We start from the raw sequence: 57,671 nt of genomic DNA, 5'->3' as shown, positions 1-57,671 counted from the left end.
CGTCGAGGGTGCCCAGCACCGTGAGGCTGCCGTTGTCCACCGAGACGTTGATCTGGCTGGCCTTGAGTTCGTTGCCGATCACCAGGTTGCCCTGTTTGAGGGTAAAGCTGCGCGCACCAAATACCTGGCCGTCGTTCAGGCGCTGGTTCAAGGCCACAAAATCGCCCAGGTATTGGCCGCGGATATCCACCCCCCCGGCCTTGTACGGCACCAGGGTGCCACCGGCGTCGTAATAGCCGCTGCTGCCCGCGAGAATGCGGCCCTGCAGATCGATCACACCGGCGCCCGCCTCGACCGCCACGGCCTTGAGCAGGCCACCCTGGTTGTTGTGCGCCGACAGGTCGATCACCGCACCCGCCCCCTGGCGGATATTGCCGTGGCGGCTCTGCAGGGTGACGTCGCCGCCCCAGCTATATTGTTTCTCGTCCAGCAGGCCCACGGTACGCCCGGCCAGGTCCAGCCGTGCGGCGTCGCCCAGGTGGATGTCCTGTTCAGCGCTGAGGGTCAACTTGCCGCTGGGCAGAACCACGGCAGTGTCCAGCCCGATGCTGCGGGCCGCCAGCAGCAGTTCGCCGCCCAAGGCCTGCACCGCCACGCCATTGGCCGCGCCGTTGCCATTGACGCGCAGGTCGCCGCCCACGGTGATGCGGTTCACCGAACCCGCTTCGCCGGTCAACAGCGGTGTGCTGATGGTCAGGTTGCCGCCGCTGTGGGCGTAGCCCTTGCCCGCTTCATAGGCGCCACGGGCCTGGTACACCGCCAGGCTGCCCTTGTGGTTGGCGGTGATGCGCTCGCTGGCCGTGAGGTTGACGTTGGCAAAACCCAGGGTGCTGCGCCCGTAATCCCCCAGGCTGTCGGCCTGGGTGTCGGGGCCGTGGCCGAACTCGATGCGCCGCGCCTGGACCTGCAGGGTGCCGCTGCCGGTTCCGGCCCCCTGGGCGATCACCGGCGCAGCCGCGTTCGGTGCCCCGCTCCAGATCAGGTTGCCGGTCTGGATCAGCGCCACGTCGTCAGCATTGCCCGCGCCGTAGATCGCCGGGGTGCTGAGGACCAGTTTGTCCAGCAGCGACTTGCCGTTGCTGTCCAGGGTACTCAGGGTGCTGCTGCCAAAGAAGTTCAGCGATTGCCCGGCGGTCAGCCCCAGGCTTTCCAGAGCCGGCGCGCCGCGTGAGGTGTCGCCGCGCAGCAGGCGTTCCATCACCTGCTGGTCCAGGGTCAGGCCCAGGGGCAAGGTGTTGCGCTCGGCCGCAGCGGCCAGGGCCTGCGGGGTGCCGACGTTGATGGCGCCCACCGCCAGCGCCAAGTGGCGGGTGCCGTAGCGCACCGCATCGTCGAGGGTGAAGGTGTGGTTAGTGGCGAAGGCGATCGTGCCTTCGGAGTACAGCCGCGTTTCATTGCCGCAGGCCGCCAGCGCACACTGGCCGACGAGGATACTGCCCGGCGCGCGGTCGCTGGTGGCCAGCGGGGCCAACATCTGCAAGCGACCATTGGAGACAGCCACCACCGTGTTGACGCCCGGTTGGTAGATGAAACCGTCGCCGGAGTCGTAGGCAGCCTTGCCACGCCCCAGGGTATTGATCGACGCACCCTGCTCGATGTGGATGCCGCCGTTCTCCATCCCAACCGGCGCGTTGGCGATCAGGAACACCTCCGGTGCCACCAGGGTCGCGCCTTCACGCAGGGCCACCGACCACGCTCTTTGCGCCCGGTCAAAGTCGACGAAGTTGCCGCCCTGGCCATACGTCACCGTGGTCGCGCCGCCCAGAGTCAGGCGGGCCGCGCCCAGGGCATTGAGGGTGTCGGCGTACAACGAAACCGTTTGCGGGTTGCTGCTGACGGGCGCGCCGCTGGCGAGGATCTCTAACCCCTGACTGGCGGTGACGGCAACGGTGGCGCCAAAACCGCCCTCGGCAGGTTTGAAGCGCGCCTCGCCTGCGAAGTTCAGGGCGTTTTGCGCCTGCACGCCCCGCGACAGCTCCAGGCGCAGGTTCTTGGCATCGGCCTCAAGCGCGGCACGGGGCACGCCGACCCGCACCTGGTCGGCGCGCACGAAGTCGGCATAGGAGGTTTCGTTGTACTGGGAATAGCGGCGCAACACGGCCGCCGGGGTGACGATCACCTGGCTGGCCTGGCTGTCGCGGATGCCGGTATGGGCAATCGACAGTTGCCCAGCCGTGGCCCAGGAACCATTGCGCAGGGCCACCGCACCCGGTACCGCGCCGGCGCTCAAGGCCTGGGCCAAGCCATTGACCTCTACCCGGAAGGCCCCCGGCAGCAAGGCATAGGTGGACGGCAACAGGGTGTAGGTGCCCGCCGGCAGGCCCGGCACGCCGCTGCCGATGCTGATCTGCTGGCCCGCCAGCGGCTGGCTCGCGCCACGCTCGCCATCGCTGGGCGCCACGTTGGCCTGCACCCCGGGGACGATAGCGTACACCGGGTTGGTGGCCAGCCCCGGCAGGGTGAAATGGCCGTCGGCGCTGATCTGCACCAGGGGGTTGTAGCGCGCATCGGTAGAGCCACCCCGCCCGGAAACAAAAGCCGCACCGAGCAAAGCGCCGCCGCCGGACAGGTCCAGGACCGCCCCCTGCTGCACGTCCAGGGTTTGCCCCAGCAACCGGGTTCCTACCTTCAGGTTGCCGGCGATGTCGGTGCCGCCCACGCCGAGCAATTGCACCTGCTCGCCGTTGTAGCGCCAGGTCACACCGTCCAGCGTGCCGCCATAGGGCAGGGTCAGGCCGCCGGCGCTGACCGAGGTCAGGCTGCCGGGCAGTAGGTTGACCGAACGCGTCGCCCGCTGCACGCCTGAATCAAAGCCCAGGGTCAGGTTGCCCATGGGCGCGCGCAGCACCCCTCCCTGCTCGATATGGGCCGCCGCCAGCGACAGGCTGCCGAACACCGAATAGGGTTGCGCCGGGTCAAGGGGGCTGACACGGCCAATGCTCAGGGTGCGCTGCACATCGAAATCGACGTTGGGCCCCAGATAGCCTGCCCGCACCCGCGCAGATGCGCCGGTGGCCGGATAGATTTGCGCGGCGGCCAGGTGCAGGTCGCCCGGGGTGGTCAGTTCAGTGAGGGCCGTTTTGCTGGTGCCGGCCAAAAAGCGCAAATCGCCCTGGCTGACCCACTGCGCCTGAGCGAAGCCACGGCGGTCGAACACACCCGCCACGTGCTCATGCTGGCCGGCGTGGCCACCGAGGGTGACTCTATCGCGCACCTCCAGCAGCGTAGCAGCCGCCACCGACAGGTTGCCCGCCGCGGCCTGCTGGGAAACCGTGTCCTGAACCGTGGGGCGAATCTCGTTCGCCGGCCCCCCTCCAACATTGCCGACACCCGCCAGACGCACGTGTGGCGCCGCCAGGCTGACACGGGCCTGGCCCGCCGCGTTCTCACCCAGGGCCAGCACGTTGGCATACAAGCTCAGGCTCTGGCCCAGGCGCAGGGACATATCGCCGTCGAAGCTGATGGCGCCATTGCTCAGCAGGTTGAGGTTATCGAAACCACCCTGCTCGACCTGGGCCACCGTCAACCGCCCTTGGCCGTACACCAGGGTATCGGCCACCTGCGCCGCCGTCGCGCCGGCCAAGGCCGGGGCCTGGGTCGTGCTCAGCAGCAGTTCCCGGGCCTGGCGCACCCGTTGCGCGGCATCGGGCAGATAGAGGGGCGTTTCCAGGGCCATGCTCAAGGTGCCGCCCGCCGCACCACTGCCACCGGCACTGGCCTTCAAATCCCCTGCCAGGTACAGGCCATTGCTGGAGGCCAGGGAGATGCTACCGCCGTCGCTGGCCATCAGGGTTGGCCCGCCGCCCGCCAGGTCCACCCGCGCCTGGGTGCCGGACGCATCCAGCCGGGCGCCTTCGCGCACCACCACAAACAGCTTGGCCGCATCGGCCTTGCCGGTGGCCGGGTCGATGGTACCGCCCACCACTATGCTGCCGCCCTTGGCCACCGTGCCATAGTGCCGGCCCCGGGCATCCACCGCCGTGCTGGCGCGTGCGGCCACATCCAGCAACGCATGCTCGCCAATCCAGATGGAGCGGCCATGCCCCACCGCTTCTACCGGTTCGGTCACCGAGGCACTCGGTGCAATAGCGCCCAGGGTGATCTGCCCGCCCCAGGCGCTGAGGGTGCCGTCCACCGTCAACTGGCCAATGCTGCGCACCTTGATGGCCTGTCCTGGGTCGACACGGATCAGCGCACCCTGGCCGATCTCGGCCTGCACCCTGGCCATCTGCGCCGCATTGGAGATCAGAGTGCCCGCCTGCAAGCTCAGGCTGGCGCCCTGGCGCTGGGTGAGCCGGCCCTTGATCGGGTCCGCCAGGGCCAGGGGCGGGGTCCACAGCTCCAGCGCCGCCCCTGGCGCCGAACCTACGGCCAGGCCCTGGGCCGATTCCTTGAAGCGATACACCGGCGTCGTCACCTCGACCTGGGTGCCGTCGGCCACCCGCAGGCCCTCGTTGCCGGTGATGTCGTAGGCGGAGAAACCCTTGTTGAAAAAGCCACCGCCCAGGTGCAGGGCGGTAGACGCCGGGTCGCGGGCCTGGTCGCTGATAAGCACTTCGCCGGCCTGCACACTCATGCGCCCGCCCCCCTTCACGCCGTAGCCCTGCAACTGGCCATCGAGGGTCAGGACGCCGCTGGCGCCTGCGGTGTTGGCGTTGGCGGCCAGGCTCAGGTCGCCGCCCTTGCCACCGAGCAACTGGCCCTTGACCCCCAGGCCCGCGCCCGAGGACACATCCACCGAGGTGCCCGCCGCCAGCGTGACATCGCCACTGCTGCGCAGCGCCACGCTGCCACCGTTGAGGTAGGGCAAGCGGCTGATGTCGCCCGGGGCGAGCACTTGGTTGCTCCACAGACCGCTGGCATCTAGCCGCGCCGCGTTCTGCACCAGCAGGGTGCCGCGCCCGCCGAGGGTAAAGTCCTGCTTGCCTTGGTCACCGAGGGTGGTGACCTGGGGCTGTACGTTGCCCAGTTGCAGGCGCCCGCCATGGGCGGTCAGGTTGGCGTTGACCTCGATATCCGGGCCATACAGGGTGATTTCCCCGCCGCTCGCCACCTGCAGGGCAGCGTCTACCTGGATCGCGCCCGTGGCCGCGACCTTGAGCGTGCCCAGGCCTATGGCGTTGAGCCGGTCGCTGTCCAGGTGCAAGGTGCCACGGCGCTCTTCGGGCAATACGCTGGCCAGGTCGAGGCCGGCGGCGATGGCCTGGGGGCTGTGGCCCAGGACGACGTTCTTGAGCGTGCCGGCGTTGGCCCCGAGGACATATTCCAAGGCGCCGCGGTCCTTGATGTACCAGGGCACATAGCTGCCCACCACCAACTCGGCGCCGCGGGCCACGGCGGTCTGCGTCTGCCGGTAGCCTTCGAGCCCGGCCTGGGCGGCCTGCACTTGGCGGTCCCCCTGGAAGGTGTCGCCGATGACCTGGCCTTCGAGCACCGCGTTGGTGGTGCCGATGACCAGGCGCCCGGCATCGCGCCCGACGGTGTAGCCGGCCTCTGCCCGCTCACGCGGGGCAATCAGCGGGTTGTAGTAGTAATCGGTCACGCCCCAGCGCGGGCTGTGGTCTTCATAGCCTTTGTAGAGGCCGCTGTAGAGGATGTCGCCAGGGGCGCGGGACACCTCGAACAGGCGCCCGTTCGCCGCCCGCAGCCAGCTCTGTTTAAGTTTGCCGCTCTGCACATCGAGGGTGCCGCCAGACAGGTTGATCTGCGAGCCTTGCTGGGTTACCACGTCGGCGCCGCTGAAATTCACGCTGCCGCCCTGGGCCATCCACTCGCCCACGCTGTGGTTGCGGGTACCCAGGTAGCCGCCCACTTCCAGCAGGCCACCGGCGGTGTACCAGCGGTCGGTGGCGTAGCCGTTAGTACCTGCGGGCACGCGCACCAGCTCACGCACATCCACCCACACATCGGTGCTGTTGAGCTGCTTGCTGTCGCGGTTGACCGAAGCGTCGCGCTGCTCGTTGCCCTGGATATTGACCTTGACGCTGTTGGCCTCCATCGCCACTTTGACGCCCACGGCGCCGGAGACGTCGATCACCGCGCCGTCGCGCAGCAACGCGCGCTGGCCGGCCTTGACCGCCACCTGCCCGCCGGTGGCCAGGGTCACGGAACCTGCACGAAAGTCCACGGTGCCGGCGCTGTTGATCTCCACGAGGGACTGGTCGCGACGGTAGGTGTCGGCCGACACCACGTTGCCTTCCTGGTTCAAGACCGGGGTTATCAACCCCGCGCGCTGGCTGTCCAAGGCGTTGCTGCTGTCCAGCAGGATGGCGCTGGTGCTGCCCTCCCCCAGGCTCACACTGGCGTCGCTGCCTGTGGCGTTGAGGTGCAGGGTGCCACGGGCGTCCACCGAGGAGCTGGACAGCAGCACACCGTTTTGCCGCACCTGGCGCCCGGCCAGGGTGATATCGCCGGTGGCCGCCTGGATGCTGCCGCTGTTGCTCACCTGGCCGGCGCCGCTGACGCTGACTTCATTGCCGCGGGTGGTGGAGCTGGCGTTGCCGTCCGTGCCGTAGCCCTTTTTGATAATGAAACTGTCGCCCGCCGCCAGGGTGGTCTGGCCCCGCGCCGTGTTGATGGCACCGGCGTTTTCCACGTCCTTGCCCAGCAACAGCACGTAGCCACCGCCGGCCGTGGAGGTGGCCGGCGCGTGGGTCTGGATCTGCGCGCCCTGCTCCACCAACACCTTGCCAGCGGCCTGGGTGAAACTGGGGCTGGTCGTGTTGGTGCTGTACAGGCCACGCTGGGTGAACTGCTCGGCAGTGAAATCGGTGGCGGCGGCCACCAGGTTGCGCACGTTGACCTGGCTGCTGCCGCTGAACACGATGCCGTTGTTGTTGACGATCAACACCGTGCCATTGGCCTTGAGCGCGCCCTGCACCTGGCTGGGCGCGGTGCTGTTGTTGACCCGGTTCAACGCCGCCCAGTCGGCCTGCTGTTGCAGTTCCAGGGTGGTGTTGCGGCCAATGTTGAAGGTGTCCCAGTTGAGCACGGCCTTGTCTGCCGTCTGTTTGATGGTCACCAGGGTCTTGCCATTGGCATCGGTCTGCACCGGCCCCTCGGCATTGACGAACAGCGGCTTGCCGTCGGCGCCGATGACCACATTCAGGCCATTGCCACCCAAGCCGTTGTGAATGGTCTCCAGCCCCGCCTTGGCCCCCGCCCGCCCGGCCGCTTGCGCCGCCTGTTGCGCGGCAATCGCTGCCACCGTGTTGTTCAGCGTGCTCAAGGAACGCTGCAACTGGGTGTTGGCCCGTTGCTGCTGGGACAGCGGTGGCGGCGTGCCCGGCAAGCCGGCCCCCGGGCGCGCCACACCGGCCGCCTTGGCCGCGCCCTTGGCCGCGAACCAACCCGAACTGAACGCCTGGGGCTGCGCCCCATAGGCCGAGCCCGCGAGCATCAGCAAGGCAATGGCATGGGCCAGCGGCTTGAGCCGCAACACCGGCTGCGCGGCAGCTTCACGGCGGTGGGCAACGGGAGAGGCAGTCGGTTTGGGCTGGGAACGCATCACTTACAGGTCCTTTTCACGGGTCTGGCGAACGACGGGCGCACGGCGGGGCCGCGGGCACGCGCTGGGGTTACTACCTAGGCGGTTGGGCAGCGGCGCGACCGAACTCTTGTCATGCAATGTTCATGTGCCGGGCGTGCGCCTGAAACGAAAAAGCCGGCAATGGCTTGCGCCATTGCCGACCCTGGAACCCAACCTGCCCAACGGCAGGTTTTTACAACGGACGGCCCAAACCGGCGCACAGGCTGGTGTTGCCCAGGCGCAGCGGGCTGGCAGCCTTGTAGAACGTGTCGTGGACGGCTTGCTGCCAAGTGCTGGACAGCGGGATGAAGGAGTGATCGACCACAGCGGCGTCGTTCAAACCGGTGTAGTGCCGGTTGATGAAGTTGCGGATGCGCAGGTTATCGCTGCTGTCTTTGTAGCACTGGCTGAACACCAGGTTGGTGGTGCCGACGATGGGATAACCGGCAGATGGGTTGGCAAACGTCGGTACCCAGTCCAGTGGGTTGGCGACGTTTTTGGAGGTGTCCAGCGTAGGCGGCAGAACGGTGTCCAGGGTGGTCTGCACGTTGGCCTGGCTAGGCAGCAGGCCGTTGATGGAGGCAACAGCCTGGGCGTTGTCGTAGTCGGCGTAGTCCGGGCTGACGTAGCCGATGGAACCGTTGTTGGCCACGATCGCGGCGGCAACGCCGTCACTGCCGGTCACGCCGATGTAGGTCGAGCCCACTGGCGCGCCGGTGGCTGGGTTAAAGCCCACGGCGGTGCTGAAGTTGTTGCTGGCGCCAGGCACCGAAACCGGTTTTACCGCTTTGAGGTGAGTGGTGAAGATCTCGGTGGTACCGCTGTTTTCGGTGCGGTAGATCACTTTGATCGGCAGGTTTGGACCGGCGGTGCCGTTGAAGGTCACTTGGTTCCAGTTGGTGGTTTTACCGGCGAAGATGTCGGCCAGTTGAGTGCTGGTCAGGTTCAGCGAAGTCTTGCCGTCCAGGTGAAAAGGCACGGTGACCGAGGTAGCAGCGGCGGGCACTTGGATCAGCGCACCGAAGCTTGCCTTGCCCAAGGTGGCGTGAGCGTCATAGGCAGTCAGTTCGGCGGCGCTGACCAACGAGTCGCTACCGGCGTAATCGACGGTGATACCAGGGGCCAACTTGATTTTGGCGGAGTCGTTACCGAAGAAGGCTTTTTTGCCGTCGCCGCTGCCCACACCCTTGTACGCTTCAAAGCCAGGAGTCGAGGACGCCAGGATGCCGGTGCCGGCGGTGGTGCCGTAGAGTTTTTCCGGCAGGGTGGCACCGCCACCGACAACAGCGGCCATGGATTGGGCCGAGGCCAGTGCAGCAACAGCCAGGGAGGCCGCGATCAGAGTGCGCTTAAACATGAAGATTCTCCTTTCGTCGTGTTCATACGTTGAGTGAGTTGTTCTTGCATGACGCCATATGGCGCTCGGGCTCCGGGGCTGTGGTGCAGGTGTTCCGGTCGAGGCCATGGGTTAGAAGTTCGCAGCTCGCGGTGACAGATAAAGGAAAAAACCACGGGAGGAAGGCGCTGTTTTCGAGGTTTTTTTCACGGGTGTGCAGGGTGGTTTGCGAGGCTCTGGCGCGGGGTGTGAGGGTGTTTGTGCGACGTGCCGGGCTACAGGCCTGGGCCGCTGGTGAGGGCTTGGCGCGACATGAAGCAATGATGAACCCGAGGTTGAACGGGCTAATGCTCGGGAGTGCGGGCGCGCAAGGCATCGGCAATCGGCATGTAGCAAGCAGGCTTGCCTGCGCTGGGGTGCGTAGCGCCCCTCGACTGTGTGAACCCAACGGCCACTGCGGGCGCGGGCGAGCCCGCTTGCTACAGAGCCGGTGGGCGGGAGGGTGCATTCACTGCACCAACTGATTGATCTCGATGATCGGCAACAGCACCGCCATGACAATCACCAGCACCACCGCGCCCATGATGACGATCATCAGCGGTTCGAGCAGTGCGGTCATGCCCATGGCGCGGCGTTCGATGTCGCGGGACAGGGTTTGTGCGGCGCGTTCGAGCATGGGCGGCAGGCAGCCGGTTTTTTCGCCGCTGGCGATCAGGTGAATCAGTACCGGCGGGAAGACTTTTTCCACCCGCAGGGCCGAGGCCAGGTTGACCCCTTCGCGCACTTTGGCGGTGGCGTCGCTGACACTCTGGCTCAGGCAGTCGTTGGACAACGTCTGGCGCGCCGCTTCCAGGGCACGTAACAGCGGCACCCCGGCGCCGCCGAGGATCGCCAGGGTGGACGCGAAGCGCGCAGTGTTCAGGCCCAGCACGAAGCGCCCGATCAGCGGCAGGCCCAGCACGCGGCGGTGCCAGGCCAGGCGGGCGTGGGGGTTGCGCAGGTACAGGCGCCAGCTCCACACCGCCGCCGCCATCACACCAAAACACAACCAGCCCCAGGCGCGGATAAAGTCGCTGGCGTTGAGCATCACCAGGGTCAGCCCCGGCAGGTCCTGGCGGGCCTGGGAGAAGGCGCTGACCACCTGCGGCACCACGTAGCTGAGCAAAAAAATCACGATGGCCACCGACACCAGCCCCACCACACCGGGGTAGATGAACGCGGTGAGGATTTTGCCGCGCAGGTTGTTGCGCTCCTCGATGTAGTCGGCCAGGCGTTCCATGACCTGGGCCAGGTCGCCCGACTCCTCCCCCGCCGCGATCAGCGCCCGGTAGATGTCGGGGAAGTCCCGCGGCCGCGCCGCCAGGGCTTCGGCCAGGCGCATGCCGCCGCGCACATCGGCGCGCACGGCGCTGAGGGTCTGAGCGATGTGTTTGCGCTCGGCCTGCTCCACGGTGGCGCTCAACGCCGCTTCCAGGGGTAGGCTGGCGCCCAGCAGGCTCGCCAGTTGCCGGGTGGCCCAGGCCAGGTCGTTGTCCGAGAGCTTGGCGCCAAACAACCCGGCGCCGCTGCTGGGCTGGCTGTCCAGTTGCACCTGCAGGGCAATCAGGCCACGGCTGCGCAAGGCGGCCAGGGCCGCGCCCTGGCTGTCGGCTTCCAGGTGCCCGGTCTCAAGGTTGCCCTGGGCGTCGGCGGCTTCAAAACGGTAGCGATTCATCAGGTGTCCCGTGTCACGCGCAGGATTTCTTCAGGGGCGGTGGCGCCACTGCGCACCCAGCGTTCACCGTCCTCGCGCAGGCTGAACATTCCTGCCACCCGCGCGGCGGCGCGCAGGGCCTGTTCGCCGGCGCCTTGGTGGATCAGGGTGCGGATGTCGTCGTCGATGCAGAACAACTCGTGGATGCCCGTGCGCCCGCTGTAGCCCGTGTGGTTGCACGCCGCGCAGCCCACCGGGCGCCAGGTGCCGGGTGCGCTGGGGTCCTCTTGCTTGCATTGGTTGCACAGGCGCCGCACCAGGCGCTGGGCGAGCACGCCGAGCATGGACGAGGCCAACAGGAACGGCTCCACCCCCATGTCGATCAGGCGATTGACCGCCGACACCGCATCGTTGGTGTGCAGCGTCGCCAGCACCAGGTGCCCGGTGAGGGAGGCCTGCACGGCGATTTGCGCCGTCTCCAGGTCGCGAATCTCGCCGATCATGATGATGTCCGGGTCCTGGCGCAGGATGGCGCGCAGGGCCAGGGCGAAGGTCATGTCGATCTTGGCGTTGACCTGGATCTGGCTGATGCCCGGCAGGTCGTATTCCACCGGGTCTTCGACGGTGAGGATGTTGCTGGTGCTGGCATCCAGGCGCGCCAGGGCGGCGTAGAGGCTGGTGGTCTTGCCGCTGCCGGTGGGGCCGGTGACGAGCACAATGCCGTGGGGCTGGCGGATCAGGCCATCGAGTTTGCCCAGCACCTGGGCGTCCATGCCCAGGGTTTCCAGTTGCAGGCGCCCGGCCTGTTTGTCCAGCAGGCGCATCACCACCCGCTCGCCATGGCCGGTGGGCACGGTGGACACACGAATGTCGATGGGCCGCCCGGCCACGCGCAGGGCGATGCGGCCATCCTGGGGCAAGCGTTTTTCGGCGATGTCCAGTTGCGCCATGATCTTGATCCGCGACACCAGCGCGCCGTGCAATGCCTTGCGCGGCGAAACCACGTCGCGCAGGGTGCCGTCGACGCGGTAGCGCACCACCGAGTGGGTTTCGTAGGGCTCGATATGGATGTCGCTGGCCTCGTCCCGCGCGGCTTGGCTGAGCAAGGCGTTAATCATACGGATCACCGGGGCGCCGTCCTGGGTGTCGAGCAGGTCGGTGATTTCCGGGATGTCCTGCATCAGGCGGTCGAGGTCCACCTCGTTCTCGGCCGCGCCTACCACTGCCGCGGCGCTGCCAGTGTCGGCATAGGCGCTGGCGAGCAGGCCGTCGAGTTCGTCGTCGCGCACCCGCACCAGCCGCGCCGGGCCGAACTGGCGCCGCGCTTCGCCGATGCTCCAGCCCGGTGTGGACGGGCAAATGGTCAACACCGCGCCCTGCTCGTCTGCCCCCAGCAGGATGCGTTGGGCCTTGGCCCAGGCGTAGGGTAAGGCGCTCATCTCGCGGCCCTCGTCAGGGTTGGCGTAGCAAGCGGGGCGGTCATGGGGCGGGCACCGCGCGCAGGGTTGCCCGCACCGGGGTGGCGGGCGGTACGCCTTGGGCGGCGTTGGGCAGTTGCGGGGCTTGCATGTCGGGCATGGCCCAGCTGCGTTCCGGTTGCAGGCCGCCCTGGGCGCGGCGCATGAAGTCGTAGCGGTTGAGGGTGATACCGCGCCCCGCCGCGCTGTCGCGGATGATGTAGGGCCGCAGGAAGACCATCAGGTTGGTTTTGTTGATGGCGCGTTTTTCGTTGCGAAACAGTGCGCCGATGCCCGGCAGAGTGCCCAGCCATGGCACGGCGTCGTTGCTCTGGCTGTAGCCGTCCTGGAGCAGGCCGCCGAGGACCATGATCTGGCCGTCGTCCAACAGGATGCTGGTGTCGATCGCCCGTTTGTTGGTGACCGTGCCGCTGGAGGCGGCGGTGGCCCGTTCATCGACGCTGCTGACTTCCTGGTAGATGTCGAGCTTGACCGTACCGCCCTCGGAAATCTGCGGGCGCACGTTGAGCTTGAGCCCCACTTCTTCGCGCTGCACGGTTTGGAACGGGTTGTTGCTGGTGCCGCCACCCCCGGTCACGTAGCTGCCGGTGACGAAGGGGATGGTCTGGCCGACGAAGATGCTCGCCGCTTCGTTGTCCAGGGTCAGCAGGTTGGGCGTAGACAGCACGTTGCTGCCGCCCTTGGCCTTGAGGGCGTGGGCCAGCACCTTGAGGTCCAATACCTTGCCCACGCCGGGGATGTCCACGGTGCCGTTGACCAACCCCAGGCTCAGGCCGCCGGGTAGCACGTCGAGGCTGGTCTTGCCGCCGGTATTGATGCCGCTACCGCCCAGGTTGGCACCGCCGATCACGCCTTTGCCGCCCAGGTTGCCGGTTTGCCATTGCACGCCGAATTCGCTGGCGTCGTCTTCGTTGACTTCCACGATCAGGCTTTCGATCACCACTTGGGCGCGGCGCTGGTCGAGCAGGTCGATGACTTCGCGCAGGTTGCGGTACAGCGGGTCGGGGGCGGAGATCAGCAAGGTGTTGGTGGTGGCGTCGGCCTGGATGGTCACGCCGCCGGCGGTGAACGCCACGCTCTGCTCATTGGCCGTCGCCCCGCCACTGCTGCCCGGTGCGCTGGCGCCCTGGGCATAGCCGCTGCTGGCCGGGGTGCCCGCGGGCGGTGGGCTGCTGCCGTTCTGGCCGCCACTCTGGCTGGCGCCGGTGGTGGCGCCCATGGCGCCGAGCTTGGCCCGGGCATCGTCGCTCAGACCGCTGTCGCTTTCGCCGGTGAGCAAGCCGCGCAGGGCCTGGGCCAGTTTGCCGGCCTGGGCGTTGCGCAGGTACACCACGTGCAGGTTGCTGGGGTTGCTCTGGGCGTTGTCCAGTTTGTACACCAGGTTGCGCGCCAGCTCGGTGCGCTCCGGGCTGCCGGCGCGAATGATGATGGAGTTGGAACGCGGGTCGCCGAGCACGGTGATTTTTTGGGTCGGGTCGTTGCCCTGGCCTTCGAGCAACTCGGAGACCATGGCGGCGATATCGACTGCGATGCCGTTCTGCACCGCCACCACATCGGTGTCGATGGCGCTGGGAGTGTCGATGCCGTCGATGATGCGCGCCACCCGCTCGAGGTTTTCTGCGTAATCGGTGATGACCACCGTGTTATTGCCCGGGTAGGCGTTGATCGGGTTGTTGGGCGAGACGATGGGGCGCAGCACCGGGATCAGGTTCACCGCGTTTTCGTATTGCAGGCGGAAGGTGCGGGTCAGCATGCCGTTACCGGCCGGTTGGTCGGCGCTGTAGAGCGGCCCGCCCAGCAATTTGGCGTCGGCCTCGGGCACCACTTGGGCGACGCCGCCGACGTCCACCACGCTAAAGCCCTGCATGCGCAGCGCCGCCAGCAGCATGTCGTAGGCCTGGCGCGCCGGCACCTGGCCCTCGGACACCAGGGTCAGGTTGCCCTTGACCCGTGGGTCCACCAGAAACTGCTGGCCGGTGGAACGGGACAAGGCGCGCACCACGGCTTGGATATCGGCCTCGACGAAATTGAGCTGCACCGGTTGCTCGCCCAACGGGTTGCGCGCCGGAGCCGGGGCGTTGCTGGCCGCGCGGCTGCGCCCGGGTTGGCTGATGGGGTGCTGCACCCGGGGCTTGGGCGCCAGGTCCGACTGGTTGCGCAAACGGTCGGCCAGGGCGTCGCCGCTGCGCTGGGTATTGGCCAGGGGCCGGCCCAGTTCGCTGTCCACCAGCAAGGGCGGTTGCGGCGTGGGCGGGTTGCTGCTGCATGCGGCCAGCGCCAAGAGGAACACGGGCGCGACCTTGCGGTACTGACGGCGCAAAACTGACTGCTTCATGAAGCTTCCTTAGCGCCAGGCGCCTGATCCATGCGTACGGTTCCGGACAATGTGCTGCGCGTGTCATCGAGCGCCGCGCCGCGCTGCAAGCGGGCCTCGATGACGTTCAGGGACAGTTGCCGAGGGTTGCCCAGCAGCCAGCCGACCAGCGCATCGGCGGGGGCTTTGTCGAACGTCAGTTGCCAGGCCGGGTTCCCAGAGTCGGGCGGCTGGAGTTGGTAGTGCTCGCCCAGGCCGCTGGCGTGCAGGGACTGGCGCAGTTGTTGTTCCAGGCCCGGGCCGGCGCCCTGCCCCAGGTCGCCGAGCAAGGCGTCCAGGGCTTGGGCCTGGGCGCGCACCTTGGGGGTTTCGGCCTGCCAGTAGGCGAGTTTTGCCAGGGCCGGCCCGATCAGCACGCTCCAAACCAGCAGCGCCGCGAGGGCCAGGGCAGCACCGGCCAGCAGGCGTTTTTCGCGCAGCGCCAGGGCCTGCCAGAACGCCTCGGCGCGGGCCGTGAGGTGGCGCAGACGCGCCTGGGGTGCAGCGAAGGAAACCTTACTCATCGTCCACTTCCTTGGGGGCGTCGGGGGTTGGGGCGGCGGCCATGGGGCGCAGGGTCCAGCCGGCGTCGCTGGCACTGGCCTGAATGCCCGCCTCGGCCAGGGTGGCCTGCCAGGCGTGGTCGGCGGGTTTACGGCTGTCAGCCAGCAGGGTCAGTTGCAACTCGCCATTCTCGAACACCAGCCCTTGCACGCTGGCGGCGATAAACGGCATGGCCGTGGCGGCGTGTTGGATCAACGGGGTGAAACCGGCCTCGCCCGCTACGCCGCTCTGCCGTGCGGCGAGTTGCTGGCGGGCCTGCTGCAAGGGGTTGAGGATCACCGGTAATTCGGGAAAGGCCTGCTTGACCCGCTGGTGGATCTGCGCCTTGAGCTGTTGGCCCCGGGCGGCTTCGCGGGCGGCGTAGAGGTTCAAGCCCAGCGCCCACACCGCCACCGCTAGGGCGCAACAGGCCAACGCCTTGCCCCACCCTTGGGCCGCGTGCCCACGGCCCAGCACCCCGGCGTGCAAGCCCCAGCCCGGCGCCGGCCCAGCCCAGCGCTGCTGGCTGGGCAAGCCTGCGGGCAGGCCCTGCGGGGCACCGTCCCCCAACCATTGCACGTCGGGGCCGGCAACGGTCAGCAGGTCGGCGTCAGCCGCCTCGGGGTACACCTCGGCGTGCAGCAGGCTGTGGCGCAGCAGCAGGTAGCCGTCCCAGCGGCACGCCACCGGGGCGCCGCTGGCCACTGTCGGCAAGGCGTAGGCCGCCGGGAAAAGGCCGCGCAACGTCAGCCCACACTGGCGCAACAGGGCGCCGAGCCGCGCCAACGCATCACGGGGCAGCCAGGCCAGGGCCACCCGGCCGTGATCGTCGCGGCGGCCATGGGCAATGAACATCTGCGCCGGCGCGCCGAGGATCAGCCCCGCCACCGCGCACTGCACCGCCGCCGTGACCTTGACCGCTGGCAACGGCGGCAGTTCGAGGCTGGCGAGCACGCTGTCCTGCGGGTGCAAGTAGGCCTCCAGCGCGGGCAACTTGGCGCGCTGGCCGAGTTGGGCCAGGGTGCAACGGCCCTCCTCACGCACCTGGCCGTTACGCTCCAGCCAGGCGAAGGTCACTTCGCTGTTGGCCTGCAAATCAGCCAGGGGCGGCAAGGCCATGCGCAACAGGCTCATACCCCCACCCGCGACCAGATCACCCGGGGCATGGCCTCTTCGCTGCGGTACAACAACACGTCGAGGCTGACCCGGCGCCGGTCGCTGCGGGCCTGGCCGCGCAGGCGGAACCACTCGCTGGTAATGCCGACCCGCACGTCGTCGACCACCAGGTGCGGCATGCGCAAGCGGTTGACGAACTCACCCCGGTTGATAAACCACTGGCCGCTGTCGCGCTCTGCGATCAAACCTTGGGCCCGGGCCAGCGACAGCCCCGGCACCACCGCCGCCAGCACCGTGGCGCTGGCGGTGTTGCCATTGACCCAGGTGTTGGCCGGCAGAATCGTCAGGTACGGCGCCAAGCGCGCCAGCAAGGCGTCGTCCACCCCTTCGACACCACGCAGGTCATCGAGGCTGCGCAGCATGCTGTATTGCGCCCGCTCGGGTTTGGCCGGCGCGTTGGGTGAAGTGGCGCGAGCACCTGGACTGACGGGGGCTGCGGGCACCGGCTCACGCTTGGCAACACGGGGATAGGCATTAATGACCCGCTGGCTGATGCGCTGGCCCACCGCCGGGCTGACGCCGAGCAATTGGCACAGGCGCTCGAAGTTCTGTAACTCTTGCGGGTCCGGGCGCTGGTTGGCCATCAAGTTGCGCAGGTTGAACTTGCCCTGCTCGTCCTGCAATTGCCCGGCGAAAGGGCCAGCGCCCTGTTGCAGCACGATGGGCCTGGCCCAGGGCTGGTCGAGGCGGGTCGCCGCTTCCTGGAGGCGGGCATCGCGCAGCACCTGGCGGCTCAGCTCCACCGCACCGAGCAGGCGCCAGGTGCCCTGGACCCGTTGTTGTTCGGCCTCAAGGCTGCGGGTGAACAGGGTCTGGCGGTTGAGCATACCGCCGGCGATCACCGCAACCACGGCGGCGATCAGCAAGGCGCTGATGATGGCCATGCCCTGCTGCCCGGCCGGTGCTGGCGTAGGACGCTTCATGGCCGGCCCTACAACTGCCAGGAGCCGATATCGGCATTCACGCCCTCGCCGTCGGGCTGGCCGTCGGCGCCCAGGGAAAAGATGTCCACCTCACCATTAGCGCCGGGGTTGAGGTAGTTGTAAGGGCGGCCCCAGGGGTCATTGGGCAAGCGGTCCAGGTAGGCGCGCCAGTTGCTGTTCTTGGCATCGGCGGGGCGTTCCACCAGCACCTTGAGGCCCTGGCTCATGCTGGGGTAGGTGCCGTGGTCGAGGCGGTAGAGCTTGAGGGCTTGCATCAGGCCGCCGATGTCCTGGCGCGCGGCGGTGGCCCGGGCCTGGTCGGGGCGGTCGAGCACCTTGGGCACCACCATGGCCGCGAGAATCCCGAGGATGACCACGACCACCATGATTTCGATCAGGGTAAAGCCGCGCTGGCGGCGCCCATGGCCCTGGGAGTTGATGCGTGCGATATCCATCTCGACGTTCCTTGGCTTGATTCGATTCGCCGCGAAGTGTTGCAAGAAGATATGTCAGAGGTATTGAAAAACCTCGGGAGGTTCGGTCAGCAAGCGGTCAAGGGCCGGGGCTAGTGTGCAAGGCTCTCCCCTGCCCTGGAATGCCCATGCAGCGCCCTCGCCGGCAAGTTGGCTTTACCCTGATCGAAGTGCTGGTGGCCCTGGCCATTATTGCCGTGGCCATGGCCGCGGCCGTGCGGGTGGCGGGGCTGATGACCCAGAGCAACGGCCTCTTGCGTGACAGATCCATTGCCCTGCTCGCGGCCCAGAGCCGCATGGCCGAACTGCGCCTGCAAGCGCGCCTGCCCAATGGCCTGAGCCGCGTCGATTGCGACCAGGGCCGTTTGCTGCTGCGCTGCGAACAACGCATCGCACCGGCCACCGACCCGCGCTTGCTGAGCATCAACCTCACCGTCCTGGACCGCAGCCGCGAGGCACCGCCACTGGCAAGGCTTGAGACCCTGCTGGTGCGCCCGCTGTAGGCACAACCCGTGGGAGCAACGCTGTGGGCCCTGCTCGCGATAGCGGTATTTCCACCGCGATAAATGCATTGCCTGGGCCGGCCTCATCGCGGGCAGGGCCCGCTCCCACAGGGGAGCCGCGGGCCAGCCAGCATAGGTGATCGACACCAGGTCCTGTGGGAGCGAGCCTGCTCGCGATGCCAGCCAGCACCTTTGCCGCCTCAGGCACCGCCGTCGCGAGCAGGCCCGCCCCCACAGGGGGCGTTTTGAGGTATGTGGATTAGGTGGCCAACTCCCGCAGTTTGGCCAGTTCTGCCGTCGGCAACGGGATGCCCGCGACCAGCGACTTGGCCCGGGTGCGGTAGCGGCGGTCGCCCGGCAGGCGTTCCAGGCCCACGGCGTGCATCTGCCGGACCAGTTCGGCGCTGCGCTGGGCGAAGCTGTTGCCGCCGGACTTGCTCGGGTCGATCACGATAACCAACTGCCCGGTCCAGGGCGTTTGCGCACCGGGGTGCTGGGACCAGTCGAACTCGAATGAGAAGTTGCCCCCGGTCAGCGCCGCCGCCAGCAGTTCCACCATCATCGACAGCGCCGAGCCCTTGTGCCCGCCAAACGGCAGCAAGGCGCCGCCATTGAGGATGGCTTTGGGCTCGCAGGTAGGCTGGCCGAGGCTGTCCACGCCCATGCCTGGGGCCAGTAGCTCGCCCTTGCGCGCGGCGATCTGCACGTCGCCATGGGCGATGGCGCTGGTGGCCAGGTCGAACACGATGGGGTCACCCCCTTCGCGGGGGGCGGCGAACGCAATGGGGTTGGTGCCGAACAGCGGCCGCTGGGCGCCGTGGGGCACCACGCACGTCATGCTGTTGACCACGCTCAGGGCTACCAGGCCTTCTTCGGCGAACGGCTCGACATCCGGCCACAACGCCGCGAAATGGTGGGAATTACGAATCGCCAGCACCGCGATCCCGGCGCTGCGCGCCTTCTCCACCAACAGCGCGCGTGCTGCGGCCAGGGCCGGTTGGGCGAAGCCATTGGCAGCGTCCACGCGCACGAAGCCCGACGCCACGTCTTCGACCACCGGCAGCGCTTGGCCATCGACCCAGCCGCTGGCCAGGGACGACAGGTAACCGGCGATGCGGAAAACGCCATGGCTGTGGGAACCGTCGCGCTCGGCGCGGGCACAGTTGTCGGCCAGCACCTGGGCCACGGCCGGCGAGGTGCCGTGGCGCAGGAAGATGCGTTGCAGCACGTGGCTCAGCTCGGCCAGGCTGAGGTGGGCCGTATCGGGGGATGAAGGCATTCTGAGGCTCCGGTGCATTGTTATTGGAAGTGGGCTACAGCGGTTCGACTATCCAGTCATGCCAGTTAGCTGTCAAATATTGACTTAATGACAGAAAACATTCACCTTCTGCCTCAAGTGCTGAATAACAACAGGAAGCAGCCTTGAGCCAGCCTATCAAACAACGCCTTGAAAGCAGCTTGTCGACCGCCGCCGCGTCGGGCCGGGCGATTGCCAGCTACATGCTGGCCAACCTCTATGAGCTGCCGTTCCAGACCTCGGCCGATATCGCCGCCAAACTGGGCGTGAGCGAATCCACGGTCGGGCGCTTTTGCCGCTCCATCGGCTACCGCCACTTCAAAGCGCTGAAAAACGACCTTAAGGCCGACCTGGGCGAAGGCCCGTGGCTGGTGGGCGATCGCCTGCAAGAATTCCGCCAGCAGGCGAACAACAGCCCCCAGGGCCTGCCGCGCAGCTTCGAGCTGGAAGTCGGCGCCCTGGTCAAAGTCTACGAATACAGCCTGACCCCGGCCTGGCAAGTGGTCAGCCAACGCCTGGCCACGCGGCCCAAGGTGTTTGTCGCCGGGTTCCAGACCGAACGCGGCATCGCCGCCTCCATGGTGCACTTACTGCAATACCTGCGCGACGGCGTGCAGCAGGTGGACGGCTGCGCGAGCAATTTCGCCGACGTGCTGCTCAGCGTGCCCCAGGAATGTGCCCTGGTGGTGTTCGACGCCCGCCGCTACTCGCGCCACGCCCTGACCCTGTGCCGCAAGGCCCGCGAGGCCGGGATCGCGGTGACGCTGGTCACCGACACTTTCTGCGACTGGGCCGAACAGAACGCCGACGAGGTGTTTCGCGTGCCCACCGAGTTCAACCTGTTCTGGGAATCCACCGCCACCATGCTTTCGCTGGTGCACCTGATGGTCAATGAGGTGTGCAAGCAACTGGGCCCGGACGTGGAAAAACGCCTGGAAGCCACCGCCGCCCTGCATAACGAGTTCGTTGGCTACACATCGTCACCCGCTCAAAAACAATAATCGAGGTGCTACATGAAAAACGTCGTCCGCTTTGCAAGTGCTTGCGCATTGGTCGTGGCCGGTCTGTCGACCGCCCAGGCCGAAGTCCTGAAAATCGCCACCGAAGGCGCCTACCCACCGTTCAACTACGTGGACTCCGACAACAAACTGCACGGCTTTGACGTGGATATCGCCAACGCCCTGTGCGAGCGCATGAAGGTCGAGTGCACCATCGTCGCCCAGGACTGGGAAGGCATCATCCCGGCGCTGATTGCCAAGAAATACGACGCGGTGGTTGCCTCGATGATTGCCACCGAGGAGCGTAAACAGAAAATCGCCTTCACCAACCACTACTACCGCACGCCGTTGTCGGTGGCCGTGGCCAAGGACTCGGACATCACCGACGCCCAGACCCAGTTCAAGGGCCGCACCGTGGGCGCCCAAGCGTCTTCGACCCAAGCCATCTACGCCGAAGACGTCTACGATAAGGCCGGCGCCGACGTGAAGCTGTACCCGACCCTGGACGAAGCCAACAGTGACCTGGCGGCTGGCCGTGTGGACGGGGTGATCGCCGACAAGTTCCCGCTGCTGGCCTGGGTCGAAACCGCCGGCAAGGACTGCTGCAAGATCCTCGGCGACGTCGCGGGCACCACCGCCGATGCTTCCATCGCCGTGCGCCAGGGTGACGATGCCCTGCGCGAACGCCTGAACAAGGCCCTGGACGAAATCGTCGCCGACGGCACCTACAAGAAAATCTCCAGCCGCTATTTCGCGTTCGATATCTACTGATCGAGACCACGATCACCTGTGGGAGCGGGCTTGCCCGCGATGAGGCCGCTAGCCCCCGGCGCTGAGTGCCAGGTACAGCGCAATCGCCGGCAGGCCCGCTCCCACATTTCCACACCCCGACTGCGTGCCTGAACAGGCACAAGGCCGGCGTGTGCTCCCAATACCGCGTATGCGAAGGAGTTCGACCATGTTCGAACAGTTTTCCTTGTTATCGTTTGCCAGCGGCGGCTGGGGCGCGGCGTTGCTTGCCGGGGCCCTGGTAACCATCGCCCTGGCACTCAGTTGCGTGCCCATCGGCTTGCCGCTGGGCCTGGGCGTGGCCCTGGCAGCGCGCTCCAAAAAGCGTTGGCCGCGGGCGATGGCGACGGTGTTTTCCACGGTATTCCGTGGCCTGCCGGAGCTGTTGACCCTGCTCATCATTTACTACGGCTGCCAGATCGCCGCGCAGAAGATCCTCGGCGCCATGGGCTACGAAGGCCAGGTGGAGATCAACACCTTCGTCGCCGCCATGATCGCCTTCAGCCTGGTGTTCGCCGCGTTTTCCAGCGAGATCTGGCTGGGCGCGTTCAAGACCATCCCCAAGGGCCAGTTCGAGGCCTGCGCGGCCTTGGGCCTGTCCAAGGCGACGACTTTTCGCAAGGTGATCCTGCCGCAACTGGCGCGCATCGCCCTGCCGGGGCTGTCGAACAACTGTCTGTCGCTGCTCAAGGACACCTCCCTGGTGTCGACCATTTCCCTGGTGGACCTGATGCGCCAAACCAACCTGGCGGTCAGCGTGACCAAGGAGCCGATGTTCTTCTACCTGGTGGCGTGTTTCGGCTACCTGTTTTTCTCGGCGTTGTCCGGGCGCCTGTTCCATTTCCTTGAGTCGTATTTCAGCCGCCATCAACGGAGTGCCCGGCCATGACCTTCGATGACGTGCGCAACCTGCTGCTCAACCCCGACCTGTTGGAACGCTACGGCCCGCGCTTTATCGACGGCCTGCTGGTGACCGGCAAACTGGTGGCGATTTCCTTCACCCTGGGGGCGATCCTGGGGCTGCTGCTGGCCTTGGGCAGGCTGTCGAAAAGCCGCGTGCTGCGTGGTTTCACCGGTGGCTACATCTACTTCTTCCGCGGCTCGCCGCTGCTGGCCCAACTGTTTTTGCTGTACTACGGCCTCGGTTCGTTCAAGGGCCTGTGGCAAGACCTGGGGCTGTGGTGGTTTTTCCGCGATGCGTGGTTCTGCACCCTGCTGGCGTTCACCCTGAACACGGCGGCGTACCAGGCGGAAATCCTGCGCGGCGCGATGCTGGCCGTGGCCCAGGGCCAACGCGAGGCATGCAAGGCCCTGAGCCTGTCGCGCTGGACCACCTTTCGCAAAATCATCCTGCCGCAGTCGTTGCTGGTGGCCATCGGGCCTTTGGGCAACGAGTTGATCCTGATGATTAAGGCCAGCGCCATTGCTTCGCTTGTGACCATTTACGACCTGATGGGGGTGACCAAACTGGCGTTCTCGCGCAGTTTCGACTTCCAGATCTACCTGTGGGCCGCCGTGCTCTACCTGATTATTGTCGAGGTGGTGCGCCGCAGCCTGAAACTGATCGAAGGCCGTCTGGGCCGTCATTTGAACTGAACCAAGCGGGGCCGCCACGCCGGCCCACGCACCAAGGATTCCCCCATGCACTGTCAAACCCTAGTTCTGGGCGCCGGCATCGTCGGCGTCAGCACCGCCCTGCACCTGCAAGCCCGCGGGCGCAACGTGGTGCTGCTGGACCGCCAGGCCCCCGGCAACGGCACCAGCCACGGCAACGCCGGGTTGATCGAACGCGCCAGCGTGATCCCCTACTCGTTCCCGCGGGACATCAGCAAACTGCTGCGTTACGGCCTCAACCAGCAATCGGACGTGCGCTACAGCCTCAAGCACCTGCCCAAAGCCGCCGGTTGGCTGCTGCAATACTGGCAACACTCTTCGCCCAAGGGCCTGGCGGCCGCCACCCGCGCCATGCTGCCGCTGGTGCAGCGCTGCGTGGTGGAACACGATGAACTGGCGACGCCCGCCGGCATGGGCGCGTTGATCCAGGGCGACGGCTGGGTCGAGGCGTTCAACGACGAAGCGGCGTTCGCCAAAGCCCGGCACGACGCCGAAGGCCTGGCCGAGTACCAACTCAACTACCGCGTGCTCGACCGCCAACAGATGCACGCTCTGGAACCGGGCCTGCACAGCGATATCGTCGGCGGCCTGCACTGGTTGGACCCCAAAACCGTCAGCGACCCCGGTGGCCTGACCCGTGGCTACGCCGAACTGTTCCAGCAACGCGGCGGCACCTTCGTACTGGGCGATGCCTTGAGCCTGTGCCAGCACAACGGCCAGTGGCAGGTGGACAGCGAGCAAGGCGTGATCTGCGCCGAAGAAGCGGTGATCGCCCTCGGCCCCCAGGCGCCGGCGCTGTTCGAGCCCCTGGGCTACAGGATCCCGCTGGCGATCAAGCGCGGCTACCACATGCACTACGCCGCCCTGCCCGGCACCCATTTGCATCACCCGGTCCTCGACCCGATTGGCGGCTACGTGCTGGCGCCGATGGTGGGCGGCATTCGCTTGACCACCGGCATCGAGTTCGCCGACAGCGACGATCCGCTCAATGAAATCCAGTTGCGCCGCTGCGAAGCCCTGGCGCGGCGTTTCTACCCCCTGGGCGAACGCCTCGACGCCGAACCCTGGCTGGGCCGGCGCCCCTGCCTGCCGGACATGTGCCCGGTGATCGGCCCGGCACCAGAGCACCCGGGGCTGTGGTTCAACTTCGGCCACGCCCACCACGGCTTGACCCTGGGCCCGGTGTGCGGGCGCCTGCTGGCGGAAATGATGACCGGCGCCACACCTTTTACCGACCCGACGCCTTACCGCGCCGACCGCTTCCAATGATCGCTGGAGACCTGAGCATGCCTAACCCCTCTGCCCTGCTGGAGACGCCAGCGATGCCCCACCCCGACACCCGCAAAGTGGTGGTCGATATCGCCGGGCTGAACAAGTTCTATTCGGCCTTCCATGTGCTGCACGACATTGACCTCAAGGTGCGCGAAGGCGAACGCATCGTCTTGTGCGGGCCTTCGGGCTCGGGCAAGTCGACCTTGATCCGCTGCATCAATCGCCTGGAAATCGCCGAAAAAGGCACCCTGCTGGTCAACGGCACTGACCTCTCGGACAACACCCGCCAAGCCGCCCAGGTGCGCAGCGAAGTGGGCATGGTGTTCCAGCACTTCAACCTGTTCCCCCACATGAGTGTGCTGGACAACTGCTCCCTGGCGCCGATGTCGGTGCGCGGCCTGTCGCGCAAGCAAGCCGAAGAGCGGGCGCGCATGTACCTGAACAAAGTGGGGATCGAAAGCCAGGCCGACAAATACCCCAGCCAACTCTCCGGCGGCCAGCAACAGCGCGTGGCCATCGCCCGGGCGCTGTGCATGGAGCCGAAAATCATGCTGTTCGACGAGCCGACGTCGGCCCTGGACCCGGAGATGGTCAGCGAAGTGCTGGATGTGATGGTGAAGCTGGCCGGCAGCGGTATGACCATGCTGTGCGTCACCCACGAGATGGGCTTTGCCCGGCAAGTGGCCGAGCGGGTGCTGTTTCTCGATGGCGGCAAAATCATCGAAGACGCCCCGCCCAACGACTTCTTCAACGCCCCGCAAAGCCCAAGGGCCAAAGCGTTTCTAGCGCAGATCGTGCACTGACCCGTGGGCGCGAGCCCTGCTCGCGATGGCGGCGTTCCCGCCGCGATAAATGCATCGCCTGGACCGGCCTCATCGCGGGCAAGGCCCGCTCCCACAGGAGCCAACATAGGTGATCGACACCAGAACCCGTGGGAGCGAGCCCTGCTCGCGATGGCGGTGTTCCCGCCGCGATAAATGCATCGCCTGGACCGGCCCCATCGCGGGCAAGCGGAGCGCCGCCCGGCCCGCTCCCACAGGGGCTCACTCCACACAGGCTTGCTAGTTCTTGAACGCCGAGTGCTTGCGGCCCTGGTCGCACAGGGCAAACACCACCACCAGCACCGAGGCGATGGCCAGGATGATGACCACGCCATCGGTGGAGTTTGTGGCCGAGGCCGCAACCAGGGACAAGGCGCCCAGCGGCGCGAGGCCGCCGGCCACTGCGGTGCCGATTTCCCGGCCAGTGCCAAAGCCCGACGAACGCGTCTCGGTAGGGAACTGACGGCTGAGGAACGACCCCTGCGGCGCGAACATCATCGGCGCGAGGATGCCTGTGCCGATGCCGATGGCCACGTAGATCATCAGCGGTTCCCCGGTATTGAGCAGCGCCAGGAACGGGTAGGCGAACACCAGCGAAAACACCCCGCCCAGCATCAGCACCATTTTGCTGCTCCACTTGTCGCACAACCAACCGAAGCAGGGCACCGCGACGATGGCGATCAGGCTGGCGATGGTCACCGACAACGAGGTGACGTGCACATCCACGCCTTTGAACTGGGTCAGGTAAGCCAGGGAGAAGGTCTTGAAGATGTAGCTCAGGGCGTTGTAGCCAATCGCTACGAAAAACACCACGGCCAGGCCCTTGAGGTCGCTCTTGAACAGCGCCTTGAGGGGCGAGACCTGGGGTTTGTGTGCTTCTTTGTTCTGCTCTTTATTGCGCTCGAACTCCGGGGTTTCCGGGATGCTGTTGCGCACCCACAGGCCCACGCCCACCAGGGCGATGCTGCAAATGAACGGGATGCGCCAGCCGCCATTGAGCAAAAACTCATTGCCGTTGATGGTCAGCAGGTACACCGTCAGCGACGACAGCAACAGCCCCAGGTTCAAGCCCAACGCCGGCCAGGCACCCTGGCTGCCGCGCTTGCCTTGGGCCGCGTGCTCGTAGGAGGTGACCGCCGCGCCGGACAACTCGGCGCCCGCGCCCAGGCCCTGGATGATGCGCACCGCCACCAGCACGATGGGCGCCCAGATGCCGATGGAGGCGTAGCTGGGGATCAGGCCGATCAGCGTGGTGCACACGCCCATCATGCAGAACGTCACCACCAACACCTGTTTGCGGCCGAAGCGGTCGCCCAGGTAGCCGAACAGAATGCCGCCGAACGGGCGGGCGATAAAACCGATGGCGAAGGTGGAAAACGCCAACAGGGAGGCGGTTTTCGGGTCGCTGTTATCGAAGAAGATCTTCGAGAACACGATGGCGGCCATGGTGGCGTACAGGTAGAAGTCGTACCACTCCAGCATGGAGCCGAAAATCTTCGCCGCAGCGACTTTACGCAGGCGTTTTTTGGTTTGTAGCGGGGTCTCTGCTGCCAGGGCAGCGGCGGTGATTGCCGTCATGGGTGTTTCCTTATGCGTCTTTATAGTTATGTGCACAGGGTGCGTAGGGGCTTGCGTCAGCGGTGGGCCGGCGCAAGGTCTGGGTTCGGGGTGTCAGTTGGCGTTGAACATGCGGTCGGCGATCATCGCGCCGATGGGAATCGCCGAAGTGGCCGCCGGTGATGGCGCGTTGCACACGTGCAACATGCGCGGGGTTTGGGCGAACAGGAAATCGTGCACCAGGGTGCCGTCGCGCATCACGGCCTGGGCGCGGATACCCGCCTCGAACGGCAGCAAATCGCCGATTTCCAGAGACGGGCAGTACTTGCGGCACTGCTCCAGGTAGCCAGACTTGAACAGCGAATTCTTCATTTCCACGCTGCCGGAACCCAGGTTCTGCCAAATGGTTTTCCAGAACCCCGGGAAACTCGCGTACTGCGCCACGTCGCGCCAGTTCACGGAAAACTTCTTGTAGTTCTCACGGCCAAAGCCCAGCACCGCATTGGGGCCCACGGTGACGCTGCCGTCGATCATGCGCGTCAGGTGCACGCCCAGAAACGGCAGCTCCGGGTCCGGAATCGGGTAGATCAAGTGGTTGACGATGGTGTTCTTCGCCGCCGGCAAGCGGAAGTATTCGCCCCGGAACGGGATGATCTGGTGGTCGATCTTGACCCCGGCCATGGTCGCCAGGCGATCGGACTGCAAGCCGCCACATACCACCAGTTTTTTTGCCAGGGCTTGGCCGTGGGCGGTGCGCACGGTGACGTGGTCACCGCCCTCGACGATGGCTTCGACGGTGCGTTGCAGCTGAATCTCGCCGCCCTTTTGCACGATCACCCGGGCCATGGTTTCGCACACCTGGCGGTAGTCGACGATGCCGGTGGCGTCGAGGAACAGGCCGCCCAAACCCACGATGTTCGGCTCGCGGCGTTGCAACTCCTGGGCGTCGAGGCGCTCGACCTTCATCCCGTTGAGCTGGGAGCGCTCGTACAGGGCCTGCATGCGCTGCATTTCCAGGGGCGTGGAGGCCACCAGCAGCTTGCCGCATACCTCGAACTTGATCCCATGCTCCAGGCAGAACGCCTTGGTCGCCGCCGCGCCGCGCTTGCACAGGTCAGCCTTGAGGCTGCCCGGCGCGTAGTAGATGCCGGCGTGGATCACCCCGCTGTTATGCCCGGTCTGGTGCCGGGCCAGGGTGCTTTCCTTTTCCAGCAGCAGCAACGAAGCGCCGGGTTGGCGGTCCAGCAGCTCCATCGCGGTGGCGAGGCCGACGATGCCGCCGCCGATGATGCAAAAGTCATAAATCATGGTGGTTACCTTGGATCGGTTACGTCTGGTTATCAGGTTGTCAGACTAATACATTCATGAAAAACCCGCGTACCAGGGCACACGGGGTTTATCAGGGGTTTGGGGTGGCTTAATCGGTGGCGGGCAGTTCCAGCTTCAAGCGCTTGGCCGAGGCCCGCAGGTGGGCGTCGGCACAGGCGCTGGCGGCTTGCCGGTCGCCATCGGCGATGGCTTGGAACAAGGCCTGGTGCTCACGGGCCGCGTCGGCCGAGCCGCCGACCTGGGGGCTGGCCGAGTTTTCCCATGCGGTACGCCGGGCGCTGGCCAACTGGCTGCGCAAAAAGTCGTGGAAGGCGACGAAGTAGTCGTTCTTGCTGGCCTCGGCGATGGCGCGGTGAAAGGCCACGTCCGCGGCGGCAGCGGCAACGAAGTCGGTGCGCTTGTCATGCATTTGCTGCAGGGCTTGCTGCATGCGTTGCAGGTCATCCTCGTCGCGGCGCTGGGCGGCAATGGCGGCAGCCTGGGTTTCGATCCACAGGCGCATCTCGAACATCTGCGCCAAATCCGGGCGCCGGCCCTGCGGCTCGGGAAAACGGAACACCGTGCCGGCAGGTGTCTTGGAAATGTACGAACCCAAGCCACGGCGGGCGATCAGCACACCATCGGCCTTGAGCTGGGCAATCGCCTCGCGCACCACCGAGCGGCTGACATTGAGCTGCTCAGCCAATTGCTGTTCGGTGGGCAGGCGGGCTTCGGGGCCCAATTGGCCGGAGTCGATTTCGGCACGGATCGCGCTGACCACACGCATGACCAGCGAATCGGGGCGTTGGAGTTCGAGCATGGTTCTATTCTTATAAGTCAGGTTGTCGGACAATGCCGTTCGCTCGCAGGGATGTCAAGGCTGGGATGAATGTGGAAGCCCCCCACAAAAGCCACAGCCACACAGCCACCCTTCCCTTCAAGCCCCCGCCCGATAGCGCCCCGGCGTCTGCCCGGTCCACTTACGAAACGCCCGGTGGAACGCACTGGGCTCCTGGAACCCGGTCTGCTCGGCGATTTCACTCACGCTCAATGTGCCTTGGCGCAGCAGCTCGAACGCCAGGCTGCGGCGCACTTCGTCCTTGATCTGCTGGAACGAGCCATGTTCGCGGGCCAAGGTGCGGCGAAAGGTGCTGGGGCTCATTTGTTGTTCGGCGGCCAGGGCCGGCAGGGTCGGCCACTGCCCATAGGCGGTACCGCGCAGGCGCTGTTGCACCCGCGCCACCAGGCTTTGCTGGTTGCGAAAGCGGACCACCAGCCACTGTGGGGCGCTGCGCAGGAACACCTTGAGCGAGGCCAAATCCTGCACCACCGGCAGTGCCAGGTAATGGCTGGAGAATTCGATCTCGGTGCAGGGGGCGCCAAAACTCAGGTGGGTGCCCCACAGCAAGGGGTCGTCGCGCAGGGATACGCGCTGATGGGCGAACGCGGCGCGGTCGATGCTGATGCGCCGCCCGCCCAGCCAGCACAGCAGGCTAATCATCAGCACCAGAAAGGTTTCGTCGCCATAGCCCCGGGCCGCGGGGTCGGCGCTGTCGCTGTGTACCCGCAGTACCGCGCGCGGGCCGCGCACGCTGAGCTGGCCGCGAAAGTCGTGCAGAAACAGGCCGAAGTTGCCCAGGCACTGACCCAGGGCCTTGCCCAGGTTGGGTTCCTGGATCAGCGCGCGGCAGATCAGGGCAAAGGCACCGGGTGGCATGCCGTGGCGGTCAAGGCGGAAAAACTCGTCCTGCAATTCGTCGATCTGGATCAGCCACAGCGCCGCAAAAGCACTGGCCGGCACCCGTGCCTGCGGCTGGCCCAACAGCGCCGGATCGATTCCCGCTTGCGCCAGTACGGCGCGCAGGCGCTGGGGCTGCGCGCCCAAGGCGTGGAGCATGATCTGGGCAAAATACAGGGCGACTGAGTCTTTTTCGTCCATGGCGGCGGCGCTCCCCCGGCGAGCGGAAAAAGTGGCAAAAAGCGTCATCCCGGGTGACTGCTTATGGCATAGGCCTGAAGCGCGTACGCACCTAGACTGGCGCCATCACCCGGCATGGCAAGCGGCCATGGTACGCCAAGGGGCGCGCCCCTTCTGAACAAAAAAGAGACTTTCTGATGAACCTACACCGCATCGGCGTGATTGGCGCCGGCACCATGGGCAACGGCATTGCGCAAGTCTGCGCGGCGGCCGGTTTCGACGTGACCCTGCTGGACATCGCTGAACCGGCGCTGCAACGGGCCCTGGCCACCATCGACAAGAACCTCGACCGGCAAGTGGCCAAGCAGGTACTCAGCGCCGAACAAAAGGACGCCGCCCTGGCGCGCATCCGCCTGAGCACCGACTACACCAGCCTGGAACGCGCCGACCTGGTGATCGAAGCCGCCACGGAAAACCTCGACCTCAAGCTGCGCTTGCTGCAACAGATCGCCGCCCAGGTCAGCACCGAGTGCGTGATCGCCTCCAACACCTCGTCACTGTCGATCACCCAGTTGGCCGCCAGCGTCAGCGTGCCCGAGCGTTTTATCGGCCTGCACTTTTTCAACCCGGTGCCGATGATGGGCCTGATCGAGGTGATCCGTGGCCTTCAAACCAGCGATGCCACCCACGCCTTGGCGCTGGAGCTGTCCACGCGCCTGGGCAAGACCGCCATCACCGCCGGCAACCGCCCAGGCTTTGTGGTCAACCGCATTCTGGTGCCGATGATTAACGAAGCCATCCTGGTGCTACAGGAAGGCCTGGCCAGCGCCGAAGACATCGACGCCGGGATGCGCCTGGGCTGCAACCAGCCCATCGGCCCGCTGGCCCTGGCGGACCTGATTGGCCTGGACACCCTGCTGGCGATCCTCGCGGCGTTCTATGAAGGCTTCAACGACAGCAAGTACCGCCCTGCGCCACTGCTCAAGGAAATGGTCGCCGCCGGCTACCTGGGGCGCAAAAGCGGGCGTGGTTTCCATGCCTATGGCTGAGCGCTGCGCGCGCTTTGCCCAAAGCCGGGAAAAAGCCCTGGAGCTGTTCGCCAGCAAGGGGTTCGGCCAGGTCGGCATGCGGGAATTGGCGAGCCACTTGGGCCTGGCACCTGGCTCGCTGTACCACCATTACCCGAGCAAACAGCATTTGCTGCTGGACTTGATCGAGGAGTTCTACGACGAACGCCTGGCCGCCCTGCGGCGCATCGCCAAGCGGCCGGGGGCGATGGCGGCGCGGGTGCCGCGCATCGTCCAGGCCCACGTGCAACTGCACCGCGAGCTGCCGCTGCACTTTCGCCTGGTGGAGCGCGACAGCCCTTGCCTGAATGAGGAGCAGCAACAACAAGTGGCCCGCTTGCGTGACGCCTACGAAGGCCAGTTGCTCAGCCTGCTCGGCCAGCAGACCCGTTTGGACGACCCGGCGGTGCGGGCCGCGGGCCATGCCCTCGCGGCGCTACTCAACAGCGCCCCGGCATGGTTGACGGAGCATGTGCCGCATCAGGATGGCTTGATCGAACACTGGGTGGCGGCCGCCATCGAGCGCCTGCTGCCCTGCCCCAGGCCGCAGGCGCTGGCGGGTTAGTCGTCCAGGGGTTTGGGTGGCGCGGCGGGCTTGGCCGGTTTGGTGTGCTTGCCGGGCGTAGCCGGCACGGCTTCGGCGGGCGGCGCCACGGTGGCGGTGAGTTGTTTTTCGCTGGCGGGGAGTTGGTCGACAGCGGTGAAGATGTCCTTGAGTTCGATGGCGCCTTCGTCTTCGAGTTTTTTCTCGCCGTCCTTGCCCAGTAAAACCACCTTGATCTTCGAGCCTGCGCCGAGCTTCAAGGTACGGATCAAGGCCATGGTGCTTTGCGGGTCCAGCGCCTTGTCGTCCCGTTTGCCGGTCATGCCCACCAGGGTGTAGAGCACCAGGTTGCGTTCCTTCGCGGCGCTTTGGTTGGCCGGCTCCTTGAGCGCCTGCTCCAACCGGATCAGGGTCGGGTCCAGGCTATCGCGAGCGATGACGACCAGTGGCCGGGACTTGCCGCGATCCATCGCCAAGGGATTGTCGTCACCAGCCGCCAGGGCTGGAGCCGCAACGGCCACCCACGTGGCCAGCATCAGGGAACGGATCAACATGGCTACCTCCATTTCATTTTTTTCAAGCGTAGTCCAGAGAAGCAGCTTCAAGCTTACCGCTAGGCCGTTTGCCGCTTGCCCTGCCACTCCTGTAAGGCAAATTCGACAAAACAGCGCAGCTTGGGCAAACGGTAGCGGTCTTGGGCGTACACCAGGTGCATCGCGCGGCTGGGCAAGCGGTAGTCCGGCAACAGGCGCACCAGGCGACCGCTGTGCAGGTCATGGCCCACCTGGGCATCGGGCAGCATCACCACGCCCATGCCCGCCAACGCGGCGTGGTACAGGCCCGCGGTGCTGTTCATCACCATGGGACCGTCCACCGGCACCAAAATATCCCCGTCGGGGCCGTGCAGGCGCCATTGTTTTTCCACCGAGGCCCAGTCATCCCCCGCCGGGTAGCTGAAGGCCAGGCAATCGTGGGCCTGTAGATCCGCGGGCGTGCGCGGCGTGCCCCGGCGCGCCAGGTAAGCCGGCGCGGCGCACAGGCTCAGGGTGTAATCGCGCAAGGGCCGGGCGATCAGGCTGCTGGGTTCCAGGTTGCCCAGGCGCAGGGCCACGTCGAAGGCACTGTCGATCAGGTCCATGCGCCGGTTGCTCAGGGTCACGTCCACCTTCACCTGCGGGTAGCACGCCACGAAGCGGCTCAAGGCCGGGGCCAGGCAGGTAGCGCCGAAGGTTTCCGGGGCGGTGACGCGCAAGGTGCCCTGGGGCGCGGCCTGGGTTTGCTCGGCCAGGCGCTCAGAGTCGGCCACCAAGCCCAGCACTTCCAGGCAGCGCTGGTAATAGCCGTGGCCGAATTCGGTCAAGCGCTGGCGCCGGGTGGTGCGGCTGAGCAGGCTCACCCCCAGGCGCTGCTCCAGGGCGCGCAAGTGGTTGCCCACCATGGTGGTGGACAGCCCGCACTCCTGAGCGGCCGCGGTCATGCTGCCGGTCTCGACCACTTTGACGAACACCGTCATTGCCTGGAACAGATCCATTATCAACCCTGACTTTAAAATGTTTGAACTCGGCCCATGTTTATCCAGCCAATGTGGCTAACCATACTGCAAGCACCCCGCTCAATCACCCTCGGAGAGTGCCGACATGAGCCACGCTTGCCTGATGAACACTTACCAGCCCCTGCCCATCAGCTTCACCCATGGCCTGGGCACGCGCCTGTGGGACCAACACGGGCGCGAGTACCTCGACGCCATGGCCGGCGTCGCCGTGACCGGCATCGGCCACGCCCACCCCCGACTGGTGGCGGCGCTGCGCGAACAGGTCGGCCTGCTGTTGCACACCTCCAACCTCTACGCCATCGACTGGCAGCAACGCCTGGCGCAAAAACTCACCCGCCTCGCTGGCCTGGACCGGGTGTTTTTCAACAACTCCGGCGCCGAGGCCAACGAAACCGCGCTGAAACTGGCGCGCCTGCACGGTAAGCAAAAAGGCATTGCTGCGCCCCTGGTGGTGGTGATGGAAAACGCCTTCCATGGCCGTACCCTCGGCACACTCTGCGCCAGCGACAGCCCGGCGTTGAGCCCAGGTTTTGCCCACTTGCCGGGGGATTTTCTCAAGTTGCCCTTTGGCGACCTGGCGGCGCTGGCCCAGGCCACGCAGCAGTTTGGCCAGCGGATCGTCGCCGTGCTGCTGGAGCCGATCCAGGGCGAAAGCGGCATTCAACCGGCGCCGCCCGGTTACCTCAAGGCCGTGCGTGAACACTGCACCCGCCACGGCTGGCTGATGATGCTCGACGAGATCCAGAGCGGCATGGGCCGTACCGGGCAGTGGTTTGCCTACCAGCACGAAGGCATCGTTCCCGATGTCGTGACCCTGGCCAAGGGCTTGGCCAATGGCATTCCCATTGGCGCGTGCCTGGCCAGCGAAGCGGCGGCCAGCCTGTTCACCCCCGGCAGCCACGGCAGCACCTTCGGCGGCAACCCGTTGGCGTGCCGCGCCGCGTGCACGGTGCTGGAGGTGATCGAGGACGAAGGCCTGCTGGCCAACGCCCAACTTCAAGGCGGGCGCTTGCTGGCGCGGCTGCGGGTGGAGCTGGGCGCGCACCCGCAGGTGGTCGCGGTGCGTGGCCAAGGCTTGATGATCGGCATCGAACTGGCCCGGCCCTGCCGCGAGCTGATGCTCATCGCCGCCCGCGACCACGGGGTGCTGATAAACGTCACCCGCGGCACCACCATCCGCCTGCTGCCGCCCCTGACCCTGGATGAGCGCGAGGTGGAGATGATCGTGCGCGGCGTGAGCCGGGCGCTAGAGGCCCTGCCTGTGCTGGCTTGATTACGGCTGTGGGAGCGGGCTTTCAAGCCTCTAACGGCACCGCAAACACCCCATTGGCCCGGGCCACCGTCCGCTCGCCGACTTCCAGCACCACGGTGGCGAAGGCCATTTGCCGGCCGCGCTTGGAGTGCTCCAGGCGCACGCTCAGCCATTCGCCGATTTTCACCGAGCCCAGGTAATCCAGGTTCATGCTCGCGGTTATCAGGGGCAGCGGTGGGTCGCTGGAAAACGCCATGGCGTAGCCCATGCCCACGTCCGCCAGGGTCGCCAGCACCCCACCGTGCAAGGTGCCGCGGCCATTGGCGTGGCGCGGCTCGATGAGCAGGCCGACTTCCAGTTGCAGCCCAAGGCCCCGGCAGTACACCGGGCCGATCAGGTCGAGCAAGGGGCTGCTGCGGGGCAACGCGACAAAACCTTCGGGGATGGTACTCACGGGCAGGCACTCCACTGGCGACAAAGCCTCACCATGCCCCCCCCGAGGCCCGCCCGACAGCCTTATCCAGGGCGCAAATCCCCGCTCATTTGCGCGGCTGTGGCACGATGGCAGCCCTTCGCGCCCCAAGAAGGACCTTGCGCCATGATCGAAACCCGCCTGCTGCGCCAATTCATCGCCGTCGCCCAAGAGCTGCATTTCAGCAAGGCCGCCGCTCGCCTGCACATGGCCCAGCCGCCCTTAAGCCAGGCCATCAGCCGCCTAGAAGACAAACTCGGAGTGGCGCTGTTCATCCGCAGCAAACCCGGCGTGCAACTGACGCCGGCCGGCCGGGCCTTTCTGGACACGGCCTATACCACCCTGCGCGGCCTGGAGCTGGGCATCGACCACGCCCGGCAAGTGGCCCGCGGCGTGGCCGGCACCCTCACTGTCAGCGCCCTGTCCCTGGCGTGCTACGACACCTTGCTCGACAGCCTGCAAGGCTTTCGCGAGGCGTTGCCCCAGGTGCGGCTGGTGCTGCGGGAAATGCCCTCGGCAGAGCAGGCCCGGGCCCTGCTGGCCGGCGAGGTGGACATCGGGTTTCTGCGCCAGGTGCGCTTTGACAGTGAGCAGATGGAGTGCGTCGAGGTGCTGCGCGAACCCCTGCTGCTGGCCCTGCCCGCCACGCATCCCAAGGCTGGCGTCACGCCCATCGAACTGCGCGACTGTGCCGACGAGGATTTTGTATTCACCCCCCAGCCTCTGGGCAGCGGTTTTCACCAACAGCTGATCGGCCTGTGCGAAGCCGCCGGGTTTTACCCACGGGTGGTGCAGGAAGCAGCGCAGATGCACACCCTGATCGCCCTGGTCGGCCGGGGTTTCGGCGTGGCCCTGGTGCCCGCCTCCATCGCCAGCGCCGTGGCCCGCAGCGATGTGGTGCTGCGCCCGCTGGCCCAGGTCGGCGCCCAGCCCAACCCGGGCATCAGCCTGTTCATGTGCTGGGCCCGCAGCAACCCTTCGCCTTTGCTTGAGCCCCTGCGGGCCTTGGTGCTGGCGCCACGCTGAAAAGTATCAAGACGCCACTTATTTAATATTTCCCGCAGCGGGCGCGGGTGGCCACTCTGTAGGCCGAACTTATGGGCGCGAAACCTGTGGGGCTCTGCCCGCGATGGGGCCGGTACAGCCACTCAATCTCCAGCGCCAGGGCCGCCGCTATCGCGGGCAAGCCCGCTCCCACAGGTTCGGTGTGCACAGTCAATTCCTTTGTCTTGCGGAAGCCCCCTATGCCTGCAGTGATCTACCTCTTTTCCCTCTGCACCTTCGCCTTCGGCCTGTCCGAGTTTGTATTGGCCGGGTTGGTGTCGGTGATGGCCGATGACCTGCACGCCCCGGTGGCCGAGGTCGGCTCAGCGATTGCCGCCTACGCCTTGGGCGCGGCCATTGGCGCACCGATCCTCACGGCGCTGGCCCATGCCTGGAGCGACAAGGCCCTGCTGCTGACCACCCTCGGCGTGCTGGCCCTGGGCAGCCTAGCGATTGGCGTCGCCCCGGACCTGCTCACCCTGCATGGCATCCGCTTTGTCATTGGCCTGGCCCACGGCGTGTTCATGGCCGTGGCCTCCAACGTGGCGGTCAAGTGCGTACCGGCGGATCAGTCCGGGCGGGCCTTGGCGCTGGTGTGGTTGGGCCTGACCCTGTCGGTGGCCCTCGGCGTGCCGCTGGGCACCTACCTGGGCGGGGTCTGGTCATGGCGGCTGGTGTTTGTCGCCATCGGCGCTTTGGGCTTGCTCAGCAGCCTGGGCCTGGTGTGGCTGATGCCCCGCGCGCCGGCCACGCCTGCGGGTGCCGGGGCGCTGGCCGGCCTACGCGCTGCGCTGCACCGGCAACTGCTGATGGCGGCGGCCCTGGCGATGCTGGTGAGTGTGGCGACGTTCGCCTTCTTTACCTTTGTCTCGCCGTACCTGCTGCACATCACCGCCGTCAGCCACGCCACCCTGAGCCTGGCGATGCTGCTGTTTGGCGGCTGTTCGATTCTGGGCAATATGCTCGGTGGCCAGTGGGCCGACCGCTACTCGGTGACCCATTGCCTGTACCTGGCGCTGGGCGCCTTGGCCCTGGACATGGTGGGGCTGTACCTGTGGCGTGAGCAGCCCTGGGTGATGTTGCTGCTGGTGGGGCTGCTGGGGGTGTTGTTCTTCGCCATCGTCACCCTTTCCACCCTGCGTTTGCTGCGCCTGGCCAACCACTACATCCCGCGCTACAGCGCCGTGGCGGCGGGCCTGAACATCGCTTCGTTCAACCTGGGCACCGCCATTGGCGGTGCGGCCAGCGGCGTGCTGATCCACCTCGCGGGGCTGGCCTGGGTGCCGCTGCTCGGTGCGCTGGCAGCGTTGGCGGCCATGGCCCTGCTATGGGTGCAGGGCCGTTGGCTGGCGCCTCAGGAACATCCCGCCGTTGGCTGACTGACCCAGGCCCGCGCCGTGCGGGCGATGCGCGTGGCCAGTTGCTCGACCAGTTGCTGGTGGGCTAACACCAACGCCTCGATGCCCACCCCGGCGCTCTGGCGCAGGGTGCTGCTGCACGTCAGGGTGCGCCGCGGCTGGCCATCGCCGCGCAGGCTCAGGCTCCACACCACATCCACCAGGGCGTACTGCCCCGGCAACGAGTCGAAGCGGCGCACGTCGGTGCGCAGGGCCAGGCGTTCGCGCCCCGGGGCAATGGCCAGGCCCGCGAGGTCGCGGGTGCCGAGCTTGTTTTCCATCTGCAAGGCCAGGGCATCGTGCAGTTCATCGGCCAGGGGCGCGCTCCAGCGCTCGGTTTCAAGGATCGCCAAGGCCCCGCCGCCCTGGCGCACCACCACTTGCGGCTGGTCTACCTGCACGGGGATGCGCACGCTTTGCATCTCGAATTCAAAGCCCGGCGCCGGGGCCGCGACCGTGCCTTCATGGGCGGCGGGGATCAAGGTGTAGTAATGGGTCGGCGCCGAACTGCACGCACTCAGGGCCAGGGCGGCGGCCAGGGTCAAGGAACGGGTCATCATTGCGGGTCGCTCTGGCGGGAAGTCGAAGACGGCGCTTGATAAGCGTCGGGTTGGTTGTCCTTGAGGCGGCCCCGGATCAACGCCTCGGGGTGGCGGCCGAGGAAGTCGGTAAGCACCCGCACCGAACGGGCGGTGCGTTGCACTTCATCCATGGCCTGGCCCAGTTGCTGGCGTTGCGGCGAGTCCTCGGCAAAGCTGTCGTTGGCCGTGGCCACGGTCTTGCGCGTTTGCTCCAGGGTGTCACGCAGTTGCGGCAACACCTGGCCGTTGACCTGTTTGAGGGTCTTTTGCATCTCGCCCAGGCTGCCGTTGAGGTTGCTGGCGATCTGCTCGATCGGCAGCTTGCTGATCTTGTCCACCACCGCTTGCAGTTGCTCCTGGAGCTTGTCGAGGCTGCCGGGCACCGTGGGGATCTCCACCGGCCGCGCGGCCAGGTCGAATTGCACCGGTTTGGCCTTGGGGTCGAAATCCAGGGCGATGTACAGCTGCCCGGTAATCAGGTTGCCGGTGCGGGCCTGGGCGCGCAGGCCGCGGGCCACCAGTTCGGCCATCAATTGCGAGGCCCGCGTCTCGTCGTCGGCGCCGCCGCGTTCAAGCATCTTGGCGTGGGCCTTACCCAGGCGCGTGGGGTAGATCACCGCCCCGATGATAGTGGGGAAGGTTTTTTTCACTTCGTCGTAATCCAGGTCCACCGAGACCACGCGGCCCAGGTTGACCCCGTGGAACTCCACCGGGGCATTGACCACCAGCCCGCGCAACGGCTGGTCGAAGCGCATGCGGATGTAGCGCGGCTGGCCATCGGCCGGGGCCATGGCGCTTTGCTGGTCGTCGAACAGGGAAAACGCGGTATTTTCCGCCGCCACCTCCGGGTTGGGGCTGTACTTGGGCTCCACGAAGGCAATGCCGCCGGCGAGGATCGAGGACACCGACTCAGTGTTCACCTTCAAGCCATCGGCGGCCAGGCTGACGTCGATGCCGCTAGCGTTCCAGAACCGCGTGTCGCGGGTGACGAAGCGGTCGTTGGGGGCGTGGACGAAAATCTCCACGTCCACACCCTTACCGTCCTCAGACAACCGGTAGGCCACCACTTGCCCCACGGGGATACGCCGGTAATACACGCTGGAGCCAATGTCCAGCGAGCCCAGGTTGTCGGTGCGCAGGGTGAAGCGCTTGCCTTTCTCGCCGTAAGTGATGGCGGGCGGGGTTTCCAGGCCGACGAAGTCCTTGCGGGCCTTGCTCGATTCCCCGGCATCGGCGCCGATAAAGGCCCCGGACAGCAGCGTATCCACCCCGGAGATGCCATTGGCGCCGATGCGCGGGCGCACCACCCAAAAACGCGCATCGCGCGAGGCGAAGGACTTGGCCGAGGCGTCCAGCTCGATGCTCGCCTGCACATGGCTGCGGTCATCGGCCAGGGCGATGGCGGTGACTTTGCCGATCACCACGTTCTTGTACTTGACCTGGGTCTTGTTCGCCTCCAGGCCCTCGGCCGTGAGAAAACTCACGGTGATCTGCGGCCCGGCGTTGCGCGCGTTGTGCACCACCATCGACAGGCCCACCAGGGCCGCGACAATGGGCACCAGCCACACCAGCGAAACGTTGAAACGCCGGCGCTTGACCGCCGGGCTGCCCGGCGCGGGCGGTGTATGGGTATCAGGCATCTTCAACCTCTGCGTCCCAGATCAATCGGGGATCGAAACTCATGGCGGCCAGCATCGTCAGCACCACCACCAGACCAAAAAACAAAATGCCGATCCTGGGCTCGATGGTGCTCAGGGACCGGAACTGCACCAACGCGGCAATCAACGCCACCACCAGCACGTCGAGCATCGACCAGTAGCCGATCACCTCGATCAGCCGATACAGCCGCGCCCGCTCGGCCATGGCCCAGCGGCTGCGGCGCTGGCAGGTCACCAGCAACAGGCCGAGCACGACGAACTTCATGCATGGCACCACCACGCTGGCGATAAAGATCAACGCGGCCAGGTCCCAGGCGCCTTCGTGCCAGAACTCCAGCACACCGCTGAAAATGGTGTTTTCACTGCCGCTGCCAAAAATATCGGTGAACATCACCGGCATCAGGTTGGCCGGGATGTAGCAGATCAGGCTGGCCAGCAACAGCGCCCAGGTACGGTTGAGGCTGTCGGGTTTGCGCCGGTGGACGATAGCGTCGCAACGCGGGCAGCGCAGTTGGCCGCTCAGGCAAGCCTGGCCGCAGGTGTGGCATAGCAACAGGCCCAGTTGCGAGGCGTAGGGCGGCAGGTTCACGGGATCACGCCCTCCAGGTCTTTCCACAAGCGCCGGATGCCTTTGCCGGAGATCAGGATAATCAGCACCGTGAGCATCGCCAGCGCCCACAGGCCCAGGCCGGGGTGCACGTCGAGCATGCCGGCCAACTTGACGATCGCCACGAGGATGCCCAGCAGGCACACCTCCAGCATGCTCCACGGCCGCAGGTGCTCCAGGGCGCGCATGCACGCCTTGAACCCCGGCGCGGCGCGGCCCACCAGCGCGTAGCTGAGCAGCCAGCACAGCAAGGCGATTTGCAGCATGGGCGCGAGGATGATGGTCAGCCCAGCCACGGCGGCGATGGGGCTGATATCGCCCTGGGCCAGGGCCTGCACCGATTGCCACAGGGTCGCCTGGTTGCTCAGGCCCTTGAGGCTGATGGTGATAACCGGGAACGCATTGGCGAGCACGAACAGCAGCGCCGCACCGATAGACAGCGCCAGCAGTTGCTGGATGCTCATCTGCCCGCCCCGCTCCAGGATTGCCGCGCACCGCACGCAACGGGCGATTTCGCCCTGGCCCAGGGGCACCGGGCTGTAGACCGAGTCACAGTGCTCGCAAATGATCCACTGGGGGTTGGACGTCATGGAGGGCAAAGGCCTGTGGTGAGGATGGCGAGGGTTTGGGCGGCGACAGAGTCAATCATAGACACAAACTCGGTGGGAGCGGGCGCTGCCCGCGATGGCGATCTTGGGGCCGCCATCGCGGGCAGCGCCCGCTCCCACAGGGGGGTTGGCGGTGTAAGAGGTATCACGCCAACAGGTCCAGCGCCACGCGGCCCTCCTGCCCAACCGTGGGAAAGACACAACGGTAGTTCCATTTCTGCATCAGCGCCGGCACGTTCCAGCACAGGGTCTGGGGTTGGCGGAAGTTGAACACCAGGGTCTTGGGCCGCTGGGGGTCGGCCTTGAGGATGCGGGCGATCAGTTGCGGGTCCGGGTGGCCGTGGCGCGAGCCGTCGGTGGAGAAAGCAAAGCAGGTGCAGTCGATGATGCCCAGCAGCCCTGGCGAGGTGTTGCCCTGGCTGCCGTGGTGGGCGACTTTCAGGCACGCCAACCGGTAGCGCTGGGTTTCACTGGCGCCGAGGCGGCGCAGGGACGCCTCGACGATATCGGAGTAAGCATCCGCGGCCATCAGCACCCGCGCGCCGTTGTATTGGGCGATGAAGGCGATGCTGGAACCATTGGGCTTTGTCTGATCGGGTTTGAAGTCCATCGCCGCCAAGGCTTCCACGTCCAACCCGCCCAGGTGTACATGGCCGTCAGCGGGCGGTGGCGGCGGCGCCACCAGATCTTCCAGGCGCAGGCCGGCGCGGATGAGTTCCTTGAGCCACACCGGCAACAGGTTGGCCAGGCTCTGGTCCGTGGGCGAGAGCAAGGTCAGTTGCAGGCCACCGGCAAACGTCAGCGGCGCCGCGCCTTCGGGGCTGTCCACCGAAACCAGGCGGCTGGCAAAGCGGCTGTTGAGCGGCCAACCACTGGCGGCCAGGCCCTCGCTGACCTTTTCCGCCTGTTTGGAACCCAGCGGCACCCGTTGCTCCGGCGCCAGGCGTGCATTGGCCGCCAGCAATTGGGCGCGGGCGTTGAACCACACCTCGCGGGCCTTGAACGGCAGGTCCGAGGCCTTGAACAGGCTCACGGCGCCTTCGATGTGGTCGGCGTCGATGTGGCTCAACGCGAACAGCTCGACCTCCCCCAGGCCTTGCAGCAATGGCTTGAGGGGCTTGTAGTCGCCGCCACGGCCCAGATCCACCAGGGCATGGCGCAGGGCCGGGGCCTTGCCCCAGGTGAGGATCAAGGCATCGCCTTCGGACGCCGGGTGCAAGGTCAGGGTGAAAGTGGCCATGGGCTCAGGCTCCAGCGTTGCGCAAACGGATTACGGTAAAGGTGCGGGCGGGGTCGACGCGGATCGACAGTTCCCGGGCGATGCGGCGTTTTTCCAGGAGTTCGGCGCTGTTGCCGGGCACGCTTTCCAGGCCCTGGGCCAGCCAGTCCAGCGACAGCGAGTAATAGGGCACGCCACGGCGGTAGCCTTCGAGGAACCAGGCGCCGGCTTCGTCGATCTGTGCCTGGCTGCGGGCACGGCTCATCAGGCGCCGGCCGAGGATGATCGGCCCGTCGGGCAACCCGGGGAACCACTGGCACAGGTTGCGCAGCCAGGGGTCCCAGTGCTCTTCCACCTTCGGGCTGGCAGCCCCCACCGCCACCAGCGCCCCGGCGGTGGCGGCCACATTGTTGAGGACTTTGTTGCGGATGGCGCCCAGGACGTCCTCGGCCAGGCCTTCGTCGAGGAGTTTTTCGCCCTCGACAAAGTTGCGGGCGGCCACACAGCCCAGCAGCTTGCTCCAGCGCCGGTCGTCGATATGCACCCGGGTCATCGCTTCGTAACGGGCCGCGCCCAGGTCGATGCGCACCTCGGCACACCAGCGGCTGTCGCCCAAGGGGCCAATGTGCTGGCGGGCGGGCACGGCGGCGTATTCCTCATAGCCGTCGGCGTGGCGGACCTTAATGAACACCGGCGTGCCCGGGGCCACGCTGCTGTCGAAGTCCCCCAGTTGGTTCTCGCCCAAGGCGACCGTGTTCGAGCGCTCGCGACCAATGTCGAAGGCTGGCGTGGCATGGCCATTGGCGGGGCGAGCCTCGTCAAGGCCCATGGACAGCGCGCCCACCACCCGCACGGTGGCGCTCAACGACGGCGGTGGCTTGCCCGCGCCGGCCCGGGGCCGAATGACCGTGCCGAATTTCAGCGCCTGGAACAGGTCATCGCGCGTTGGCGTCCATTTTTGTAGGCCCAGCATGGGCGGCCGTTGCTTGTCTTCCCGTGGCGGTGAGACCTGCAAAAACAGCACCGGCGCCCGAACCCTGGCGGTGTTGCTGCCCAGGGACTCGCCATCGTGCTCGGCACTGACACGAACATCGGCTTGGTCCTTATAACGCGCCAGGTAGAACGGCCCGGCCCCGCCCTGGTGGGCAATGGTGCCCTGGGCCACGCCATCGACCGTCACGGTGAGGGTGCTGTCGGGCCACAGGCTGGGGTCGTACAGGCTGATGTACACCGGCACATCGCTGCTTTCCCCGGGCAAAGTGATATCGAAACTGCCGCTGATCCGCCCCGCCGGCAGTTGCACGCTCTCGTCGGGGCGCCGGTACAGGTCGAGGATGCGGGTCACCCGGTCCACCAGGGTGCCGGGGCGCACCGGCCAACCTTCGGCGCTGACGTCGCTGGCCACGCCGTTGAGGGCATCGAGCAGGGCCAGGTTGAACAGCGTCGGCCCCGCCGCCAGCCCCGTGGCGACCTGGCCCAGGGTGGTGGAGCAAATGCCCCATTGGTTGCGCGGCTGGCCGTGGTCCTTGGAGTCGCGCGGCAAGACCACCAACGGCGTGCCGAACATTTCCTCAGCCGCCAGTTTCACGTCCGTGGCGTTGCGGCAGCAGTCGATCAGCAGCAACTGACGGGTGGCCCAGGCGTTCTCCAGGGTGCCGAACAATTGCTCGACATTGACCAGGCCGAAGGTGGCGTTTTGCGGCGCACTGCCGAAATCCTCCAACAGGAACGCGGTGCGCCCGTTCAGGCTCTGGCCATGGCTGGCCACATAGAGGATCGCCAGGTTGTCCGGGTGGCCGTGCAGGCGCTTGAGCCATTTAACCAGGGCTGCTTTGACTCTGGCACTGGTGGCCCGTGGCACCTCACCACCGCCGTAGGTGGCCAGGGGTGCTTGGGAGGGTTGGGTGGTTTCCGAGAGCAACAGCGCCACGCTGCCCAGAGGCTGCCCAGCGTTGCTGAAACGCGCCTTGCCCGGGGCCAGGAACCAGTCGGCCAGGTTACGCGCCGACAGGGTGGCGGTGGTCAGGTTGAGCGGAAAATCGGCCGAGCGCAATGCCGCCACGCCCACCACCAGCACATGGGTGGCCGGGGCCTTCGCCAGTGCCGGGTCGTGATAGACCAGGCCTTCGCCGAGACGACGCGGGTCGTCGCCCGCCAGGAAGCAACTTGCGTGTGGCATGTACCCCATCCCTGAGACTGATGCAGGAAAAAAGTGGCGAAACGCCTTGGACGGGCAAACCTACACCGCCTATCGGCTTTTTTCGACGCTCGATGTACGAAATTTCTATCGACCCCCTACCCGACCACGTCAACCGCCCACCAATCGGGTAGCAACTGGCGCACCCGGGGTTCGGCAAAACGGTCGTCGATCAACATCACCATGCCTTGGTCCTCGGGCGTGCGGATCACCCGCCCGGCGGCCTGCACCACTTTTTGCAAGCCGGGATAGAGGTAAGTGTAGTCATAGCCGTTACCGAATATTGCCGTCATCCGCTGGCGCAACTGTTCGTTGACCGGGTTGACCTGGGCCAGCCCCAACGTGGCGATAAAGGCGCCGATCAACCGCGCGCCCGGCAGGTCGATGCCCTCGCCGAACGCCCCACCCAACACGGCGAAGCCCACGCCTTGGCTGCTGGCGGTGAACTGCTGCAAAAAAAACTGGCGCTGGCCCTCGTCCATGCCCCGCGATTGCGGCCACAACGGGATGTGGGGGTAGCGCTCGGCCAGTAGCTGGGCCACCTGTTGCAAGTAATCGAAGCTGCTGAAAAACGCTAGGTAGTTGCCCGGGCGCTGGCCAAAGCGTTCGGCGATCAATTGGACAATCGGCCCCAGGGACTGCTGGCGGTGGGTATAGCGGGTGGAAATACGACGGATGACCTGCACCTGCAACTGCTCGGCCTTGAACGGCGATTCGACGTCGATCCACACCGTGTCGGCGGGCAGGCCCAGCAGGTCAGCGTAATAGCGCCGAGGGTTGAGGGTGGCGGAAAACAGCATGCAACTGCGCGCCGCTTTCAGCCGCGGGCCGATGAACCCGGCCGGCACCACGTTGCGCAGGCACAGGCGCGACAGGCTCTTCTTGGCGCTGAGGTCGCGCTTGCTGATGTCGAACAGAAACTGGCCGTCGAACAACTCACCCACGCGGATAAATTGCAGCGCCTCGAAATAGAGCCCTTGCAGGGCGCTGTCCAGGCCCTGGGGGTGGTCGTTCTGGTAGTCGCCGATGGCCGTCACGCAAGTGCCCAGCGCCGCCAGCAGTTTGCCCGGCGCCTCGGGGTAGGCCTGGTACGGCGCGATTTGCGCCTTGTGCAGGGCGTTCCATTCCCGGTTCAGCCGCTGCAAAGGCTTTTTCAGCACCTGGGGGGCGCTGCGCCGCACCTGGTCGAGGCTCGATTGATCGAGGCTCGCGCTGTACATCTGCCGCGCCCGCTCCACCAGGTTATGGGCCTCGTCCACCAGCACCGCGACGCGCCATTGGTTGAGCTGGGCCAGGCCGAACAACAGGGCACTGAAATCGAAGTAGTAGTTGTAGTCCGCCACCACCAGGTCGGCCCAACGCGCCATTTCCTGGCTCAGGTAATAGGGGCAGACCTCATGCGCCAAGGCGATGGCCCGCAACCCCGGCTGATCCCAGCAACCGCTGGCGGTGGCCGCTTGCCGGGCGGCGGGCAGCCGATCGTAGAAGCCCCGGGCCAGGGGGCAGGACTGGCCGTGGCAGGCTTTATCCGGGTGCTCACAGGCCTTGTCCCGGGCTACCAGCTCCAGCACCCGCAGCGGCAACGCCGGGTGGCTGTGGCGCAGCACTTGCGCTGCGTCCAGGGCCAGGGCCCGGCCCGGGGTCTTGGCAGTGAGGAACAGCACCTTGTCCAGGCGCTGCGGCGCCAGGGCCTTGAGCATCGGGAACAGCGTGCCCAGGGTCTTGCCAATGCCCGTGGTGGCCTGGGCCATCAGGCAGCGCCCGGTGCTGACAGCCTTGAACACCGACTCGGCGAGGTGGCGCTGGCCGGGGCGGAAATCGCCATGGGGGAAGCGTAAGTGGGCGGCTTCGCGGTCACGGGCGGCGCGGTGGTCGCTTTCCTGGGCGGCCCAGTGCAGGAACACCGCGCACTGGCGGTTGAAGAATGCCTCCAGGGCCTGGGCCGTCCAGTGTTCGCTCAAGCAGGTTTCCCGCTCGTTGGTGACATCGAAGTACACCAGGGCCAGGTGCAGGTCGGGCAATTGCAGCTGCTGGCACATCAACCAGCCATACACCCGGGCCTGGGCCCAGTGCAATTGCCGATGGTTGTCGGGCATGGCCGCCAGGTCGCCGCGGTAGGTTTTCACCTCTTCGAGGCGGTTTTGCTGCGGGTCGTAGCCGTCCGCCCGGCCTCGCACCCGCAGGCCTTGGTACTGGCCCTCCAAAGCAATTTCGCTTTGATAGCCCGGTGCCCGCCGCGAGGCCACCGTGCGGTGCCCGGCCATGCCTTCCAGGGCCGTGGGCGATGGCGTGAAGCGCAGGTCGAGGTCGCCGCACTTGGCGGTGAATTCACACAGGGCGCGCACCGCCACGCTGTAGTTCATGGCGCCCCCGGCGCCCATTGCACGTAGCACACCGCCACGGGCATGGCGTGTTCTTCGCAGAACGCCAGCCAGCGCAGCTGGTTGTCTTGCAGGCGATCGCCGGGGCCTTTGACTTCGATCATGCGATAGGTTTTTTGCGCGGGGAAAAACTGGATCAGGTCCGGCATACCGGCGCGGTTGGCGCGGATATCCAGCAGCAGGCGATTGAACCACAGCTTCAGGTGCTCAGCCGGCAGGCACGCCAAGGCCTGCTCCAGCAGCGCTTCGCTGAGCGCGCCCCAGAACACGAACGGCGACTGGATGCCGAATTTCTGCCGGTAGCGTTCACCGATAGTGGCCAGATAGCGGCCATCGTCCAGCTCCGCCAGGCAGGCGCGCAGCAACTCACTGCGCCGCTCATGGAAGTCTTCGCTGAGCAGGTCTGCCGGGCCGCGCTGGAACGGGTGGAAGAACGCCCCCGGCACCGGGGCGAAAATCGCCGGCCAGCACAGCAGGCCGAACAGCGAGTTGATAAGGCTGTTTTCCACGTAATGCACGGGTGCGGTGGCAGCGTCCAGGTGAGCCTGCACGCAGAACTCCACCGCCAGCCCCGCTTCGCTCCTGGGCAGGCACAGGTCCAGGCGTTCGGCCGCCTGGGTTTTGCGCCGGGGCTGGGGCGGCCCGCCCAGTTTGCGCCGCAGGCGCGGCAAGGTACGCAGCAATTGCTGCTGTTCGGCGCCGCTGTGGGGTTGGGCGGCGATGGCTTCGGCCAGGGCCAATGCGGCGCCCGGTTCGCCACCGCGCTCTAGCACGCGGATCAAGCGCAGCCGCGCCCCGGGGTAACTGCTGGCGCGGTACAGCGCCTCGGCGGCGGGCCAATCGGCCAGGCGCTCGCAGTGCTGGCCGACCTGGAACAGCAACTTGGCCTGGCGCCGTTGCAGCCAGGGGTTGGCGGTGTGCAAGCGGTTGATCCCTTCGATCACTTCCGCCAGGCAGGCGCCCTCTTCAAAGCGGCGCTGGTGCTCGTACAGGTGCAGGTAGCCGTCAACGTCTTCACGGCAGCGCAAACCCCGGGATTCGCTGCAAAATTCGACCTTTTCGTAGACGAACACCCCAAGGTCGGCCAACACGAACTCGGACCAGTCCTGGTGCAGGTTGCCGAAGAACATCAGCCGCAGGCGATCGCACAGCGCCATGATGGTCAGGCCAAACAACCGGTCCTGCACCTGCGGGGCCCATTGGCCGAAGGTTTGTGCGGTGTGGAAGCTAGCTTCCAGGTCTGCCAGCCATTGGCTTTTTTTGCCCTTGGGCCGGGGGATGGCCTCCTTGAAGCACTGGAGGATCTCGGGTTTGAGCAATACCTCGAACAGCTCGGCCAGGCTCAGCGGCACCTGTTCATCGACCCAACCCAGGGCCAGCAAGGGCGCCACGGCTGTGGCGGTGTCGCCGATTTCGCTGTAGCTGAGCTTGCTGGCGCGAAAGTGCACGCCCTTGCGCATCACCATGCGCACCAGCAACCCCTGGGCCGGTTGAGGCAATTGCTGGAAGTCGGCGATGAATTGCCGCTCGGCTTCGCTGAGCACGTCGCCATAGCGCTGCTCCAGCCAGGCCAGCACTTGCAGGAAGTTGTGCAGGTAATAGAACGGATGGTCGAGAGGGTTGGACATCACGGATCGAAAGCGCCACGGGTCGAATACTGGTTATACATACAGATAGCAGTTTGTCGCCGTACCTGGCAAACCCAAATGGATGGACGGCTTCACAGTTTTCCCTCGCCGCCGCGAACTTTCTGACACTTTTCAGGACAAAGTGCCATCAATGCTCAATGGTTTTTCCACATGCACGAGGCATATCCATGAAGATCAAGACCCTGGCCCTGGCTGTTCTCGCCACGGCGGCGCTGGCCGGTTGTGCGTCGCCGACGGTGGTCACCCTGCAGAACGGCACCCAGTACCTGACCCGGGATGTACCGGACACCAAGACCGCCGACGGTTTCTATGAGTTCGAGGATATTTCCGGGCGTAAAGTGCGGGTCAAGGCCGACGAAGTGGCCACCGTGCGCAAGGCTGATTGACAGCACCCACGGGGTGCTCCATTTGAACGGTCGAACGTGACATTCCCAAGGCTGGAAACCTTATTCCAGCCACCTGCCCGACAAATACATGACACGCGTCATACTTTTGCCAGGCAATTGCGAAAGGGTTTAAAAAAACCGATTAAATAGCGGCAATCTGATGCTAGGGTTAGCACTCAACGGGCACGGCCAAGCAGGCCCTGTCGTTCCTACCGCGAGCTAAAGGAAGCGCTCAATGACACAGGTGGGCACCCCATGAACAAGACGTTTTCCAACAAGGTGACCTTTCCCAACGCTTGCCAATTAATGCGTTGGCACTTTCACCCTATGGGTTTCGAAGCCAGCATGGACGCACCCGGCAGCCTGATTGCCCGGTTGTTCGACCGCCAGAGCGGCGAAACCATGATCGCCATTGCCGGCATCCCCTGCGCGACGGTGATGAACGCCACCGATGTGGAACGGATCATCGAAGCCATCGAGGCTGAGCTTGAGTGCTTTGTACCTCCATCGAGCCTTAAGAGTTTTGGCTAAGCCACTGATTTAAAACAATACTTATCACATTGCAGGACGGCGTCGTTGTGGGGGCGGGCTCGCCCGCGATGGGCTTTCCGGTCGATAGGTATGTCGAATCAGACATCGCCATCGCGGGCAAGCCCGCTCCCACAGGGTGAGCCATCAGCCTGCCCCATCAGCCCTTTGCACCCCGCAGGTCATTGAAGAACGGCTTATCCCCCGCCACCCGGTCCGAGGCCTTGGGCTGGTGAGCAGCTCGCCCGTCAGGCCCATCGACATACCAGTAGCAGTGCTTCACCGCCCGGGTAATGCCCACGTAGGCCAGGCGCAGGGTTTCGTCCTGCTGGGCGCTGTCATAGGGCTCGGCGTCGCCGTCACGGCCCAGGCCGGCCAAGGGGTACACCTGGTTCTTGTAGGGCGAACGGGTCAAGTGCTGGCAATCGCCCAGCAGAAAAACCGCATCCGCCTGTAGGCCCTTGGCGCTGTGATAGGTCAGCTGTTTAAGGCGGCGCTGCTCGGGAGGCAAGCTAGAATCCACATTAACTACAGACTGAATATGCTCTTCAATCAATAGCTTATCGCTCATTCCTCGATACAACATCAAGATCGAATCGCCTTGGCGATAATGCTCGATCAAACGCTGGGCCAGGGCCTGGCCATCGCGCTCCAGCACGGTGACCGGCACCAAGGCCTTGGGTTCGCCGCAAGCCTTGGCCTTTTTCCCAGGGATGGTCGCAGCCGCTCGTACGATGTGCTCTGCCGCATCGATGATGTGCTGGTGGCTGCGGTAGTTGTCGCTGAGCATCACCCGGGTGGTAGCAGGCGACGGGAACTCTTTGTTGAACGCCATGAAGTACTGGGGCGAACTGCCGCGCCAACCATAGATCGACTGCCAGTCGTCCCCCACGCACAGCAGCGACGAACGTTGTGCGCCCCGCCCCACATGCATGGCCGGGCCGCGGCTGCGGATTTCCCGCAGGCTGGCCCGCAGCCACGAGACGATCTGCGGCGAGACGTCCTGGAATTCGTCGATCATCAGGTGCGACAGCGGCCGCAGGGTGGCGTCGCCGAGCAGTTTGAAGTTCTGCGGCGAATGTTCGCTAAACAGCGCGAACATGCGGTTATAGGACATGATCGGCGGCGACTGGTCGAGTAAGTGGTCTTCCAGGGCCCGCCAGTACAGGCTCAGGGCCTCGAAGAAGAAACGGTCCGGGTCGTCCTGGGCGAAACGCATGCGGCCCACGGCCATGGGCACGTCCAGCCCCAGGTTTTCGATAAAACTGGCGGCGGCTACGAAGCAGTCGAGCAAAGGCGCGGAACTGAGCTCACCCTTGACCTTGTAGTCGAAACCCGGCCCGGCGCTGGCATCGCCGCCCAGGGTGGCTAAGACACGTTTTCCTGATTGGTAGTTATCCAACCAAATCAAAGGTTTATCGCAGAAAGCTTGAAACAGGGTGCGTTTAACCGCCCACTCCGCGCGCACCGACAGACGGGCGCCGGGGCGCGTCAGTTGGGCGCTTTCCCCCGGATCGAAGCCGAGCATCACCCAGGCCTCCAACTCGCGGCAGTAGCCGTGGCAATGAAAAGTAGCGCCGTTGATCTGGAAGGTTTGGCGCTTGGCTTCGATGCCCTTGATCGGCCAGGCCTTGGCCTGGCGCCAGAGGTTTTCCACGCTGTCACACAGCTCCACATCGCGCTGGGCCGCCAGTTCGGTCACCGCCACGCGTTTTTGCACGTCCGGGTGGTCACGCTCCAGTTCCTTGAGCTGCAAGGCGTGGCGCGACAGCGGCTTGATGAGGTCGCGAAAACGCGCCTCGCCCTGGAACAGGCGATGGTAGGCGCCATTGAGGTACTGGCGCTGGGTGTCGTTGAGGCGCAGGTCGAACGGGTTGCTGTCGGCCTCCTCCTCGCCGCCGCGGGCGTTGAGGTTCTCGAACGCCTGCAAGCGCTCGAACCCCGGCAGGCTGCGCACCATGGGCAGGATGCGCGAGTGAAAGGTGCGCACCAGGTCGCGCCCCTGGGCCGGGCTCAGGGCCAGGCCCCAGAGGGCGAAGGTGGCCATCAGTTTGCGAATGAAGTCCTTGCGCGACTCACGGGTGAAGGTCACCACGGTCAGAGAATCGAGCTCGAAACCCAGGTAGTGGTGCAGCACCAGCACCCGCAGCACCAGAGACGTTGATTTGCCCGCCCCCGCGCCGGCCACTACCGAGGTGGACGGCGTGTCGCTGAAGATCATTTTCCACTGCGCGGCGCTGGGCTGGCTGTGCTCGGGCAACCGCCGCGCCACATCGGCCTTGATGCGTTTTTTCAGCTCCGCCCCCAGGGGCAGGTGCCAGTCGTCGAACAGGTGATCGTCCACGCCAGGAGCCGGGTGCTCTGTGCAGCGCGAATCGCGGATCAACAACACCTGGCGCCCCGCTTCCAGCCCTTCCTGGTGCCCCTCGCGGTAACCGTATTCCACGCCTGCGCTGTGGCCGCTGCGAAAGCCGTCCGCCTGGCCGTGCAGCCACGAAGCGCGGTGCTGGGCGTGCAAGCGGCTCAGGCCATGGCCAAAAAACCGCGCCATCAGGCGTTTGAACAGGGGCATTTGCGCCAGGGGCACGAGTTCGGGAGGAAGTTGGGGGTTGTGCTGCGACACGCTGACTCCTGGGTGTGAGGCGGTGGGGCGCTATGGTCGCGCCATTCGCTGGTGAGTTCTAGTCAAATGCTTGTGGTTCATTGGCTTAGGCGATTCATTGAAGGTGGCGACTGAGTGTTTGGCCAAAAAAAACATCGACAAACCAGATTGATTCAGCGGATTTTTTGCGCTTTTTATCGATGCTTGGCTGATGGAAGATGCCTCCCATCAACCGCGGACAGCCCTTTGGCACGCCGCTACAGGAGACGCTCATGCTGCAACTTCGACCCTTCACTTCCCTGGGCGGCGCCCACCACGGCTGGTTGGATGCCCATCATCACTTTTCGTTCGCCGAGTACTACGACCCCCAACGCATGAACTGGGGCAACCTGCGGGTGTGGAACGACGACGTGATCGCCCCTGGCAGCGGCTTCCCGACCCACCCCCACCGGGACATGGAAATCATCACCTATGTGCGTGAAGGCGCCATCAGCCACGCCGACAACCTGGGCAACAAGGGCCGCACCGAGGCTGGTGATGTGCAGGTGATGAGCGCCGGCACTGGCATCGCCCACAGCGAATACAACCTGGAAACCACGCCCACGCGGATTTTCCAGATCTGGATTGTGCCCAGCGAAGCCGGCTCGCCGCCGTCGTGGGGCGCCAAGCCTTTCCCCAAAGGCTTGCGCGAAGGGTTTGTGACCCTGGCCAGCGGCAAGGACGGCGATGACCAGAGCCTGCGCATCCGTGCCGACGCGCGGCTGGTGGCCGCCAACCTCAGGGCCGGGGAAAGCGCCGAGTACAGCCTCGACGCCGGGCGCCGGGCGTACCTGGTGCCCGCCACCGGGGTAATCGAGGTCAATGGGTTACGGGCCCAAGCGCGGGATGGAGTGGCGATCGAGGACGAACGGGTGTTGCGCGTCACCGCGCTGCAAGACAGCGAGGTCGTATTGGTCGACCTCGCCTAGACACCGTTGTTGTAGCAAGCGGGCTTGCCCGCGCTGGGGCGCAAAGCGCCCCTCGCGGTGTAGCACCTGGCCGGTTTTTTACGGCCGCTGCGCGCCCGAGCGCAAGCATGCAGAGGTGCCCTGCCCCTACGCGCTGATCGCGCCATCGACCAGGGCCTGGGCTTCTTGCACCAGTTGCTGGAGGTGGGTGTCGCCGATGAAGCTTTCGGCGTAGATCTTGTAGATGTCTTCGGTGCCCGAGGGGCGTGCGGCAAACCAGCCGTTTTCGGTCATCACCTTCAAACCGCCAATGGCCTGGTCGTTGCCCGGGGCGTGGCTGAGGATGCTTTGAATCGGCTCCCCCGCCAGTTCGGTGGACGTGACCTGCTGCGGCGACAGCTTGCCCAGCAGGGCTTTTTGCTGCGGGTTGGCCTTGGCATCGACGCGCACGGCGAAGGGCTCGCCCAACTCGTCGGTGAGGGCGCGGTAGGCCTGGCTCGGGTCGCGGCCGGTGCGGGCGGTCATTTCGGCGGCCAACAGGGCCGGGATCAAGCCATCCTTGTCGGTGCTCCAGACCCCGCCATCACGGCGCAGGAACGAGGCGCCGGCGCTTTCTTCGCCACCAAAGCCCAGGGAGCCGTCGAACAGGCCTTCGGCAAACCACTTGAACCCCACCGGCACTTCGTAGAGGCGACGCCCCAGGCGCCGAGCCACGCGGTCGATCAAGCCGCTGCTGACCACGGTCTTGCCCACGGCCGCATCGGCGCGCCAATGCGGGCGGTTCTGGAACAGGTAGTCGATGGACACCGCCAGGTAGTTATTGGGGGCCAAGAGGCCACCACTGGGAGTGACGATGCCGTGGCGGTCGTGGTCCGGGTCACAGGCGAACGCCACGTCGTAGCGGTCCTTGAGGCCGATCAGGCCCTGCATGGCATGGCTGGAGGACGGGTCCATGCGGATCTGCCCGTCCCAGTCCACGCACATGAAGCGGAACGTCGGGTCGACGCTGGTGTTGACCACGTCCAGGTCCAGGCGATAGTGCTCGGCAATCGCCGACCAGTAGCGCACCCCGGCGCCGCCCAGCGGATCGACGCCCAGACGCAGGCCGGCGTTGCGGATGGCCTCCAGGTCGATGACGTTGGCCAGGTCTGCCACGTAGGTGTTGAGGTAGTCGTGGCGGTGCGTGGTGTCGGCCTTGAGGGCCTGGGCGTAGCTGATGCGCTTGACCCCGGCCAGCCGGGCGGCCAGCAGTTCGTTGGCCTTGGCCTCGATCCACTTGGTGATATGGGTGTCGGCCGGGCCGCCGTTGGTGGGGTTGTACTTGTAGCCACCGCTCTGCGGCGGGTTGTGGGACGGCGTGATGACGATGCCATCGGCCAGGCCCGAGACGCGGCCGCGGTTGTAGCACAGGATGGCGTGGGAGACGGCCGGTGTGGGCGTGTACTCGTCGCCCTCGGCGATCATCACCGTGACGCCGTTGGCAGCGAACACTTCCAGGGCGCTGGTGCCGGCCGGCGTGGACAAGGCGTGGGTGTCGATGCCGACGAACAGCGGCCCGTCGATGCCTTGGGCCTGGCGGTACAGGCAGATCGCCTGGCTGATGGCCAGCACATGCCATTCGTTGAAGCTCAGTTCAAAGGAGGTGCCGCGATGGCCGGAGGTGCCAAAGGCCACGCGTTGGGTTGGCACACTGGCATCCGGTTGGCCGGTGTAATAGGCCGTCACCAGTCGCGGGATATCGACCAACAAATGTGCTGGTGCCGGTTTACCCGCCAAAGGACTGACTGTCATGCAAAACCTCGGGAAAAGGAGAGATCGGGGGAAAGTCGTGCAGTTTACTGGCACTTTGACCACCCGGCGACCGTATCTATCCCCTGCCCTGCAAGTTGTTTTGCCGCACCCGGCGGTTCAGTCCAGCCATTCCAGGCGCAGGGCGTCGGCCAGGCTGCCCAACGCCGCTTCCAAATTGTGGGGGCCGCTGTAGGTGTGGCTCAGGCGCAAGCTCTGGGTGTGGAAACCGCAGATGCTGAACAACTCCCCCGGCGCCACGACAATGCGCTGTTTGAGGAGGCGCTGGAACACCCGGCGCACGTCCACCGGGCGCACCGAGCGCACCCACAGCGTGGCGCCACCGGCCGGCAGCGACCATTGCAGCGAATCGGCGAAGCGCTCTTGCAGCAGTTGCACCATTTGCTGCATACGTTCCTTGAGCATGCGCCGCAGGATCGACAGGTGCTGGTCGAGGCGGCCATTGGCGTACAGGCGGGCGATCGCCTTTTGGCGGATCGGCGACAGGCGAAAGGCCCGCAACAGGAAGTGGCGCTGCAGTTCGACACTCAACTGGCGCGACAGCAGGTAGCCGTAAGGCGCCTCCGGGCCGATGGTTTTCTCGAAAGTGGAGAACACGATCAGGCGATCGGCGCTGACCAGGTCGCGCAGGCGCCACTGCGCCGGCTCGAAGGCCAGTTCGCCGTAGGTGTCGTTTTCCAGCACCCAGCAGCCACTGACCTCCAGCAGGTGGGCCAGGCGCCGCCGCTCGTTGACCGGCATGCGGGCGCCGGTGGGCATGTTGATGTCCGAGGACAAGAGCACCAGGCGTACGTCCTGGATGTCGAACAGGTGCACCAGGTTCGCCAGGTCGAGGCAGCCGTCGTCCTTGAGGGGCAATTCGATCACCTGCACCCCGGCGCTTTGCAGCAGGCGCAGGATCGCCCAGTCACAGGGCGACTCCACCAACACGGTGGCGCCCTTGAGAGCCAGCACGTTGATAAGGATTTCCAGTACCCCGCGCAGGTCTGCGCCGATGTAGACGTCGTCGGCGTGCCAGCAACGCAGGGGCGATGTGGTGTAACGCGCCGCCAGGGCGGTGCGCAGTTCCAGTTCGCCGCACGGTTGGGACAGGCTTTGCGACTGGCGCGGGTATTGGCGCACCAGTTCGCGCTCGAGCAGCAGCAAGGGGCTGTCCAGCGATTGCAGCAGGGCCGGTTCGTCGTTGCACAGCACCAGCATGTCGGGGCGGCGTGTGCTGACGTAGAGAATTTCCAATAAGTCGGCGCCGCTGCTGTAGGCGCTGTAGGTGGAGACGGGGAGCGCGTAATAGCCGGACTTGGCCACCGAATACACCCGCCCTTCCTTTTCCAATAGCGAATAGGCGTACTGGATCGTTGAGATCGAGACATTCAGGCGATCGGCCAAATGGCGCAGGGAAGGCAACTTGACCCGCGCATCGGTGCCAACTTCGCTGATGAGGTTGGTCAGGTAACGGTAGACCGCCTGATAGGCGAAGTCCGTCTGGCGCACGCCTCTCATGGGCAACCACCGCCAGCCCAGGGAGCACAGGTGCAAAACCAACCCTGACGAAGCCGGGCCGGTTTGCAGGCATTACACATGGGTTTCAACGCCCGATCGGCTCTTCAAGCGCCACGTCGCTACGCTCACCCAGGTGCCGGGCCACGCCAGTTTCCGGCAGCGGCGGGAGGTTGCTGTCGTGGGCAGGCAAGGTGTACAGCTTGCCCAACAACGGCAGTGGCAAACCGCTGACGTCTCCCAGCCACTGGACCACTTGGTCCATCGCCGGCTCGCCGCGCAACGCCTTATGCACCTCTGCCAGGCCCACCAACATCTGCGGGTGGCAGGCGCGCATGAACCGCTCCAGGCCCGCCGCGCCATTGACGAACGGCGCGAACAGCAGGCACACCAGTTGCACCTCGCTCAAGCCCAGGCTTTGGCTGAGTAGCAGGTCGGCCTGCAAGCGCCGATCTTCGATGCGCTCGGGGGTGCTGTAGTCGCTCAAGGTCAACTGGATCAGGTTCTCGCAGAGGTTTTTCTTGCGCATCAGCACCGTGGTCAATTGCAGGTACTGGCGCACCCCTTCTTCGTAGCTCAAGCCATTGACGTAGCGCGCCTGCAAGCCATAGGCATGGGTCATCAACAGCGGGCTGGCGTAGAGGTTTTCGCAGGGGGTGTCCCAGTGCATGCCGAGGAACTCGCATAGCAGGGATTCACGCGCCCCTTCGCTCTCGCTGACCAAGTCGTGCAGGCCCAGGTAGGACACCGGGCGGCGTACCTCGAAGTGCCCAGGGGCGTGGTCGCAGGTTTCGCTCAGTTGTGGGCAGAGCTGGCGATAGTAGTCCTGGCCAAAGTCATTCAGGGCCCGGAACAGATCACCGAAGTCCAGCACTGCGCGGCTCTCGCCGCGCTGGCCAAGCTGTCGCGCCGCCACCACAAAGGCTTGCAAGTACTGGCGCTGCTCACGGGGGCTGTGGCTGCTGACCAGGGTATCGACGGCCTCGTTCCAGTACGCCACTTTGCCCAGAAAATTACCCGAGGCCAGGCGATGGCTGTCCCCCATTTCCAAGTGCCGGTCACTGGCTGCCAGGTGGCCGCTCATCAATACATTGCTCCGGTACAACTCACGGCCTTGGGGCGACAGCGGGGCCTGATGGTTGAACGCCAGTACCTCGGCACCATCAAGCATCAACACTTCCACCCGCGGATCGTCGTAGACGAACAATGCGCTGAAGCTGCGATGGATATTGTTCAGCGTCGCCTGCTCCTGGCCGGGATGACGCAGGGTGGCCACCCGCAGGTTGAAGGTCGCGGGCGCGCGCCCGGCGATGCTCAACTGGGCGGCCCGCAGGAAGGCCAGGGTGTAGCTGCTTTCGCGGGTGCCGGAGTGGGTCACCAGCACCTTGTGCCCGCCAATGTGCTCCATCCCGCCGGCCTCGACCACCAGGCGCTGGATAAACAGCTGCAACGCGGTGCGCTCACCCCGGGAGAAGAAGCCCAGCAAGCGATGCAGCACCTGCTGGTACACATAGTTCATGGCTTGATCGTGAATAGTAGTCATGGTCGATGTACCTGAATTTGCAAAATATCAGTGGCAAGCGAACAACCTCGATTTGAGTCGTGGGTTGCCGCTAAAGTTAAAGTGTGCGCCCAGGTGGGGGGGGCATTCAGTTACCAAATATTAACACTGCACCAAACTAGCAGCCTTACCAGGAAGGAACTAAAGTTGCCTAAGAATATTCCTACAACAACCTACAACCAATGATTACATTGTTTTTTAGACAGCACTTATACCGCACACTCAAGCCAACTAACCGGCCCACCATGAGTTCCTTAAACCTCGGCCGCAACCCTTGCCCTGCAAGCTCTTCACGAACTAGAGCAGTGCTGCGCCGATATAAAACAAGCTCGTCAGTCATGACTCATTCCTTGAGATGAAAGTGATAATTCAATTATCAAGGCTTACTTAATGAATGGAAGATACAGGGCGGTTGCAGGAGCTGAGTGCAACACGGTTATTGAATTGAAGCCGGAGCATCATGCCGCATAGCCATGGCTGCTTGCATCACCTCGCCTATGACCTCGATAGGACATTTGAAGTCGAAACGCTTA

At 65.6% G+C, this 57,671-nt stretch carries 44 protein-coding genes (1 of these 44 running past the window's edge); 15 read left to right on the top strand and 29 right to left on the bottom strand.

Annotated elements, in window-relative coordinates; genetic code table 11:
* The 9 genes from AC19YR_RS19525 to gspG all read right to left on the bottom strand — a co-directional run.
* On the bottom strand, nucleotides 1-7,507 hold the 5' portion of the coding sequence (locus AC19YR_RS19525) for a putative filamentous hemagglutinin family protein (RefSeq protein WP_500599775.1). The gene continues 5,180 nt to the left of window position 1, outside the view; only the first 7,507 of its 12,687 coding nucleotides appear in the window; the start codon lies at nucleotides 7,505-7,507; its stop codon lies off the left edge, out of view.
* A gap of 214 nt (nucleotides 7,508-7,721) precedes the next feature.
* On the bottom strand, nucleotides 7,722-8,885 hold the full coding sequence (locus tag AC19YR_RS19520; RefSeq protein WP_500599773.1) for a substrate-binding domain-containing protein: 1,164 nt from the start codon (nucleotides 8,883-8,885) through the stop codon (nucleotides 7,722-7,724).
* A 487-nt stretch (nucleotides 8,886-9,372) separates the two neighbouring features.
* Nucleotides 9,373-10,578, bottom strand: coding sequence for a type II secretion system inner membrane protein GspF (gene gspF / locus AC19YR_RS19515; RefSeq protein ID WP_500599772.1), 1,206 nt, complete (start codon nucleotides 10,576-10,578; stop codon nucleotides 9,373-9,375).
* A complete protein-coding gene (gspE, locus tag AC19YR_RS19510; RefSeq protein ID WP_095109712.1) occupies nucleotides 10,578-11,996 on the bottom strand; it encodes a type II secretion system ATPase GspE in 1,419 nt (472 codons plus the stop codon). Before gspE ends, gspF begins: the two co-directional genes overlap by 1 nt.
* Nucleotides 11,997-12,036: 40 nt before the next feature.
* On the bottom strand, nucleotides 12,037-14,370 hold the full coding sequence (gene gspD, locus AC19YR_RS19505) for a type II secretion system secretin GspD (protein ID WP_500599771.1): 2,334 nt from the start codon (nucleotides 14,368-14,370) through the stop codon (nucleotides 12,037-12,039).
* Nucleotides 14,367-14,912 (bottom strand): type II secretion system protein M, encoded by a 546-nt coding sequence (locus AC19YR_RS19500; RefSeq protein ID WP_500599770.1) that lies wholly within the window; start codon nucleotides 14,910-14,912, stop codon nucleotides 14,367-14,369. Before AC19YR_RS19500 ends, gspD begins: the two co-directional genes overlap by 4 nt.
* On the bottom strand, nucleotides 14,905-16,065 hold the full coding sequence (gene gspL, locus AC19YR_RS19495) for a type II secretion system protein GspL (RefSeq protein WP_500599769.1): 1,161 nt from the start codon (nucleotides 16,063-16,065) through the stop codon (nucleotides 14,905-14,907). The genes AC19YR_RS19500 and gspL overlap by 8 nt, the downstream gene beginning before the upstream one ends.
* On the bottom strand, nucleotides 16,062-17,030 hold the full coding sequence (gene gspK / locus AC19YR_RS19490) for a type II secretion system minor pseudopilin GspK (RefSeq protein WP_095109716.1): 969 nt from the start codon (nucleotides 17,028-17,030) through the stop codon (nucleotides 16,062-16,064). The genes gspL and gspK overlap by 4 nt, the downstream gene beginning before the upstream one ends.
* An 8-nt stretch (nucleotides 17,031-17,038) precedes the next feature.
* Entirely contained in the window at nucleotides 17,039-17,485 is a 447-nt protein-coding gene (gene gspG / locus AC19YR_RS19485) for a type II secretion system major pseudopilin GspG (RefSeq protein ID WP_095109717.1), read from the bottom strand.
* A gap of 146 nt (nucleotides 17,486-17,631) precedes the next feature.
* Between gspG and gspI the strand changes: the two genes are divergently transcribed.
* Nucleotides 17,632-18,006 carry a type II secretion system minor pseudopilin GspI gene (gene gspI, locus AC19YR_RS19480; protein ID WP_095109718.1) on the top strand — a complete coding sequence of 125 codons (375 nt, stop codon included), beginning with the start codon at nucleotides 17,632-17,634 and terminating at the stop codon, nucleotides 18,004-18,006.
* A 259-nt stretch (nucleotides 18,007-18,265) separates the two neighbouring features.
* Here the strand turns inward: gspI and AC19YR_RS19475 are convergent, their stop codons facing one another.
* Complete coding sequence (locus AC19YR_RS19475) at nucleotides 18,266-19,285, bottom strand: Ldh family oxidoreductase (RefSeq protein WP_500599767.1); 1,020 nt, start codon at nucleotides 19,283-19,285, stop codon at nucleotides 18,266-18,268.
* Between the two features lie 143 nt (nucleotides 19,286-19,428).
* Here AC19YR_RS19475 and AC19YR_RS19470 point away from each other — a divergent pair, with 143 nt between their 5' ends.
* The 6 genes from AC19YR_RS19470 (at nucleotide 19,429) to AC19YR_RS19445 (ending at nucleotide 24,779) form a co-directional block, all read left to right on the top strand.
* Nucleotides 19,429-20,304: a MurR/RpiR family transcriptional regulator gene (locus AC19YR_RS19470; protein WP_500599766.1), complete on the top strand. Its 876-nt coding sequence runs from the start codon at nucleotides 19,429-19,431 to the stop codon at nucleotides 20,302-20,304.
* Between the two features lie 12 nt (nucleotides 20,305-20,316).
* Nucleotides 20,317-21,072, top strand: a complete 756-nt coding sequence (locus AC19YR_RS19465; protein WP_095109721.1) for a transporter substrate-binding domain-containing protein — start codon at nucleotides 20,317-20,319, stop codon at nucleotides 21,070-21,072.
* A gap of 187 nt (nucleotides 21,073-21,259) precedes the next feature.
* Nucleotides 21,260-21,979 (top strand): ABC transporter permease, encoded by a 720-nt coding sequence (locus AC19YR_RS19460; RefSeq protein WP_500599763.1) that lies wholly within the window; start codon nucleotides 21,260-21,262, stop codon nucleotides 21,977-21,979.
* On the top strand, nucleotides 21,976-22,686 hold the full coding sequence (locus AC19YR_RS19455; RefSeq protein WP_095109723.1) for an ABC transporter permease: 711 nt from the start codon (nucleotides 21,976-21,978) through the stop codon (nucleotides 22,684-22,686). The genes AC19YR_RS19460 and AC19YR_RS19455 overlap by 4 nt, the downstream gene beginning before the upstream one ends.
* 45 nt (nucleotides 22,687-22,731) lie before the next feature.
* Nucleotides 22,732-23,973, top strand: a complete 1,242-nt coding sequence (locus tag AC19YR_RS19450; RefSeq protein WP_095109724.1) for an NAD(P)/FAD-dependent oxidoreductase — start codon at nucleotides 22,732-22,734, stop codon at nucleotides 23,971-23,973.
* A 53-nt stretch (nucleotides 23,974-24,026) separates the two neighbouring features.
* Nucleotides 24,027-24,779, top strand: coding sequence for an amino acid ABC transporter ATP-binding protein (locus tag AC19YR_RS19445; protein ID WP_095109725.1), 753 nt, complete (start codon nucleotides 24,027-24,029; stop codon nucleotides 24,777-24,779).
* A gap of 258 nt (nucleotides 24,780-25,037) precedes the next feature.
* On the opposite strand, the gene AC19YR_RS19440 is transcribed toward AC19YR_RS19445, so the two are convergent.
* The 4 genes from AC19YR_RS19440 to AC19YR_RS19425 form a co-directional block, all read right to left on the bottom strand.
* Nucleotides 25,038-26,375 carry an MFS transporter gene (locus AC19YR_RS19440; RefSeq protein ID WP_500599761.1) on the bottom strand — a complete coding sequence of 446 codons (1,338 nt, stop codon included), beginning with the start codon at nucleotides 26,373-26,375 and terminating at the stop codon, nucleotides 25,038-25,040.
* 93 nt (nucleotides 26,376-26,468) lie between these two features.
* Nucleotides 26,469-27,662 carry an L-2-hydroxyglutarate dehydrogenase gene (gene lhgD / locus AC19YR_RS19435; protein WP_500599759.1) on the bottom strand — a complete coding sequence of 398 codons (1,194 nt, stop codon included), beginning with the start codon at nucleotides 27,660-27,662 and terminating at the stop codon, nucleotides 26,469-26,471.
* 109 nt (nucleotides 27,663-27,771) lie between these two features.
* Entirely contained in the window at nucleotides 27,772-28,482 is a 711-nt protein-coding gene (locus AC19YR_RS19430; RefSeq protein WP_095109728.1) for a FadR/GntR family transcriptional regulator, read from the bottom strand.
* 117 nt (nucleotides 28,483-28,599) lie between these two features.
* Nucleotides 28,600-29,601 carry an AraC family transcriptional regulator gene (locus tag AC19YR_RS19425; RefSeq protein WP_095109729.1) on the bottom strand — a complete coding sequence of 334 codons (1,002 nt, stop codon included), beginning with the start codon at nucleotides 29,599-29,601 and terminating at the stop codon, nucleotides 28,600-28,602.
* A gap of 176 nt (nucleotides 29,602-29,777) precedes the next feature.
* On the opposite strand from AC19YR_RS19425, the gene AC19YR_RS19420 reads away from it, so the two are divergent.
* Entirely contained in the window at nucleotides 29,778-30,629 is an 852-nt protein-coding gene (locus tag AC19YR_RS19420; RefSeq protein ID WP_500599757.1) for a 3-hydroxybutyryl-CoA dehydrogenase, read from the top strand.
* Complete coding sequence (locus AC19YR_RS19415; RefSeq protein ID WP_176465128.1) at nucleotides 30,616-31,212, top strand: TetR/AcrR family transcriptional regulator; 597 nt, start codon at nucleotides 30,616-30,618, stop codon at nucleotides 31,210-31,212. The genes AC19YR_RS19420 and AC19YR_RS19415 overlap by 14 nt, the downstream gene beginning before the upstream one ends.
* Here AC19YR_RS19415 and AC19YR_RS19410 read toward each other — a convergent pair.
* Both AC19YR_RS19410 and AC19YR_RS19405 read right to left on the bottom strand, forming a co-directional pair.
* Complete coding sequence (locus AC19YR_RS19410; RefSeq protein ID WP_095109732.1) at nucleotides 31,209-31,745, bottom strand: DUF4174 domain-containing protein; 537 nt, start codon at nucleotides 31,743-31,745, stop codon at nucleotides 31,209-31,211. The genes AC19YR_RS19415 and AC19YR_RS19410 overlap by 4 nt on opposite strands.
* 59 nt (nucleotides 31,746-31,804) lie before the next feature.
* Complete coding sequence (locus tag AC19YR_RS19405) at nucleotides 31,805-32,722, bottom strand: LysR family transcriptional regulator (protein WP_095109733.1); 918 nt, start codon at nucleotides 32,720-32,722, stop codon at nucleotides 31,805-31,807.
* A 106-nt stretch (nucleotides 32,723-32,828) separates the two neighbouring features.
* Here AC19YR_RS19405 and AC19YR_RS19400 point away from each other — a divergent pair, with 106 nt between their 5' ends.
* Nucleotides 32,829-34,016 (top strand): aspartate aminotransferase family protein, encoded by a 1,188-nt coding sequence (locus AC19YR_RS19400; protein WP_500599755.1) that lies wholly within the window; start codon nucleotides 32,829-32,831, stop codon nucleotides 34,014-34,016.
* Between the two features lie 22 nt (nucleotides 34,017-34,038).
* Here AC19YR_RS19400 and AC19YR_RS19395 read toward each other — a convergent pair whose 3' ends face one another.
* The gene (locus tag AC19YR_RS19395; protein ID WP_500599753.1) at nucleotides 34,039-34,449 is read right to left on the bottom strand and encodes a PaaI family thioesterase; all 411 of its coding nucleotides are present in this window, start codon (nucleotides 34,447-34,449) and stop codon (nucleotides 34,039-34,041) included.
* 144 nt (nucleotides 34,450-34,593) lie between these two features.
* Between AC19YR_RS19395 and AC19YR_RS19390 the strand changes: the two genes are divergently transcribed.
* Nucleotides 34,594-35,493, top strand: coding sequence for a LysR family transcriptional regulator (locus AC19YR_RS19390; protein WP_500599752.1), 900 nt, complete (start codon nucleotides 34,594-34,596; stop codon nucleotides 35,491-35,493).
* A 218-nt stretch (nucleotides 35,494-35,711) separates the two neighbouring features.
* Nucleotides 35,712-36,890: an MFS transporter gene (locus AC19YR_RS19385; RefSeq protein WP_500599750.1), complete on the top strand. Its 1,179-nt coding sequence runs from the start codon at nucleotides 35,712-35,714 to the stop codon at nucleotides 36,888-36,890.
* Here AC19YR_RS19385 and AC19YR_RS19380 read toward each other — a convergent pair.
* The 8 genes from AC19YR_RS19380 to AC19YR_RS19345 all read right to left on the bottom strand — a co-directional run bounded on the left by AC19YR_RS19380 (nucleotide 36,866) and on the right by AC19YR_RS19345 (nucleotide 47,787).
* Nucleotides 36,866-37,468 (bottom strand): PqiC family protein, encoded by a 603-nt coding sequence (locus AC19YR_RS19380; RefSeq protein ID WP_500599748.1) that lies wholly within the window; start codon nucleotides 37,466-37,468, stop codon nucleotides 36,866-36,868. The two genes, AC19YR_RS19385 and AC19YR_RS19380, sit on opposite strands and share 25 nt — an antisense overlap.
* The gene (locus AC19YR_RS19375; protein ID WP_500599746.1) at nucleotides 37,465-39,129 is read right to left on the bottom strand and encodes a PqiB family protein; all 1,665 of its coding nucleotides are present in this window, start codon (nucleotides 39,127-39,129) and stop codon (nucleotides 37,465-37,467) included. The genes AC19YR_RS19380 and AC19YR_RS19375 overlap by 4 nt, the downstream gene beginning before the upstream one ends.
* Nucleotides 39,122-39,736 (bottom strand): paraquat-inducible protein A, encoded by a 615-nt coding sequence (locus tag AC19YR_RS19370; RefSeq protein ID WP_095109739.1) that lies wholly within the window; start codon nucleotides 39,734-39,736, stop codon nucleotides 39,122-39,124. Before AC19YR_RS19370 ends, AC19YR_RS19375 begins: the two co-directional genes overlap by 8 nt.
* Nucleotides 39,733-40,344 carry a paraquat-inducible protein A gene (locus AC19YR_RS19365; protein ID WP_095109740.1) on the bottom strand — a complete coding sequence of 204 codons (612 nt, stop codon included), beginning with the start codon at nucleotides 40,342-40,344 and terminating at the stop codon, nucleotides 39,733-39,735. Before AC19YR_RS19365 ends, AC19YR_RS19370 begins: the two co-directional genes overlap by 4 nt.
* A 163-nt stretch (nucleotides 40,345-40,507) precedes the next feature.
* Nucleotides 40,508-41,602, bottom strand: coding sequence for a ComEC/Rec2 family competence protein (locus AC19YR_RS19360; protein WP_500599744.1), 1,095 nt, complete (start codon nucleotides 41,600-41,602; stop codon nucleotides 40,508-40,510).
* A gap of 4 nt (nucleotides 41,603-41,606) precedes the next feature.
* Nucleotides 41,607-43,760, bottom strand: a complete 2,154-nt coding sequence (locus AC19YR_RS19355) for a caspase family protein (protein ID WP_500599742.1) — start codon at nucleotides 43,758-43,760, stop codon at nucleotides 41,607-41,609.
* A 116-nt stretch (nucleotides 43,761-43,876) separates the two neighbouring features.
* Nucleotides 43,877-46,141 carry an ATP-dependent DNA helicase gene (locus AC19YR_RS19350; RefSeq protein WP_500599740.1) on the bottom strand — a complete coding sequence of 755 codons (2,265 nt, stop codon included), beginning with the start codon at nucleotides 46,139-46,141 and terminating at the stop codon, nucleotides 43,877-43,879.
* The gene (locus AC19YR_RS19345) at nucleotides 46,138-47,787 is read right to left on the bottom strand and encodes a VRR-NUC domain-containing protein (RefSeq protein ID WP_500599739.1); all 1,650 of its coding nucleotides are present in this window, start codon (nucleotides 47,785-47,787) and stop codon (nucleotides 46,138-46,140) included. The genes AC19YR_RS19350 and AC19YR_RS19345 overlap by 4 nt, the downstream gene beginning before the upstream one ends.
* Nucleotides 47,788-47,975: 188 nt before the next feature.
* On the opposite strand from AC19YR_RS19345, the gene AC19YR_RS19340 reads away from it, so the two are divergent.
* A complete protein-coding gene (locus AC19YR_RS19340; protein ID WP_095109744.1) occupies nucleotides 47,976-48,194 on the top strand; it encodes a YgdI/YgdR family lipoprotein in 219 nt (72 codons plus the stop codon).
* Nucleotides 48,195-48,449: 255 nt separating this feature from the next.
* Nucleotides 48,450-48,725, top strand: a complete 276-nt coding sequence (locus tag AC19YR_RS19335) for a DUF1652 domain-containing protein (RefSeq protein ID WP_500599737.1) — start codon at nucleotides 48,450-48,452, stop codon at nucleotides 48,723-48,725.
* 157 nt (nucleotides 48,726-48,882) lie between these two features.
* Here AC19YR_RS19335 and AC19YR_RS19330 read toward each other — a convergent pair whose 3' ends face one another.
* Complete coding sequence (locus AC19YR_RS19330; protein WP_500599736.1) at nucleotides 48,883-51,345, bottom strand: UvrD-helicase domain-containing protein; 2,463 nt, start codon at nucleotides 51,343-51,345, stop codon at nucleotides 48,883-48,885.
* A 251-nt stretch (nucleotides 51,346-51,596) separates the two neighbouring features.
* On the opposite strand from AC19YR_RS19330, the gene AC19YR_RS19325 reads away from it, so the two are divergent.
* Nucleotides 51,597-52,292: a pirin family protein gene (locus tag AC19YR_RS19325; protein WP_500599735.1), complete on the top strand. Its 696-nt coding sequence runs from the start codon at nucleotides 51,597-51,599 to the stop codon at nucleotides 52,290-52,292.
* 126 nt (nucleotides 52,293-52,418) lie between these two features.
* On the opposite strand, the gene pgm is transcribed toward AC19YR_RS19325, so the two are convergent.
* The 3 genes from pgm to AC19YR_RS19310 form a co-directional block, all read right to left on the bottom strand.
* Nucleotides 52,419-54,062 (bottom strand): phosphoglucomutase (alpha-D-glucose-1,6-bisphosphate-dependent), encoded by a 1,644-nt coding sequence (gene pgm / locus AC19YR_RS19320; RefSeq protein ID WP_500599734.1) that lies wholly within the window; start codon nucleotides 54,060-54,062, stop codon nucleotides 52,419-52,421.
* 117 nt (nucleotides 54,063-54,179) lie between these two features.
* Nucleotides 54,180-55,580, bottom strand: a complete 1,401-nt coding sequence (locus tag AC19YR_RS19315) for an aminotransferase-like domain-containing protein (protein ID WP_500599733.1) — start codon at nucleotides 55,578-55,580, stop codon at nucleotides 54,180-54,182.
* An 85-nt stretch (nucleotides 55,581-55,665) separates the two neighbouring features.
* The gene (locus tag AC19YR_RS19310; protein WP_500599731.1) at nucleotides 55,666-57,120 is read right to left on the bottom strand and encodes a hypothetical protein; all 1,455 of its coding nucleotides are present in this window, start codon (nucleotides 57,118-57,120) and stop codon (nucleotides 55,666-55,668) included.
* Nucleotides 57,121-57,671: the final 551 nt, after the last annotated feature.

The organism is Pseudomonas sp. MF08817, from assembly GCF_059862705.1.
Note: the sequence above shows the minus strand (reverse complement) of the source record. Positions and strands in the feature narration are given on the sequence as shown.

Coding starts and splice junctions, on each gene's coding strand:
- gspL (WP_500599769.1), bottom strand. CDS start 16,065: ATGAGCCTGTTGCGCATGGCCTTGCCGCCCCTGGCTGATTTGCAGGCC.
- AC19YR_RS19475 (WP_500599767.1), bottom strand. CDS start 19,285: ATGCCTTCATCCCCCGATACGGCCCACCTCAGCCTGGCCGAGCTGAGC.
- gspK (WP_095109716.1), bottom strand. CDS start 17,030: ATGAAGCGTCCTACGCCAGCACCGGCCGGGCAGCAGGGCATGGCCATC.
- AC19YR_RS19355 (WP_500599742.1), bottom strand. CDS start 43,760: ATGCCACACGCAAGTTGCTTCCTGGCGGGCGACGACCCGCGTCGTCTC.
- AC19YR_RS19360 (WP_500599744.1), bottom strand. CDS start 41,602: ATGGCCACTTTCACCCTGACCTTGCACCCGGCGTCCGAAGGCGATGCC.
- AC19YR_RS19415 (WP_176465128.1), top strand. CDS start 30,616: ATGCCTATGGCTGAGCGCTGCGCGCGCTTTGCCCAAAGCCGGGAAAAA.
- AC19YR_RS19310 (WP_500599731.1), bottom strand. CDS start 57,120: ATGACTACTATTCACGATCAAGCCATGAACTATGTGTACCAGCAGGTG.
- AC19YR_RS19400 (WP_500599755.1), top strand. CDS start 32,829: ATGAGCCACGCTTGCCTGATGAACACTTACCAGCCCCTGCCCATCAGC.
- AC19YR_RS19450 (WP_095109724.1), top strand. CDS start 22,732: ATGCACTGTCAAACCCTAGTTCTGGGCGCCGGCATCGTCGGCGTCAGC.
- AC19YR_RS19500 (WP_500599770.1), bottom strand. CDS start 14,912: ATGAGTAAGGTTTCCTTCGCTGCACCCCAGGCGCGTCTGCGCCACCTC.
- gspG (WP_095109717.1), bottom strand. CDS start 17,485: ATGGATATCGCACGCATCAACTCCCAGGGCCATGGGCGCCGCCAGCGC.
- AC19YR_RS19425 (WP_095109729.1), bottom strand. CDS start 29,601: ATGGACGAAAAAGACTCAGTCGCCCTGTATTTTGCCCAGATCATGCTC.
- AC19YR_RS19380 (WP_500599748.1), bottom strand. CDS start 37,468: ATGATGACCCGTTCCTTGACCCTGGCCGCCGCCCTGGCCCTGAGTGCG.
- pgm (WP_500599734.1), bottom strand. CDS start 54,062: ATGACAGTCAGTCCTTTGGCGGGTAAACCGGCACCAGCACATTTGTTG.
- AC19YR_RS19410 (WP_095109732.1), bottom strand. CDS start 31,745: ATGTTGATCCGTTCCCTGATGCTGGCCACGTGGGTGGCCGTTGCGGCT.
- AC19YR_RS19465 (WP_095109721.1), top strand. CDS start 20,317: ATGAAAAACGTCGTCCGCTTTGCAAGTGCTTGCGCATTGGTCGTGGCC.
- AC19YR_RS19440 (WP_500599761.1), bottom strand. CDS start 26,375: ATGACGGCAATCACCGCCGCTGCCCTGGCAGCAGAGACCCCGCTACAA.
- gspE (WP_095109712.1), bottom strand. CDS start 11,996: ATGAGCGCCTTACCCTACGCCTGGGCCAAGGCCCAACGCATCCTGCTG.
- AC19YR_RS19430 (WP_095109728.1), bottom strand. CDS start 28,482: ATGCTCGAACTCCAACGCCCCGATTCGCTGGTCATGCGTGTGGTCAGC.
- AC19YR_RS19460 (WP_500599763.1), top strand. CDS start 21,260: ATGTTCGAACAGTTTTCCTTGTTATCGTTTGCCAGCGGCGGCTGGGGC.
- AC19YR_RS19315 (WP_500599733.1), bottom strand. CDS start 55,580: ATGAGAGGCGTGCGCCAGACGGACTTCGCCTATCAGGCGGTCTACCGT.
- lhgD (WP_500599759.1), bottom strand. CDS start 27,662: ATGATTTATGACTTTTGCATCATCGGCGGCGGCATCGTCGGCCTCGCC.
- AC19YR_RS19385 (WP_500599750.1), top strand. CDS start 35,712: ATGCCTGCAGTGATCTACCTCTTTTCCCTCTGCACCTTCGCCTTCGGC.
- gspF (WP_500599772.1), bottom strand. CDS start 10,578: ATGAATCGCTACCGTTTTGAAGCCGCCGACGCCCAGGGCAACCTTGAG.
- AC19YR_RS19375 (WP_500599746.1), bottom strand. CDS start 39,129: ATGCCTGATACCCATACACCGCCCGCGCCGGGCAGCCCGGCGGTCAAG.
- AC19YR_RS19325 (WP_500599735.1), top strand. CDS start 51,597: ATGCTGCAACTTCGACCCTTCACTTCCCTGGGCGGCGCCCACCACGGC.
- gspD (WP_500599771.1), bottom strand. CDS start 14,370: ATGAAGCAGTCAGTTTTGCGCCGTCAGTACCGCAAGGTCGCGCCCGTG.
- AC19YR_RS19335 (WP_500599737.1), top strand. CDS start 48,450: ATGAACAAGACGTTTTCCAACAAGGTGACCTTTCCCAACGCTTGCCAA.
- gspI (WP_095109718.1), top strand. CDS start 17,632: ATGCAGCGCCCTCGCCGGCAAGTTGGCTTTACCCTGATCGAAGTGCTG.
- AC19YR_RS19455 (WP_095109723.1), top strand. CDS start 21,976: ATGACCTTCGATGACGTGCGCAACCTGCTGCTCAACCCCGACCTGTTG.
- AC19YR_RS19420 (WP_500599757.1), top strand. CDS start 29,778: ATGAACCTACACCGCATCGGCGTGATTGGCGCCGGCACCATGGGCAAC.
- AC19YR_RS19345 (WP_500599739.1), bottom strand. CDS start 47,787: ATGTCCAACCCTCTCGACCATCCGTTCTATTACCTGCACAACTTCCTG.
- AC19YR_RS19445 (WP_095109725.1), top strand. CDS start 24,027: ATGCCCCACCCCGACACCCGCAAAGTGGTGGTCGATATCGCCGGGCTG.
- AC19YR_RS19350 (WP_500599740.1), bottom strand. CDS start 46,141: ATGAACTACAGCGTGGCGGTGCGCGCCCTGTGTGAATTCACCGCCAAG.
- AC19YR_RS19405 (WP_095109733.1), bottom strand. CDS start 32,722: ATGGATCTGTTCCAGGCAATGACGGTGTTCGTCAAAGTGGTCGAGACC.
- AC19YR_RS19365 (WP_095109740.1), bottom strand. CDS start 40,344: ATGACGTCCAACCCCCAGTGGATCATTTGCGAGCACTGTGACTCGGTC.
- AC19YR_RS19520 (WP_500599773.1), bottom strand. CDS start 8,885: ATGTTTAAGCGCACTCTGATCGCGGCCTCCCTGGCTGTTGCTGCACTG.
- AC19YR_RS19390 (WP_500599752.1), top strand. CDS start 34,594: ATGATCGAAACCCGCCTGCTGCGCCAATTCATCGCCGTCGCCCAAGAG.
- AC19YR_RS19340 (WP_095109744.1), top strand. CDS start 47,976: ATGAAGATCAAGACCCTGGCCCTGGCTGTTCTCGCCACGGCGGCGCTG.